The following is a 43,681-nucleotide window of genomic DNA, read 5'->3' as shown; positions in this document are numbered from 1 at the left end:
CACCGACACCCCCTGCCGCAGAAGCGAAAAGAACTCATCCTTCAGCGCATCGGGCGCCCGAAAACCACTCGGCATGGCAACCTCCAGAAATCAGATGTTGCAACGACCGTATGATTCTGCCACCCGGAATCGGGCCGTATGTGACCCCGCGTTGCCTGTTTAACGGCCGCGGGTTTCTGTGGAATCGTTGCCTTGTGAGTTCCGAGCCTTCATTCAATCCTCCCTGCGGACCGGTCACCGGCTGGCGGGACGGCGATGTGGTGCGTGCTACCGGCATCCCCTACGCCACCGCAGGCCGCTTTCAGCCTCCGGTTGCTGCGCCGGACTGGACCTCCGGTTTCGCCGCCACAACGCTTGCGCCGGCCTGCCCGCAGGGCCCGGTCCCGTTCCTGGACGACATCCTTGGCACGCGTTACGGCGAGCTCCCCGGGAGCGAGGACTGCCAGCGCCTCTCGATCACCCTGCCGGCCGATCTCGCTGAAAACGAGCAGGTTCCGGTCATGGTGTGGCTGCACGGCGGTTCCTACACGTCCGGCTCCGGCGATCTGGCCATTTTCGACCCGTCTGCCCTTGTTGCAGAGAACCGCGTGATTGTGGTCTCCGTGACGTACCGACTGGGCCTGTTCGGATACCTGGCCACCGGCACGGGCAGGCCCGCAAACCTCGGCCTGCTGGACCAGTTGGAGGCGTTCCGCTGGGTGCAGCGCAACATCGGCGGCTTCGGCGGGGATCCTGGTTGTGTCACAGCGTTCGGCCAGTCCGCTGGCGGCGACTCCGTGGCGCACCTGATGGCGACGCCCGAAGCGCCCTCCCTGTTCCAGCGCGCCATCATCCAGAGTGCGCCGCTGGGCATCACCCGGGGCCGGCACAAAATGAGTACCGCCATGGGCATCGCGGCGGAAGCGGTCACCGAGGACACTCCCATGCTGGAGGTGGTGGAGATCGAAGGCCACGTCTCGCAGGTGGCCAGTAAGTACGGGCTGATGGCCGCCATGCCGTTCGGCACACAGTACGGCCACGCTCCGCTGCCGCCGGAAGACGAAATTGAGGCAGCCTGGAACACCACGGCTCCGGCCATCGACGTGCTGATTGGCCACACGTCCGACGAGGCCCGGCTGTTCCTGCCCCGGAACCCTGTTGTGGGCCGGCTGGCAAAGGTACCGGCCCTGGGAGACGTTGCCGTGAAGGCCATCAACTGGGCGATCACGGAAGCGGTCTACGGCAGGGCGGCCCGAAAGTTTGCCCGCCGGCATGTGCGGGCCGGCGGCAAGGCGTACAGCTACGTGCTGTCGTGGGGTGCCCCGGGGAACTTCTACCGGGCAGCGCACACCGTTGACCTGCCCCTGCTCTTCGGGAACCAAAAGACCTGGGAGCGGGCCGGCCTGCTTTCGGGTTCGTCGTGGGACGAGACCAACGCCGTGGGCCGCGAGGTGCGCCGGCTCTGGGCCTCCTTCGCCCGCGGGGATGGCCTGGGTGAAACGGGCGGGATCCCGGGAGCCCTTAAGTACTGCGCAGCCGGTTGAAGACACTCGGCGTCGATCTGGCCGCAGCCACCAGGAAGACGGCAGTGGCCGTGCTGGAATGGGACGGCAGCGCGGCCCGTCTGGAGCATCTGGCGCTGGACGTGGGCGACACGGAGATCGTGGAGCTGTTCGGCAGCAGTTCGATGACCGGCATCGACTGCCCGGTGGGCTGGCCTGATGCCTTCTTGCCCTTCCTTGCCGGGCACCTGAACTTTGACCCCCGCCCGGTACTGGACCATGACGGGATTGAGGGGCGCCGCCTCCTGGCCTACCGGGACACCGACCGGTTCGTCACCGGGCTCACGGGGCTGATCCCGCTCAGCGTCTCTGCCGATAGGCTCGCCCACCCGGCTATGAGGTGCGCCGTGATCCAGGCCAAGATCGCCGCGGTCCACGGGCCTCAGGCCAGGAACGGATCCGGCCGGCTGGCGGAGGTCTATCCCGCTGCATCCCTGAAGACCTGGGGCCTCCTGGCCCGTGGGTACAAGGGCGGGCGCGCTCCCGAGGCGGAACGGCTGGGCCTGATCCTGGACCACCTGATGGCGGAGGCGCCCTGGCTGGACCTGGCCGGTCACGAGACCCGGCTTGCAGCCTCCGATGACCTCTTGGATGCGGTGATCGCCTCGCTGACCGCACGCGCAGTCAGTCTGGGGCTGACTCTCCGGCCACCGGAAACCCACGCCGCCGCAGCATTGACCGAAGGCTGGATCCACGTGCCGTCGGGCGGGCTCGCCGAGCTTGTGGGCCAGGGCAACGCAGGGTCACTTTTGGTCGAATAAACCCGGATTATCGGGCGAAAAGTGACCCCGCGTTGCTTTGGCTCAGGGTTTTAGCGTCCAGTTGCGGATTTCTTCCGGGTCCTCGCCGTGGACGCGGGTGTGTTCCCGGGCCTGCATGCGGCGGTCCTGAAGGCTCTGCCGCAGCATGGAGTGCTTTTCCGCCAGTCCGGGCACCCGGTCAATGGCATCGATGGCCAGCTGGAAGCGGTCGATTCCGTTGAGCATCGCCATGTCGAACGGCGTGGTGGTGGTGCCCTCTTCCTTGTAGCCGCGCACGTGCAGGCCCTCCTGGTTGGTCCGCCGGTACGCCAGGCGGTGGATCAGGGCCGGGTAGCCATGGTAGGCGAAAATGATCGGTTTATCCGGGGTGAAAATACCGTCAAAGTCCGACGCCGGGAGGCCGTGCGGGTGCTCACTCACGTCCTGGAGACGCATCAGATCCACCACGTTGACCACCCGGACCTTCAGCTCCGGAGCGCCCTGCTTCAGCAGTTCAGCCGCCGCGACGGTCTCCACCGTGGGCACGTCGCCGGCGCAGGCGAGCACAACATCCGGCTCCTCCCCCGCCACTTCGGACCCGGCGAAACCCCAGATCCCCAGTCCCCGCTCGCAGTGGTTTTCGGCGTCGGCCGGCCCCAGCCACGTCGGTGAGGGCTGCTTGCCGCTGACCACGATGTTCACGTAATCCGTGGACGCCAGGCAGTGCTCCATCACGGACAGCAGCGTGTTCACATCCGGCGGCAGGTAGACCCTGATGACCCCGGCCTTTTTGTTCACCGCGTGGTCAATGAAACCCGGGTCCTGGTGCGAGAAACCGTTGTGGTCCTGCTGCCAGACGTGGGAGGACAACAGGTAGTTCAGAGACGCCACGGGCTGGCGCCACGGGAGCTGGCTGTGGACTTTGAGCCATTTGGCGTGCTGGTTGAACATGGAATCGACGATGTGGATGAAGGCTTCGTAGCAGCTGAAAACGCCGTGCCGGCCGGTCAGGAGGTAGCCCTCCAGCCAGCCCTGGCACAGGTGCTCACTGAGCACCTCCATCACCCGGCCGGACCGCGCGAGGTGCTCGTCGACGTCGTCAATCCGGTACTGCCACACCTTGTCGGTGACCTCGTAAACGCTCTGCAGCCGGTTGGACGCTGTTTCGTCAGGTCCGAACAGCCGGAACGTTTCCGGGTTCAGCGAGATGACGTCCCGCATCCACGAGCCCAGGGTGATCATGGGGCTGATCCGCTCGGTCCCTGATACGGGGACGTCGACGGCGTGGTCGGCGTACGCGGGGAGCTTCAGGGGCCTGCGCAGCAGCCCGCCGTTGGCGTGGGGGGTGGCACTCATCCGCAGGTTCCCGGCCGGCGCATTCGCCGCGACGTCGGGCATGAGCCGCCCGTCGCCGTCGAACAGTTCCTCCGGACGGTAGGACTTCAGCCATTCCTCCAGCTGCATCAGGTGCGCGCCGTTGGTGCGGACCTCGGAAAGCGGGACCTGGTGGCTGCGCCAGGTGCCTTCCACCTTCAGCCCGTCCACCACCCGCGGGCCCGTCCAGCCCTTCGGCGAGCGCAGGACAATCATGGGCCAGCGGGGAGCGGAGTCATTGCCGGGAGTGCCGCCGTCGGGAGTCCCACCCTTTGTCCCGCCGTGACCGTTGCGTCGCGCATCCTGGATGGCGCGGATGCCGGCCAGGGATGACTCGAGCGCGTCCGCGAAGTCCCGGTGCGCCTGGGCGGTGTTGTCCGGATCCTTGACCGTCACGAAATAGGGTTCGTGGCCGTAACCGCGCAGCAGCTGCTCGAGCTGCTCTTGCGGCATGCGCGCCAAGATGGTGGGGTTGGCGATCTTGTATCCGTTCAGGTGCAGGATGGGCAGCACTGCCCCGTCCGCCACCGGATCCAGGAAGTTATGGGAGTGCCAGCTGGCCGCCAGCGGTCCGGTTTCGGCTTCGCCGTCCCCGATGACGACGGCGGTGATCAGCCGGGGGTTGTCGAATACGGACCCGTACGCATGGGCCAGCGCGTACCCGAGTTCCCCGCCCTCGCTGATGGAGCCGGGCGTCTCGGGTGCTGCGTGGCTGGGGATTCCGCCGGGATAGGAGAACTGGCGGAACAGTTCGGCCATGCCGTCGGCGTCGTTCCCCACCTGGCCGTAGATCTCCGAGTAGGTGCCCTCGAGCCAGGCGTTGGCCACCACGGCCGGGCCGCCGTGGCCGGGGCCGGCAACGAAAAGCATCTCCTGGGCGTCACGCCGGATCACCCGGTTAAGGTGACCGTAGACGAAGTTCAGTCCGGGCGTTGTGCCCCAGTGCCCCAGAAGCCTGGACTTGGTGTCCTCCGCGCTGAGCGGATCGCGCAGGAGCGGATTGGAACGCAGGTAGATCTGCCCCACGGAAAGGTAGTTCGCTGCCCGCCACCAGCGGTCCACCAGTTCGAGCTCGTCCTGCGTCATGCTGCCGGCCATAACCATCCTCACGTAGCACCCGCCGCCCGCTGCGGCCGTCGCTCCATCCGAACAGATGACCGCCGCACTGGCAACCTCCGCTCACACAGAAAACGTGTCCGCTGCGCCCGATGGACTGCCCTGCCCATCACGGCGCGGGCAGGGCAACAGGTAGGTTCTTAGGGGTTGAATGAAGCATGCAGAGGGGGACTACCGTGGCAACAGGCCCAGGGGCGGCAGGAACAGGACAATACCCGGACCATGCGCTCATCACGAGTGCGCGCAAACGGACGAAAAACCTGGGGAACGGCCGGCCAGTGGTCGAATCCTCCGGCTGGCAGACCATGGCGGCGTGGGCCGTGGATTTCGGCGTCGTGGCAGTGCCCGCCGCCGTGGCGTCCGCTGCCGTGGCCGGTTCGGTGACGGGAACTGCTGGCCAGGCCGCAGCCGCAGCCATCACCGTGTGGATAGCGGCACCCTGGCTGTACGGGTTCTGTTGTCCCAATGGCGCCCCGCCCGTCCACCCGGACGTGACGCGGGCTGAGGCGGACGACGCCGCGGCCCGGCATTCCCAGTTGCCCGGGCTCTACGACCAACGGGGTCAGCGTGGGTGACTCCGGAAGACCCTGGCTGGTCCGCCGGGCCGAACGGCTCTACGGGGACAGGCTGGGGCGGCTGCTGCACAGCGAACTTTCCTGGCATATCGCCTGGACGTGGCTGCCTGCCCTGGTGGTGGTCGGTTTTGTTTATGGGACGATCCTCCAGTTCACCGGACGGCCCTCATCCCAACGGGACCCGGCCCTCTTCTCCGACATCCCGCTCTTCCTGGCGACGAGCATCCTTACCGGGATCGTCCTGTGGTCGCTGACCCTTTTCTGGAGCTTCCGCCGGGTGCTGGTGTTCGACCGCGGCCTCGTGTACGGGTACGCCCGGAAACACACCGCCCGCGCCATCTTCTGGCAGGACGTCGACCCTGCGTCGTTGCGGATGGTCGCGGCCCCGGCCGGCGTCGCGGCGGACAGCCTGCTCAAGACCCTGGGCAAGACCGGCAAAACCTCACTTGGCGTGCGCGGGCGGTACGCCGTGGCCTTCCATGGCTTGCCCCCGGCCCTCGCCACCGGTGCCGGGGGCGGGGGCGGTGCCGGGACCGGGGCGCTGGAGCCCGGCTTCTTCACGTTCAGCATGGCCGGGGCCCCGGACAGGCTCGTCATTGCGATCCAGCAGGCAATGGTGGAGTCCGGCGTCCACGGCGCAGGACCTGCCGGGCTGCAAGCCCTTCCGCACGTTCAAGTCAGCTCTGCCTTCAGGCTTGACCAGGCTTGACCAAGGTGGACCAGGCCGGAATCAGGGCACTTCCGTCGTGCGTACCACCGGGTAGGGTGTACCCAGAATGTTCACGCTGACCATCAACCAAACTGATAGCCGACGCGACGGCGACCGTGTCCCTCAACTGCTGAAGGACCTGCGGCATATACCGGCACGCCTGGATTTCGACAGGTCCGTGGAGGACGAGGTCCAAGGCATTGTGGAGTGCCCCCACCAGGCAGTCGAGGCAGCGCTGGTCGCGTTGCGCTGCGGCTCATGGTACGTGGGGATCGGGGTGGGGCCGGTCAATGAGCCGCTTCCCAACCAGGTCAAGGACGCTTCCGGGCACGGCCTGGTCTACGCCCGCCGCGCCGTGGACCGGCTCCGGAACGGCAAAGAACGCATCCCGGTTGCCGTGGAGGGCCCGCTCTCGGACCTCGCCCACGAGGCCGAGGCAGTCCTCCGGCTGCTGGGCCACATTGTCCGCGACCGGAGCGGAGCCGAATGGCGGGTCCTGGATTTGATGACGCCCGGGGTCCGCGGGCAGCAGAAGGCCGTGGCCCAGGAACTGGGAATTACCACCCAGGCCGTGAGCAAGGCGGTGGCGAGGTCGCAGTGGCCTGAGGAGCACGCCGCCCGTCCGGCCGCCGCCCGGCTGCTGGCGCTGATCCTCGACGTGCGCTGACCGTACGTTAGGGTCCCGGCACCTGTCGACGCCGCCGTATTGGGTCCCTAGACCAGGAGGCTGCGCAACACGTGGGCGGCGCCGTCGTCGTACACGGAAGCGGTGACCTCGTTGGCCACCGCGATCACTTCTGCCGGCGCCTGGCCCATGGCCACGCCGCGTCCGGCCCAGTTGAGCATCTCGATATCGTTCCTGCCATCGCCGATGGCCACCGTGAGGTGCTGCTCGATGTCCAGCCGGCCACGGAGGATTTCCAGGGCGCTGGCCTTGGTGACGCCGGCCGCTGCGATATCCAGCCAGGCAGTCCAGCCCACGGAGTAGGTGACACCGGCCAGGCCGATCTCGCGGATGGTTTCGGAGAATTCTTCAGGGGTGTTCTCGGTGCTGAACACAACAAGGCGCACGGCGGTGGCCTCCAGCAGGGTCTGGAAGTCGACGCCGATGGCCTCCACGCCGAAACTGGCATCCTGGAATCGCTCGGTGGACAGGAAGTTGCCGTCCTCGTCCTCCAGCGCATACTTCGCGGTGGGGAGCTTGGACCGGAGCGCCCGGAGGGCAGGGGCGGGATCGAACGTTACCTTGTGGATCACTTCGTAGCCGTCGGACAGGGCCGGATCCAGCCGGAGTGTCACGCCGCCGTTGCAGCAGACTGCGTACCCCGTGCCGATGCCGATCTGCTCAATGATGGGCAGCGTGGCGTTCAGGGACCTGCCGGTGGCGATCATCACCTCATGTCCGGCTGCCACAACAGCCTGGGCAGCTTCCCGGACGCCGGGTGACATGTGGCCGTCGTGGTCCACCAGGGTGCCGTCGACGTCCAGGGCGATCATGAACCGGTCGGTGTTGTTTTCAGTTGCGCTTCGCTGGTCGTCGTTGCCAGCGACTGAGGTTTCAGTCAGTGTTGTCATGCATCCAGTGAAACAGATGGCCCCCGGCACCGCCTAGGACGCGGGCCACACACCCAGTGAACAGCCGGTTAATACTCACAGGTTATCCCCGTTGTGAGTGTTAACCTTCGGCCCGCGCCCCGAACCACAACGCGGGGTCACTTTTCGCCCGATAATCGGGATTTATCGGGCGAAAAGTGACCCCGCGTTGGAGTAGGCGACGTCCCGCTTGTCGGCGAGGGCTAGAGGACCGGGAGGACTTCCATGCCGCCCAGGTACTTCTGCAGCGCAGCCGGGACGTTGACCGAGCCATCGGGGTTCTGGTGGTGCTCAAGGATGGCCACGATCCAGCGGGTGGTGGCCAAGGTGCCGTTCAGTGTGGCCACAGCGCGGGTGCCCTTGGACACGCCTTCGTCGTTGATCACACGCTCCCGGATGTTCAGGCGGCGGGCCTGGAACGTGGTGCAATTGGAGGTGGACGTCAGCTCACGGTAGGCACCCTGCGTGGGGACCCAGGCTTCGCAGTCGAATTTTCGGGCCGCGGACATGCCCAGGTCGCCGGCGGCGGTGTCGATGACGCGGTAAGGAAGCTCGCACTTGGCCAGCATTTCCTCTTCCCAGGCCAGGAGCCGCTCATGCTCGCCTGCCGCTTCCTCAACGGTGGTGTAGATGAACATCTCCACCTTGTTGAACTGGTGGACACGGATGATCCCGCGGGTGTCCTTGCCATGCGAACCGGCCTCGCGGCGGTAACAGGAGCTTTGCCCGGCGAAACGGATGGGACCGGCGGTGAGGTCCAGGATCTCGTCCGCGTGGTAGCCGGCCAGGGCCACCTCGGAGGTTCCCACAAGGTAAAGGTCGTCCTCGGCGAGACGGTAGATCTCGGCGTCGTGCTTCACATCAAACCCGGTGCCCTGCATGATTTCGGGGCGCACCAGCGTGGGGGTGATCATCGGGACAAAGCCTGCGTCCACGGCCTGTTCCATGGCCATCTGCAGCAGTGCCATCTCCAGCCGTGCACCCACGCCGCGCAGGAAGTAGAACCGCGAGCCGGACACCTTGGCGCCGCGCTCCATATCGATCGCGCCGATCAGCTCGCCGATCTCCAGGTGGTCGCGCGGCTCAAAATCCGGAAATTCGCGGGGCGTGCCAACGGTCTTGACCACAACGTAGTCGTCCTCGCCGCCTTCGGGGACCCCGTCCTCAATGAGGTTGGGAATGGTGCGGAGCAGTTCGTCCTGCTTGGCCTGGACGGCGTCGGCTTCGGCTGAGGCAGCCTTGACGGTGTTGGCCAGTTCCTTGACCTCCGCCAGGAGTGCCTTTTTCTCATCGCCCTTGGCCTGCGCCACCTTCTTGCCGAAGACGTTCTGCTCGGCGCGAAGGTTCTCAAAGCGGATCAGGGCGGCACGCCGGGCGGCGTCTGCGGCGATGATCGCGTCCACCACCGATTCGTCCGCGCCGCGGGCGCGCTGGCTGGCACGGAACTTGTCCGGGTTTTCGCTGAGTTCTTTTACGTCGATCACCAGACAAGAGTATCCAATCCCACCGGACCCGGGCTTCGGGCGCGGACTGAAAGCCGGGCCGCAAACGCCGGGATACTGTTGGAGCACCATGAACGACTGGCTTCTCTACCTCCTGAGCGCGGCAGCACTGGCTTTCGCCGTCTCCAGCTGGTGGGGCGTGCGGCGGCTCAAAGCCCTTCACATCCGCAGCGCCGTGGGCGAAGATGCGCACGAAACCGGCCTCGCACACCAGCGCGTGGCCGTGATTCTCAACCCCATCAAGGCCCGCTCCTCCGATGCGAAGGAAGCCATCCAGCGCGCCTGCGTTGCCGCCGGCTGGGATGAGCCCCTCTTTCTGGAGACCACTGCCGAGGACCCGGGATCCTCCCAGGCCCGGTCGGCGCTGGACTACAAGGCCGACGTCGTACTAGTGGGCGGCGGCGACGGTACGGTCCGTGCGGTGGCGGAGATCCTCGCGCACACGGACGTGGCCATGGGCATCATTCCCTTGGGAACCGGAAACCTGCTGGCCCGCAATGTGGACCTGGACGTCTACGACCTTCACGCCAATGTGCAGACCGCACTGTTCGGCCAGCAGCGCTACATCGACACGGCACGGATGGGGATCGAGAATTCACGCACCGGGCACTCGTCAGAACACGCGTTCCTGGTCATCGCCGGCATCGGCATGGACGCCGAAATCCTCGCCGACACCAGCGACGGCCTCAAGAAAGCCGTGGGCTGGCTCGCCTACACGGAGGCGGGGATGCGGCACCTGCCGGGCCGGCGGAAGAAAGTGTCCGTCTCCCTGGACGGCAATCCGGAGCAGGTCCGGAATATCCGCAGTGTGCTGTTCGCCAACTGCGGGCTGATCCCGGGAGGCATCGACTTCATCCCCGAAGCCATGATCGACGACGGCATGCTGGACGTGGTGGTCATGAGCCCGCGGAGCGCCGTCGGCTGGCTGGCAATGTACGCCAAAATCGTTTTCAAGCACAAGGGCAACCTGCCCATCATGACCGTGTACCGGGCCGGCAAAATTGTCATCAAGTGTCCGGAACCGATGCCAACCCAGGTGGACGGGGACACCACGGGGGAAGCAACAAAAATCACCGTCCGCGTGGAGCCCCGTTCCCTGCTGATCAGGGTCAAGGGCCAGCCGAACTGAGGGTCAGCACACCGGGAAGCAGAAATCAGCGGATCAGGCGCTGGCCTTCTTTGCGGCACCGGTCTGGGCGGCAGCCTTCGCGGCGGCGCGCGCCTCTGACTGCTCACGGATCATGGCCTGCTCTTCTTCAAAGCGCAGACGGTCAGCGCGGTCAGCGTCGTCGCCATCCCAGTCCTGGTTGTCAGCGGCGGGCTTGGGGTTCACGATCATGCCCTGACCATCGTTATCTGTGCTGCTGGTACTCATGACCCGCTCCCTTCGTTAGGGGCCATCCCCCAAGTGGATCAAGTAAGCATACGCACAGTAGTTGCCCCGGGGAAGTACCTTGCCCGGCAAATACCTACGCTGTGGGCGAAGCACCGGAAACGGTTTCAGGCGCCGCCGGGGCACCCTGCAGAATTCCGGCCACCCACGCATGCGCCGCCTGGAATGCCTCGTCGGACGTGTGCGGAGCCACCAAAGCGCTTTGGGCGTCGGCGCGGGCATAGGAGCCTAAAAAACGGGTAGCGGGACTGATCCGGTGCAGCCCTGCCAGGGCGTCGGCAACCCGCGCGTCACCGATGTGCCCGTCAGCATCGATGCTGAAGAAGTAGTGGCCGAGGTACTGTCCGGTGGGCCTGGATTCGATGCGGCTCAGGTTTACACCGCGGGTGGCGAACTGGTCGAGGATCTCCATCAGGGCACCGGGACGGTCTTCCGGAAGCGGTACCACCACGGTGGTCTTGTCCGCACCCGTCCGCTCCGGCAGGGCTCCGGGGCGGCTGACGAGGATGAACCGCGTCACTGCGCCCGGGTTGTCACCGATGTTCTCTGCCAGTACAGCCAAGGCGGGCTGCTCCTGGGCCACGATGCGCGCACAGATTGCTGCGTCGTAGTGGGCGTCGTCCTCCAACAGCCCCAGCGCCGCGGCCGCCGTGGAGGAACCGGGAACGTATTCTGCCCCCGGAATGTTCGCATCCACCCACAGCCGGCATTGCGCCCAGGCGTGGCCGTGGGTGGAAATACGGCGGATATCGGAGACACCCACTCCAGGGCGTGCCACCAGCACAAAGCTGATGGGGACCAGAACCTCGCGGATGATCCGCAGTTCCTGCCCGCCGGCGATGGCGTCAAGCGTTGCGGTGACCCCGCCTTCCACCGAATTCTCGATGGGGACCATCGCTGCGTCCGCGGAACCGTCGCGGACCTTGTCCAGCGCTGCATTGACATTGGAGGCCGGGATGCGGGTGGCCGCTGCGGCGCCCGGGACCTGCATCAACGCCGCCTCGGTAAAGGTGCCTTCGGGACCCAGGAAAGTGTACGTAACGGGTGACGCCGGCATGAAGTATTCCCTCAGGGTAATGAACGCTGGTTCGAGCTGTCGGAATTGGCCTGTCTAGAGAACCAGGGGCTTGAGCCCGTTGTCCGATACCAGGGGTTTACCCGACTCAAGCCACTGGTCCATTCCGCCGGCCACGTTGATGGCCGCGTAGCCCTGGCCGGTGAGCCATTGAGCGGCGCGGAAGGACCGCCCGCCTGTCCGGCAGATGACATACAGATCCTGGTCCGGGTCCAGTTCCTCCAACCGCGAGGGAAGCTGGTCCAGCGGGATATGGATGGCACCGTCAGCATGCCCGGCCACCCACTCATAGTCTTCGCGCACGTCCAGGATGGCGGCGTCCTCGGGAACGTCATTGACTGGCACGGTATCGAAATCGCTCACAGGAGTCCTCCTTCGGAACATCATGGTCTGATCCCAGCCTAGCGCCAGCCCCGTGCCGCGTCCGCTGCACGTCCCGCACGTTACGCTTCTACATGACTCCAGGGAGGAGGCACCGTGCCTGTTGTTCCGCCCACCGCCGCCGGGACTGAGATCCATGAACTCACTGCGGTCGCGCTCCGGCATGCGCTCCGCAGCGGAGAAGTCTCGTCGCGGGAAGCCTCCGCCCATTTCCTTGCCCGCATCAACGAACAGAACCCGCTGTTGGGGGCCTTTGTCACGGTGACCGCCGACCAGGCCCTGGAGGACGCCGCCGCGGCCGACGCCCGCTTCGCAGTCATCCGGAAAGGCCCGGGAACGGGCTCCCGAAAAGCCTCCGGCAGGGGCATGCCAGGCGGCAACCAGGATTCCCTGCCCCTGCTTCACGGGATGCCGACCGCCTTCAAAGACCTGACAGACGTCGCCGGCGTGGTCACAACGCACGGCAGCGCGGCACTGGACCACAAACCGGCGCTGATCGACGGGGCGCTGGTCACCCAACTCAAAGCCGCCGGCATCGTCTCACTGGGCAAGACCCAGGTTCCGGAGTTTGGGCTGACTGCCTACAGCGAAAACCTGATCGCTCCGCCGTCGCGCAATCCGCACGCCCCGAGCCGGGGTTCCGGCGGCTCCTCAGGCGGGAGCGCCGCCGCGGTGGCGGCAGCCCTGCTGCCTTTCGCGCCAGGGTCCGACGGCGGCGGTTCAGTCCGCATTCCGGCGGCGGCCTGCGGACTGGTGGGCCTCAAACCCGGACGCGGACTGGTGCCCTCGGGCGAGAGTTCCGGCGATCCCGGCCGCTTGGTGGTGGCCGGCCCACTCGCCCGGAACGCAGCCGACGCAGCGCTGATGCTGGATGCGCTGGCCCCCGCCGGCGGCGGCTACCTCGATGCCGTCGGGCACGAGCCCCGGCGGCTGCGGATCGGACTGACCCTGGACAGCCCGTGGTCCGCCATCTTCCCGTTCACACCGGAGCCCGAAGCGCTCGACGGGCTGGAGGCGGGCCGTAGGATGCTCGAACACGCAGGGCACCTGGTTACCGAAGCCCCGATCCGCTACGACAACCGCTACCCTGACGCCTTCACCACGGCGTGGACCACCGCCGTCGGCACGGCCCGCATCAGTCCGCACCGCGAAGCGCTCCTGACTCCGCTGACCCGCACCTTCCGGCGCCGGGCGCAACAGCGCAGCGCCGCGAAACTCAACGAATCCCTGGCATTCCTCCGACAGTTCGAACGCGACACCATCACGCAGTACGGGCAGTGGGATCTCATGCTGATGCCGTCCCTCGCGCAGACCCCGCGGCCCGTTGGCTGGTTCACCGGCGCCACCCATGGTGACGGGCGCTGGCCCGCTGCGGAGTGGGCCCACGACGCCGACGGCGACTACCGGCGGCAGTGCGAGTTCGCGCCGTGGTCATCCATGGTCAATGTCTGCGGCCTCCCGGCCATCACCATCCCTGTTTATTGGACCGGTGGACAGCCCGGCCACGGCCTTCCGATGGGAATCCAGCTCGTGGGGCCGGCGGGTTCGGAAGCACTCCTGCTCCAGGTGGCGGCCCAGCTCGGTTTCTGAATGTCGGGTGCCTGCGGGGTGTCGACTCCGGGGACGATCCGGAGGAGGATTAATAGCGCAGTCACTATGAGGAGGTTTGTGATGTGCTATTCATCCATGGAGGACTACGGGTGGCGGGCCAAGAGGGAAGCCAAACCGAAATCCGAACCGCGCCAGGAAACACCGCCGGACCGTCAGGAGCCGCACTACACGGCTCAAGACTTCAGTTTCTGGGCCTTCCCGCGTCGCCGGAAGACACACGAAGCGCAGGAGCCGGCTGCTGAGCGCACGCACGAGAAGGTCTGACAACTTTAGTCTCGCCCTCCCGACGAAAGGCCCCCGGACAGGGGCCTTTCCGCTGCCCGCAGGCCCCTCCTCATCCGGCCCACAGGGCCACGAAAGCCTCGCCAAGAAAGCAGAGGCGCTGATGCGTGAACCGTTCGTACACCAGGCGTCACTCGTCATGGATGCTGACGCCGATCCTGGTGCACCCGGGGCCGCGGTCACGGTGGAACTTTGCGGAAGCTGGGAGCACCCGCCGCCGTGCCCTCTGGCGCCGCACCACACGAGCCATCAGCGGGACGGCGGGAAGCTGATGCTCAGGGTGGTTTTTGCAGCCGAGCCGGACGCCGAAGACGAGGTCCGCCGTCGGATAGGGAAAGCCCTGGCGGCCGGCACCCTCACCGGCCCTGATGGAGTGAAAACCGGCTGGTCCCTGGAGCAGAGTGCCCCCGGCTCATTGAGCGAAGGCGAGTGCGAACACGCGCTGCGGATCGCCGCACAATAGGTCAGCGGACAAGGCGGCCCGGTAGCACGGCCCGGTTGGACTCAGCATGCATCTGCCGGCCCGGCCCCGGGCTCAGTAGCCGTAGGTTGTTCTGTACGCCGCCAGCCCGAGGAAGAGGAACAGCCAGAGCGCTCCGTAGCCGAGAAGGCACAGATACCCCAGGACCAGCCCGGTGATGGACAGGCCTTTGCCCGAAGGTTCGCGGCGGAGGGCAAGGTGGCCGGTGATGATCGCCGCAATCTGCGGAATCATGAGCCAGCCAAGGATCACCGAGGCGATGCCGCAGACCATGCTGGCAATACTGAGGCCCTTGGGTTCTGCCTGCATGCCGTAATACCCCGGCTGGCCGTACGGACCGGGCTGGCTGTAGGGGCTGGGTTGCCCGTACGGGGCGGCAGGCTGACCGTACGCGCCAGCGCCTTGACCGTAGGGGCTGGATGGCTGGGCGTAAGGCGCTCCGTACTGCCCGCCGGGCTGGTTATTGGGGTTGCCGTAACGGCCCGCGCCGTATTTGTTCTGGTCGTAGAGAGGCGGGGCGGGAATGTCTGAACCCTGCGGCGGCACAAAGCGCGGCGGCTCATACCCCGACGGCGAATCGCCGGTCCCGTGGGCACCGGAACCCTGGGGGCCGGTCCCGTGGGCACCGGGGCCTGGGGCACCGGGACCTGGGGCGCTGGACCCTTGGGAATCAGGGCGCGGGGTTGGCTGGTCACTCATGGTTTTCCCCCTTGGAAGTCTTGCTGTTCAGCTTACCGCCGGCGCCATTCCGGGCCTACCGTCCCCGCCATTCCGGACCCGCACTACGGACCCGCCCTACCGGCCCCAGTACGGAAGGACGTAGACAGCGAAGACCACGAAGGCGGCAAGGAACATGAGGTGCGTCATGCTGGTCGCCTGTTGCTGGGCCCTCGACTTCCGGCCGGTACCCGTGCCACGGCCGACGCCGGGTGCGGTGGTCCGCGGACCCCGCCGGCCTGGCGTTTGCACCCCTCCCGGCACCCCCATCGGCCTCGCCACCACGGGCGGCCCGGCCGGTTTGGCTGTCAACGCCTTCACGGCGGGGCTTTCCACAACGGGTTCCTGAGTGAGTTGCTGGCCAAGGTGGGCGTACAGTCCCAGGACAGTCTGCGTGTCCAACACCGGGGGCAGCGCCAGGACGGTATCCACAACGCGGTCCGCGCCCGCCACTGCGACGTCGGAGCTGGTGATGCCGAACAGGTCAGGTTGACCCGCCAGACAGATGAGGGGCCGGACAAACCGCCGGTGCGGCGGCGCCAGAACGGAAGCGACGGCGGCGCACTGCGCCAGGGCGCCTTCCACGGACTGTGTCCTGGCAAACCGGCCCTGCCAGAGGACCCCGGAGGCGACGCTGACTTCACCGGTCCAGTCCTTGGCATCCACCACGACGACGCCGCCGGGCCCCACCAGCACGTGGTCGAGGGTTGCCTTGGGCCGGCCGGGCCAGTGCACGTCGTGCAGCAGGAACCAGCCGTGCGGGAGGAGCCTGCCCAGCCTGTCTGCCACGATCCGTTCGCCAACAGCACCTTCATCCCACGCTTTGGTGGCACGCTCCGCCTGGTCGAGCTGGCGCTTGAGGCGCTGCACTCTTTCCGCGGCCAGCCTTGCGTGTTCGGCTGCGCCGTCCCCTGCCCCCATGGCCGCCCCCCTTACTTTCCCGGCGGCTGCCTACCGCCGCGTGCGACGCGGCCCCAGTGCCGCCGTCGCGCTTTCTGTCCCTGCTTTTTCCGAACGTAACAGCGGCTCCGGGGGCCGGTATATAGGTACTTTTGGGGCCGGTACTCAGTTTTCATTACCTGTTTCATGACATTCCGCGTCACAGGGGCCGGATTCTGGACAGGTCGTTATGCCCCCGGCCTGCGTCTGGCATGCTGGTCCCATGGCTAGCCGCGCGGGCACAGTTGCCCAACCCCAGGACCTTGTTGACATCACTGCGCTCCTCGACGCGTACTACGACATCACGCCGGATCTTGGTGATCCCGGCCAGCGCGTAGCGTTCGGCACCTCGGGGCACCGCGGTTCCAGCCTCAAGGCGTCGTTCAACGAAAAACACATTGTCGCGATCACGCAGGCGATCGTGGAATACCGGGCAGGGCAGGGCATCACCGGTCCCCTCTTCCTTGCCAAGGACACTCACGCCCTCAGTGAACCGGCGCAGAATTCCGCCCTCGAAGTGCTGGCCGCCAACGGTGTGCAGGTGCTGGTTGACGCCCGTCACGGCTACACCCCCACCCCTGCACTGAGCCACGCCATCCTGACCCACAACAACAACCGCGCGGCGGGCGCCCCGGAGGCGGACGGCATTGTGGTCACCCCCAGCCACAACCCGCCGGCAGACGGCGGATTCAAGTACAACCCCCCGCACGGCGGCCCCGCAGACTCCGACGCCACCGGCTGGATCGCCAACCGCGCCAACGAACTGCTCGAAAACGGCCTCCGTGGCGTGAAGCGCATTCCGCTCGCTGATGCCCTGGCCGCGGACAGCACCGGCAAGTTCGACTTCCTGAGCAGCTACGTTGACGACCTTCCGTCCGTGCTTAACCTGGACGCCATCCGCGACGCCGGCGTCCGCATCGGTGCAGATCCCATGGGCGGTGCCGCCGTGGATTACTGGGGCGAGATCGGCGAGCGCCACCACTTGAACCTCACCGTGGTGAACCCCACCGTGGACCCGCAGTGGGCGTTCATGACCCTGGACTGGGACGAAAAAATCCGGATGGATTGCTCCTCGCCGGCGGCGATGGCCTCGCTGATCAAGAGGATGTCCGACGGCGGCAGTTCTGCCGCGTTCGACGTCGCCACCGGCAATGACGCCGACGCCGACCGCCACGGCATCGTCACCCCCGACGGCGGCCTGATGAACCCGAACCACTACCTGGCCGTCGCCATCGACTACCTCTACCGCAACCGCAGCGGCTGGAACCCCAACTCGGTGGTGGGCAAGACCCTGGTGTCCTCCTCGATCATCGACCGCGTGGCCGAAAGCCTGGGCCGGAAACTGGTTGAGGTCCCCGTGGGCTTCAAGTGGTTTGTGCCGGGGCTGTTGTCCGGCGAAGGCGCGTTCGGCGGCGAGGAATCAGCCGGCGCGTCCTTTAACAAGCTGGACGGCAGCGTGTGGACCACTGATAAGGACGGGATCCTGCTGGCGCTGCTGGCCTCGGAGATCACCGCGGTCACGGGCAAGTCCCCGTCCCAGCTGTACAAGGGCCTGACCGACCAGTTCGGCGCCCCCGTCTACGCTCGCATTGATGCAGCAGCAACGCGTGAGCAGAAGGCGGCACTCGGCAAGCTCTCGCCGTCGGACGTCACCGCCACCGAACTGGCAGGCGAGACGATCCTCGCGAAGCTGACTGAGGCGCCCGGCAACGGCGCGCCGATCGGCGGGCTCAAGGTGGTCACCGAGAACGCGTGGTTCGCCGCCCGCCCGTCCGGGACCGAGGACGTCTACAAGATCTACGCCGAGTCCTTCAAGGGCGAGGAGCACCTCAAGCAGGTCCAGGCGGAGGCCAAGGCGCTGGTGGACGGCGTCATCGCCTGACTTAACGCCTGATGCCCTATCACTTGTGGTCCCTATCCAGGCTGGATGGGGACCACAAGTGATAGGGCATCTTGGGTTCTGGGGTCAGACGGTGCGGACGACGTCCTCGTAGCTGAACTTGGGCTTCGCTGCACCCCACGCGTTTTCAGCGGGCTGGCCGATGTTGACCACGAGGAAGCTCTTCTGGTCGCCGGCCGGGAAGAAGGCTGCGTCGATGGCGCTGAAGTCGGCTCCGGTCATGGGGCCGGCGGCGAGGCCCAGCGAGCGGACGGCAATGATGAAGTAGCCGGCCTGCAGGTGGGCGTTGTTGTTGCCCGTGGCAGCGGCCAGGTCCGGAGCGGCGTCGTACATGGCCTTCGGGGCGTTGTACTCCGGCAGGAAGGTGTCCCACTGCTCGGCCCAGGCGGTGTCGTAGCTGAGGACGGCAACCAACGGAGCCGAGGCGGTCTTGGCCTTGTTTCCGTTGGCGAGTGTGTCAACGAGCGTGGCGCGGGCCTCGTCGGAGCGGACGTAGGTGACACGGAGCGGCTGGGAGTTGAAAGCCGTGGGGCCGAACTTGGTGAGCTCGTAGATGGCGCGGGCCTGGTCCTCAGTCACCTCGCCGGTGAAGGAGTTCGCGGTGCGTGCTTCGGCAAAGATGGCGTCGACGGCGGCCGGGTCGATAACTGCTTCTTCGTGGGCAATAGTCATGGCTTACCTTTCGCTGGGCCCGCTCATCGGGATGATGGGCCGGCGTTCTGCTTTCTATGGTTGCAACTTCAAGTGATCGCATCTTCTTCCCACGAGCGCACGTGACGTTCCCCACACCGGGCCCGCGCGGTATTGTTGCACCGGAAGATCCCCGCCCGTCGCGGCACCCCCTTGAAAGGCCCCCGTCCATGAGCATGCTCGGAATGAAATGGAAGCTCCACGGCAACGGCAAGTCGATCAAGCCGGGCCACGTGGTTGCCCCGGATGAACGGCTGGCCTGGCCCCTGACGATCGGGGTGGGCATGCAGCACGTGGTGGCCATGTTCGGCGCCACCTTCCTGGTTCCCATCATCACCGGGATGCCGCCCGCCACCACACTGTTCTTCTCCGGCATCGGAACGCTTCTCTTCCTGGTGATCACCAAGGGCCGGGTACCGAGCTACCTTGGTTCCAGTTTCGCTTTCATCGCGCCCATCATGGCGTCCCAGCAGCAGTTCGGCGTTCCCGGAGCGCTTGGCGGCGTGGTACTTGCCGGCGTCGCCCTCGCCCTCATCGGTGCAATTGTGCAGAAGTTCGGTGCGGAATGGATCAACCGGCTGATGCCGCCCATCGTCACCGGCGCGATCGTGGCGCTCATCGGGCTGAACCTCGCCCCCGCCGCGAAGCAGAACTTCGACGCCGCCCCCATCACCGGGGTGATAACGCTCGCCACCATCATCCTGGTCAGCGTGCTGTTCCGCGGCATCATGGGCCGGCTGAGCATCCTGGTGGGCGTGGTGGTGGGGTACCTCGTGGCCATGCTGCGCGGCGAGGTGAGCTACGAAAAGATGGACGCAGCAGCCTGGATCGGCCTGCCGTACTTCCAGACCCCCGAATTCCATGTGGGCGTGCTTGGCCTGTTCATCCCCGTCGTGCTGGTCCTGGTGGCGGAGAACATCGGGCACGTGAAGTCAGTTGCAGCCATGACCGGCCAGAACCTCGACGGCGTCTCCGGCCGCGCGCTGATGGCTGACGGTGCCGCGACCGTGCTGGCAGGCCTCGGCGGCGGCTCCGGCACCACCACCTATGCCGAAAACATCGGCGTCATGGCGGCCACCAAGGTGTATTCGACGGCGGCGTACTGGGTGGCCGGCGTCTTCGCCATTGTTTTGAGCTTCTCGCCGAAGTTCGGCGAACTGATTGCCACCGTCCCCCCGGGCGTCCTGGGCGGTGCGGCCACCATGCTGTACGGGATGATCGGTGTTCTGGGTGTCAAAATCTGGGTGCAGAACAAGGTGAACTTCTCCAACCCGATCAACCTGACCACTGCCGCCGTCGCGCTGATCATCGGCATCGCCGACTACACCTGGACCGTGGGCGAGCTGAAGTTCACCGGCATCGCACTGGGCTCCATCGCCGCACTGGTCATCTACCACGGCATGAGGGCCCTGGCCAAAGCCCGGGGTTCGGTGGCGGAGCCGGAAACCGAGGTGGCCGGCCTGCCGCCGGCGGCGAAGGCAGCCGTCAACGCTGCGATGAAGCGGACACCGAAGAAGCGCTAAGCGGCCGGATCCGGCTCACGCTGGGCCGGTACCCCGCTCAGGCCGCATGGCCTCCGCTCAGATGCTGTGCCGACGGGCTGCCCACGCCAAAAACGGGCCGCGGCTCCGGGCGTTTGGGCACCAGCAGGCTGTCTTCCTCGCCATGCGGCCGTAGCTGCCGGAGCGCCCATGGGACCAGGTATTCACGTGCCCAGGTGAGGTCCTCTGAGCGCGCCTGCCGCCAGCTTCTTGGTGCCATCTGCTTGGGCTGCAGAGGAACCAGCGTGTGCGGGACGCCCAGGGCTTTCAGCACGGCAGCCGCAATGGTGTGATGCCCCAGCGGCGAGAAGTGCAGCCGGTCCGGATCCCACATGCCCGGGTCCGAGAGTTCGCGCAGGAACCACAGGTCAACCATCACCGCATCGTGGCGGGCCGCCACCGTATGCAAATTCTCGTTGAAGATGGCCACCTTCCCGCGGATCTGGCTGAAAACCGGCGTCGCTCCCCAGTCCGGGCCCGCAAAAAGGACCACAGTGGCCCCGGACCGGGCCAACTGCTCCACCCCGACGTCGATCTTCTCCGCAAGACGGTCAGGGTCACTGCGCCGGAAGACCATGTCGTTGCCTCCCGCTGAGAGAGTGACCAGGTCCGGCTTCAGGTCCAGGGCCGGCCCAAGCTGCTCATCGAAGATCTGCCGCACCAATCTCCCCCGGACGGCCAGGTTGGCGTACGCGAAATCCGGCTGGTTCGCGCTCAGCTCTTCCGCCACGCGGTCCGCCCAGCCGCGCAGGCCGCCCTCGCTGCGGGGCTCGGGATCGCCGACTCCCTCTGTGAAGGAATCCCCCAGGGCCACCAACCGGCGCCACGGGTGAGTTGCTGGATCCGCTGAGTCTTCCTGAGTGACCCGGTATTCTTTCCAGGCGTTCATGGCTTACTCCCTGTTGTGCGGGGTCCCCGGTTGAGGGCCGGTGATTCAACTGCGATGAGTCCACGGAAGCCGGTAGCTGCCTGGTCACGCGCGCCCGTGTCCTGCGTTGAGGCAGCAACGATGTTCATGGCGGCCTCGCGAAGCCCCTGATGGTTGTGCCGCGCTACGGTCCGCAGATACTGCAGGGCCACCTCGTGGCCCAGCCCGTAATCGGCCATCAGCGTGCTGACCGCCAGGTCCATCAGCACCATGGAGCTTTCGGCTACTGCCCGTTCCGCTGTGGCTTCCGCCCGTTCGGCGACACGGAGAACCACTCGAAGGGCCCTGGCCACCTCCCGCGCGTACGCGCGGGTTTTGATGATGTCATCGCTGGTGAATGCATGGGGCGTCGAGGCGTACAGATTGACCGCGGCACTGGACTCCGGTGTGGAGACAATGGGCATGGAAAGCAGGGATCTGACGCCGTGCCCGGCTGCGGCGCTGGCATAGCCGGGCCACCGCCTGTCGCTCGCCACATCAGCCAGGTGAACGAAGTCGCCTGACCGGATGGACTCCAGCACCGGTCCGTCACCGAACGAGCACTGCTCCTGGTCTGCGGCAAGCGCGAGGGCGCTGCCTGCCGCTATGGTGTGCGCCGACCCGTGGCGGAAAAACGTGGCGGCCCAGCTGATGCCGCGGTTCTCGCCGTCAATGCCCCGCATGAACTCAAACGTGACTTCAGCAAGGAAGAGCTCGACGTCCTTGCTGTCGAACACCACATCCTGGGGATCGGGAAGCGAGTCCCAGGCCGGCTCTGCCGGAGTTTCCGCGGCCATGATCCACGCCCTGGTTCGGAACGCGGCCCACTGCAAAACCTCTTCCTAGGATACGTCCGTATCAGGCGGAATGGGTGAAAGTTCGACAGGCGCAAAGAAGGGGCACCGCCCGGAACGAAGCCGGACGGCACCCCTTTTCACAGCCGCGGGACCACTGGCAGGTCCGCGGCACTCAACCGTCAGCCGGCGTCAAAGCTTTCGTCGTCGTCGTCGCTGGGTGACTTCTCCTGTGGAAGGTCATTGCCGCTGCCGTCCGGCAACCCGGAGGCCTCCTGGCCTGGTTCGGATGAGAAGGGCTCGGACCCCTGTGAATCAGCGTTGGATTCGTTGATTTCGGCTTCTGCGGAGGGTACCTCCGCGTCGCGCGGAACCGGCGTTTCCCCCGCGTCAACGCCCGGATCGTTGGTGTCGGCCCCGGCGTGGGGCTGGTCATCGGCGCCTCCGGACCGGCCGGCCCCGGGTTCGCCGGCACCGCCCGCCGCCTGCCCGCCCGCCGCCTGCCCGTCCAGCTCCTGCTCGGGCGTGGGAGTACCGTAGCCGCCTTCTTCTTCCGGCTTCGTGCCCTGACTGTCCTGACTCATGGTTCCTCCTGTTGTGGATGTGGATGAATCTGACTCTGCAAACCTTGTGTCCAGCTAGAGGCCCTTGCCGCCGGTCACGGGCAGCACTGCGCCGGAAATGTAAGAGCCCTGGTCCGAGGCCAGGAGCACGTAGGCGGCGGCGAGCTCGGCCGGCTGGCCTGCGCGCTGCAAGGGCGTGTCCTGCCCGAACGTGGGAAGTTTGTCCGGCCACTCGGTGGCAGGAATAAGGGGTGTCCAGATGGGGCCCGGCGCAACCGCATTGACGCGGATCCCTTTCGGTCCCAGCTCCTGGGCAAGGGCCTTGGTGAAAGCAACCTGCGCGGCTTTGGTCATGGCGTAGTCGATCAGTTGGGGCGAGGGGTTGAAGGCCTGGATGGAGGCGGTCGTGATGATCGAGGATCCGGGGCCCAGGTGCGGCACCGCGGCCCGCGCCGTCCAGAGAAGCGAGTAGAGGTTTGTTTTGAACACGCGGTCGAATTCCTCGGTCGGGAGGGAATCGAAGCTGTCCCGGTTCTTCTGGTACGCCGCGTTCAGCACCACCACATCCAGCCGGCCAAACCCGGCCACAGCATCGGCCACGATGCTGGTGCTGAACTCTTCTTCCCGCCCGTCCCCGGGGAGGAGCAGCGCCCGCCTACCGGCTTTGCGAATCCAGTCAGCGGTGTCCTGGGCGTCTTCCTCCTCTTCGGGAAGGTAGGAAATTGCGACGTCGGCTCCCTCGCGGGCAAACGCGATGGCGGCCGCCTTGCCGATCCCCGAATCGCCGCCCGTGATCAGGGCGGATTTTCCCTGGAGCTGTCCGTGGCCCTCGTAACTGAGCTCACCATGGTCCGGCTTGGGGTCCATTGGCGCGGTGAGGCCCGGCTGCTGCTGTTCCTGCTTGGGGAAAGGGCCTGAGTGGTAGCCGCCCCGCGGGTCTGTGGGCTGGTCCGCCTGCTTGTCAGTGTCGCTCATAATCCGCCTGTTCACTGTCGGTTTTCGTGGGCAGCCCGGGAGTGTTCCGGCCCTTCGAAACTATCCCGGCGGGCGGGGCAAGTCCACCGTCACGCAGGAATAATCAGTAAACTTATCAAAAGTTGATCTCGACGCAACTTCGGCCTAGTTTTGGAGCACCCCGGCTTGGGCCAGCGGGACCAGCAGCGCACAGCGGGAAGGAGAAGCCGTGTCCGACGTGGAGGACTTCACGGGGAAGACCGGGCGGAAAGAAACCCGCGAGGAGCAACTCGACCGGAACTGGGCTGAACTGCTGCAGGAACTCAGGGTCCTGCAGACCGGTGTCCAGATTCTTGCCGGCTTCCTGCTGACGTTGCCTTTCCAGCAGCGTTTCGAGTCGCTGGACGGTTTTCAGGTTGCCCTCTACCTGGTCAACGTGGTGATCGCCTCCCTGACCACGGCCCTGATTCTGCTGCCGGTCAGCGTTCACCGCAGGCTCTTCCGCCAGCGCCTCAAGGCGACCCTTGTTTCCAGCGCAGATACCATCACCAAGCTGGCGTTGGCGGGGATCGGGATGCTGAGCGTCGGGACGGCGTCGCTGGTCTTCGATGTGACGCTGGGCCGCACCGCCGGCCTGACAGCCGGAGGCGTCCTGCTGGCCGTCCTTGTCATCTTGCTGGTTTATGTCCCGGTGCGGCTTAACAGGCAAGCGGCCGGCGACTAATGGGTCAGGGGAGCAAGCATGAAATTCAAGCAGGCTACCGGGGACCTACCGAAAGTGTTGACATGCGTAAATTTGTAAAAGAGCACGGGCTGCTCCTGGCCAACGTCGGGCTGTTCCTGGCGTTTTTTTGCGGAATGATCCTCTCCGGCGCCGCGGCGTACAGCCAGGACCAGGCAGCACACGGGCAGCCCGGGGTCACGGTGGTGGAATATCTGTCGACCGGCAGTTTCGTTGAGGCCACCTTTGAGAACTGGGAATCCGAATTCCTGCAGATGGCCATGTACGTTGTCCTGACCGTTTTCCTGTTCCAAAAGGGATCCTCCGAGTCCAAGCCGATGGGCAAGGAAGCTCCGCAGGACGAGGACCCCCGGACTGCCGCGATCAAGGACGCCACCCCCTGGCCGGTAAAGAGGGGCGGGGTGGTTCTCAAGCTCTACGAACACTCCTTGTCACTGCTGCTTTTCCTGCTTTTTATCGCCTCGTTCAGCCTGCACGCCATGGGCGGCGCGGCGGCCTACAGCGAGGAGCAGCAAAGCCATGGGGAGCCTGCTGTCAGCGTCTTTGAGTTCATGGGAACCAGTCAGTTCTGGTTCGAATCCTTCCAGAACTGGCAAAGCGAATTCCTTGCCGTCGCTGTCCTGGTGGGCGCGTCCGTCTACCTCCGGGAAAAGGGCTCCCCCGAGTCCAAGCCGGTGGCCGAGCCGCATTACGAAACCGGCGCCTGAACCTCCGCAGCCCCGCGCCACCGGCAGGACGCGCCGGTGGCGCAGCCCGCTACGCGCCTTCCAGCACCTGCGTGGTGGCCCAGGTGAGGTACTTTGCCGCGTTTGCGACGGCGTCGTCCGGGCCGGCCGCCACGTCGAGCAGTTGCGCGGCAGCCACGACGCCGTGCCCCGCCAGCTCCTCAGGTGACACCAGGATGCGGCCGGCCACCACAATCACCGGGATGCCGAGTCCCTGGGCGGCGTCCGCCAGCGCAATGGGCGCCTTGCCGGTCAGTGACTGGGAGTCCATGGACCCCTCCCCCGTGATCACCAGGTCGGCATTCTCCAACTGTCCGGCGAGGCCGGTGAGTCCGGCCACCAATGCAAACCCGCCTTCCAGCGTGGCGTTGGTGAAGGCAAGGAACGACGCCGGGAACCCGCCGGCAGCCCCGGCCCCCGGTACGTTGACGTCCCGCCCCGTTGATTCACGGAGGACCGAGGCATAGTTGCGGAGGCCGGCGTCGAGCAGTTCCGTGGCGTCCACATCGGCGCCCTTCTGGGGACCGAAGACATGCGCGGCGCCCGTGAGGCCGTAGAGCGGGTTCTGCACGTCCACGGCGATCCGGAAAGCAACGCCGGCCAGGCGCGGATCCAGTCCCGAGGTGTCAAGGGCAACGATGTCCGCGAGGGATCCGCCGCCAAGGGGAACCACGTTTCCGGCGGCGTCCAGGGGCTTGAGTCCCAGCGCACGCAGGGCGCCGCTGCCGCCGTCGGTCATGGCCGATCCGCCCACGCCGAGCACGATTTCGGTGGCTCCGGCATCTATGGCAGCCGCGATCAGCTGCCCGCAACCGTAGCTGTGGGCCCGCAAAGCGTTGGCGGGAGTTGGCTCCATTTCCGCAAGTCCCGAGGCCTGCGCGGTCTCAATGACCGCGGTGGCTCCGCCGCCGGCGTTCGGCCGGATCGCCCACGCGGCTCCCACGGGCGCGAGGATGGGACCCACGACGGCGTTGAGCCGCTCCTCATATCCGGCGGCCACGGCTGCCTCCAGGGTTCCCTCACCGCCGTCGGCTATGGGGAACTGGGTGGCGACGGCGTCCGGATAGACGCGCAGTGCACCCTCGGCGATGGCGGCGGCGGCTTCGGCAGCTGTGAGCGAGCCCTTGAATTTGTCCGGGGCGATGAGAATGCGCATGCGCTCCATCATGCCAGCCCCGCGCGGGAAAGCGTTTGCCGCATCCGCGATGCGGACCGGCAAAGAACCGTGGCGCTTTCGGGGACCGTGCCCTACGCCGGCCGCCGGAGCCGGGAGGGCGCCGGGAGAGGGACGGCTCGTGGCAGCTCCGAAGCGCGACGGCGGAACAGGGGCGGAACAGCAAACGTCACCACCGGACGGGCTCCGGCATCGTCCTTGGACCGGATGGTCAGGCTCCTGGTTCCTTCCGGGACGGAAGGGGTGAAGACCTGCAGGTTCCGGGAACCCAGCGTGGCGGAGTCCTGCAGGGAGTACTCGGTTCCGAAGTGGTCCTGGAGCGTGATGTTCGGCGCACCCCCGCCCGCTGAGGCCAGATGGATGTTCACCACCAGGCCAGTGGTCCAGATTTCGACGGACAGCACGGTAAATTCGGCCGACTGCGTGATATGCGTCCCGTACGTGGGGGGCAGCAACATTCCGCGGAGTGAGCCGGAGGCTAGCAGTTCGAGCATGATCGTTCCTGTAACTCGTGCGCCGGCCTCTGGGGCGTCCGGGGTCATCCGGTCGCCGGTCCATGCCGGACGGTTCGGCAGCGGCGTTACCCCCTTCGCGGCCCTGTTCCCGAGCCGGAAGATCAAGGCGTACTGGCCGCCACTGCTTGTTCTGATGGATGATTTGAGCCTGGGGAGCCGAAGGTCCATACGCCTCCCACATACCCGCGTGGCGGAGGCTGTTTCCCCGTCACGGTTTCCGAAATCCTTTCCGCGATTGCCATTTTGATAAGGGTACTTATAAGTACCCGTCGAAGCCGCGGTGGTGTCAAGAGCAGGGCAGGATGCCGGCACCAAAACTGCGGAATCTGTGCGGCAAACGGCCGCGCACGGCGGAAATTACTGCCGCGCTCGCAAAAGGGCAAAGTAACCAGGGATCAGGCTGTCGCCCGGCGCGTCCGTCATCGGATTCGTCTCAATCGTGGCCAGGCCGTCCTCGAGCAGGCTCCAGCGGTCAGCCGGCAGAACCCGGGCGAGCTCCTCCGGCCCGAAGCGGCCGGGCATGGGGAGCTTCCGGATGGCAAGTTCCAGCGGCGCCGGGATGTTCCGTACTGATGCGCCGAGGTGCGAAACGTACTCCACCGGGTTCCCCTGGAAGTTCGTCTCCGCCAGGAACACGGCGCCCCTCGTCCCCACCAACTGGAGGACGTTATCCATCAGTGCTCCCTGGTCGGTCCGGTCGAGGACGTGGAGCACACCCCGGATAAAGACGTTCACGTCCCCGGGCCCCACGAGCCCGGTACCTGCTCCGGGCTGTGTCATGTCACGCCTGACGAAGCTGACGTTGTCCAGCCCAGCAGATTCTCCGCGGGCCCGGGCCACCGCGTGCGCAGAGACGTCCACACCGAGGACCCTCGGATAAAACGCCGCCAGGGCACGGCTGAACCCGCCATGTCCGCAGCCAATGTCCACCACGGGAAGGGCTGGGTCAAAGTGCCGCTCGAGGGCGTCGCGATAGCCCAGTACCTCATGGTCCGTGCCGGAGTCCCACAGCACCTCGCTCTTGGCGCCCGTCCTGGCGATTCCTGCCCAGTAGCGGTCCCAGGCAACAGCCCTGTCCTTGGGAGCGGACCGGGACAGCCGGATGAGCTTGGGAAGGATCAGGTACTTACTCAGGGCGGAGCGCACGGAATCAGGTGGGGAGGACACCGTTCAAATATAGGCCCGGAAGTCCTATCTGCCGCTGCACCCATGCCTGCCGGTCCATGCGGCCCTGGTCGGCTTTTCGTCAGGCGGCGGCGGCCCGCTCCTTCAGCAGCCAGGCCATGGCATCCTCCCGTGAGGTAAAGAAGCGAGTGGGGCATGGCAGCTTGTTGATGCCCAGAATGAAGTTGGCCAGCACTTTGTCAACGGGCGAGGCACCCAGCAGGGCAATGCGGGACGCCTGGCACGGGCGCCCGAATACCGCGCGCGCTCCCCTGCTGACCTGCACCGTGCTCGCCATGTCCACCAGCATCGGGTAGCGGGCCGCCCCGCACAGCTCGTTGACGCCGCGCATGGCGGCCTCCGCGTCGGCTTCGGAAATGGACACGCCGCGCGGCCACTTCAGCTGCACCACGCTGTGCCCGTCAAGCGCCAGATTTGCCCTGGCACCATCTGCCGCCTGATTCGTCACGATTGCCCTCCACGCATATTTATGGGGAACTGCTGAGCGCCGTCCCCCTACAATGTACTCATTCAGGAGTGATGGGGCGCTCAATCAGCAGCAAAGGGGACAGGTTGCCAGGGGACACGCCACACGTCGCAACGGTGCCATACCTGGCAGTCGTCGCCGATCCCGACGCCGGGCGCAGGCAATCGAGCGCTGCAGCGCTGGAAGCTGCGGGCTTCACAGTCAGCGCTGCGGCGAATCAAGCCGGCCTGTCAGCCATCCTGGACAACTCCGAGCCCTCCGTCCTGGTCCTGGACAGTTCCCTCTCCGACATTGAAACGGTCACCCCCGCACTGGTGCTGGTCGACCTCGACAGCCCGGCGGAGGTAAAGGCGGTGGAGCACGCCGGAGTGCGTGACTGCATCGCCAAACCACCCGTGGCCAAGGAGCTCGTCCACCGCGCCACGGCACTGATCAACCTGGTCTCGCGCCGGAACGAGGCCCGCCACGAGGCTGAGACCTTGCGCGAACGGCTTCGGCAGGTCTCGGCCGCGGTCCGCGGCACGAACGACCCCCGGCAGATCGCCGACCTCGTCGTGAGGGGTTTCGGTGAAACGTTCGGCGCCGACCGTGTCTGGCTGACAACGTTCGACGACGAGAGGGTGCCCCCCATTACGGCCCAGTGGCACAGGTCGCGGCTGGCACCCCTGCCGGAGGACCTCTTCAGCGATGAGGAGCCTGCAAGAAAGGCAGCCGATTCCCTGTGGACGCGGGCTGAGACGCTGACCGTGGAGGGCGCACACCCCTTCACCATGGAGGGCGATATCAGGTTGCCGGCCGAACTCGCTGCCCTGGGAGCCGCGGCGTCGGTAACTGTCCCGATGGGAGAAGGCAGCTCCTCCCTCGGGATTATCTGGATGGCGCTCATGGACTCGCCCAGGGATTGGTCACGGGCTGAGCTTGGGCTGATCCAGCACGTGGCCGGCAACGCCGCCCACGGGCTGATCCAAAGCCACCTGATCACCAGCCAGCAGCAGGTGGTCAAGCAGCTCCAGCAGCTGGACAAGGCCAAGACTGACTTCCTCGCCACCGTCAACCACGAACTCCGCACTCCGCTGACCTCGATCATGGCGTACCTGGACATGATCCAGGAGAACACGTCCGATCCCGTGTCCCACGATGTCCACCAGATGCTGGACATCGTGGTCAGGAACACCGAACGCCTGCGCCTGCTCGTTGAAGACATGCTCAGCGTTTCCCGGAACGGGCACGAAGAGAGTCCCCTGCACCTGACACCGGTACGGCTGGCCCGGACGCTGGAGATTGTCACGGCCGCACTCAGGCCGCTGGCGAAGCTGCAGAACGTCACCATCGCGATTGCTCCAGCCGCCGAGGATCCGGAAATCCTGGCTGACGAGGTTCAGCTGCAGCAGGTCTTCACCAACCTGGTCTCCAACGCCATCAAGTTCACGCCAGGCGGCGGGAGGATCGAGGTCGGCACGAAACTGCACGCAGACACCGACGGCACCCGCCTGGCGACTGTCAGCGTGGCGGACACCGGGATGGGGATTTCCGGTGACGAGATAGCGCACATCTTTACCCGCTTTTACCGTGCCTCGAACGCGATGTCCGGCGCAGTCCCGGGGACGGGGCTTGGACTGGCCATTACCCAGGACATCGTCCGGCGCCACGGCGGCCGGATTGATGTGGCCTCGGAGCTCGGGGCGGGGACAACCGTCAGCGTGAGCCTCCCCTTCGACGCCCGCGCGGTGCAGGCTCCCTGATCATCACAGATCGGTGACCTAAGCAGGATCCCACGCAACCGGAAAGGAGGGCCCCGATGTTCAACGACGACGACCCCCGCCTGTCCCAGCTATTGGACGGCATTGTCCGGCTTGCCTCCGGCGACCTCCAATCGCGGATAGAAGTATCGCCGGCCCGCGACGAACTCGATGCCATCATCATGGGCACCAACCTCCTGGCCGAAGACCTGCAGATTATCTACGAGGAACTTGAGCAGCGGGTGGAGGTCCGCACGCAGCTGCTCCACGAGGCCCACCGCGAAATGCAGAAGATGGCCATGCAGGATCCCCTCACCGGACTTGCCAACCGTTCGGCGCTCCTCGCGGCGCTGAAGTCCTCCAGCGAGGGCCACGATGAAACGCCCAACCAGCCCGTCGTCCTGCTCCTGGACCTCGATGCCTTCAAATCCATCAACGACACCCTCGGCCATGCTGCCGGCGACGAGGTGCTGATCACCGTCGCCCAGCGAATCCGCAACGCTGTCCGCGCCACCGATGTGGTGGGCAGGCTGGGAGGCGACGAGTTTGCCATCGTTATGCCCGGAACGGGCGTCGACCAGGCCGCCGTCGTTGCCCAACGGATCCTGGCCGCCCTGAAGGAACCGATCGAGCTGCCGGACCGGACCATCCGCTGCGGGGCAAGCATCGGGCTCAGCCTCGGGGAACCTGGGCGGACGCCGGAGGACCTGCTGATGGAGGCCGACATCGCCATGTACGCCTCCAAGGCCGAGGGCCAAAACCGCCTCCACGTCTTTGAACCCGGGCTCCTGCTGGTGCGCCGGCTCCGGAGCCAGCTGTTGGACGATCTCCGGGCGGCCATCAAGGGCGAGGGCCTGATCCTTCATTACCAGCCCGTCGTTGAGCTGAGCACCGGACGGATCGAAGGCGTGGAAGCCCTGGTCCGCTGGAACCACCCCACCCGCGGCCTGATCATGCCCGACGAGTTCATCCCGCTCGCCGAGGACGCCGGGCTCATTTCCGAGCTGGGGCTCTGGGTGCTCACTACAGCTGTGCGCCAGCTCCGCAGCTGGATTGACGCCGGCGTGGTGGGCAGCAGGTTCTCGGTCCGCATCAACATCTCCGCCACGGACCTGCAGAGCCTGCAGTTTATCGACGACGTCCGCGGGGTCCTGAAGGAAACCGGAGTGAGGCCCGAACAGGTTGTCCTGGAGCTGACGGAGGTGGCCATCGTCAGGGGCAACGAACTGGACCGCTACTCGCTGGGCGGGCTGCGCGGGCTGGGCGTGGGGATCGAGATCGATGATTTCGGCACCGGATATTCCTCCATCAGCTACCTGCGCCGGCTGCCCGTGGACCGGGTCAAGGTGGACCGGTCCTTGATCGAGGGCCTGGGAACGGACCCCAGCCAGCCGCCCCTGGTGGCAGCCGTCCTGCAGCTGGTGCGCGCCTGCGGCCTCGAAGCCGTGTGGGAGGGTGTGGAAACAGCCGAGCAGGCAGAGCACCTGAGAAGCCTCGGGTGCCTGAGCGCGCAGGGATATTTCTTCAGCAAGCCGGTGCCGCCTGCGAAAATTCCGGAGCTGCTGGCCAGGACGTCGGCCGAGAGCAATACAGGTTAGTGATTTAGGGCTGCGCTTTGGTTCGCGCCGATATACGATCAAGTGGAATATCCGATTCTTCTCGGCCAGAAGGTCGGCCGACATCAGAACGAGCGATTCCGAAAGCGTCTAACACTTGAAAACAAGATGGCAAACGAGCCATTACTTCGTCAACTGGGGGCGTCGATAATGACTGTTCGAGTGCAAGCATGGGGAATTATTGCCGCGGTATTGGCGGATTCAGATCCCGCCGGGGCAGCCACACGCCAGCGTCTCAGCGACAGCCTGGGCGAGAATCCCGGCGTCCCGGAACGGGCCCTGCTGGAATATCTCCTGGAAAGGCGGCAACAGGACACCGTCAAGGGGGCCACCCCGGACGCCGCCCGCGCCCACCAGCCACTGAACGCGATGCCGCCCTTGCTGGCCGAGCGGCTGGATTCACTGCGGAGCCTGTCCCGGATCAGCGCCCTGCTGGAGCAGCAGATGCTCATGACAGCGTTCCAGCCGATTTACGGCCTTGCATCCCGGAGTGTTGTGGGGGTTGAAGCTTTGTCGCGCTTTGTCAGCGATGACGGCGCCGGGGCCGAACTCTGGTTTGCCGAAGCTGCGGCAGTCGGCATGGGGGCCAACCTCGAATTCTCTGCGCTTGGATCCGCTGCGGCCGCGGCTGCCACCCTCCCCGCGCACCTTTATGTTGCCCTCAACATCTCCCCGAAATCTTGCCTCGATCCGCGGCTGCCTGAATTGTTTGACCACATTGATCTGCCCATAAGCCGGATCGTGCTCGAATTGACCGATGGAATTCCGGATGAAGAATACTCGCATTTCATTGCCGCAATTACGCCGCTCCGGGAACGCGGTCTGCGGATAGCCATCGACGATTCCCACCCCCATGCCGGCGCTTTAAGCCGCATGCTGCATTTAAGGCCGGACTTCATCAAGCTGGGCAGAAACATGATCAGCGGAGTGGACCAGGACGCATCCCAGCGCGTGCTGGCTGCGTGCATGGTGGACTTCGCTGAGCAGATCGGCAGCGTCCTGGTGGCGGAAGGTGTGGAAACGGCAGAGGAACTCCGGGTCCTGACCGAGCTGGGCTTCAGCGCCGGCCAAGGCTACCTTCTCGGACGGCCCTCCGTCCGGCCCAAGGACTGGGCCGCCTGGAACACCCCGCTCGATCCGGACGGGTTGCGCCGCATCCCGCCCGAGTCCAGCCACGCGGCCCAGGGCCCCGGCGGCCCTGAGCGGGGCTGAAGCCTCGCCGCACAAGGCCGCACCGAACGCAGCTCAAGCCTCGCCGCAACCCGCGGCGGCCAGTGCCTGGCTACTCGGCGTGTCCCTGATCGCCGCTCATCTGGTCCTCAGCCGGCGGTGTTTCGCCCGGCGGCACCCCGCCGCCGGGTTCCAGCCCGGTGATGTTTCCTTCTGCGGGGTCGGGGTTTGCCGAGGCCGCAGAGTCCTTAGCGGGCTGCCCGCGGTCTTTGCCGGGGTGCTCGTGCCCTGACTGGCTTCGGTCCTGCTGGGGATGCCCGGGCTGATCGGGGTTCGCGGGGTCATTCTCCGGATGGTAACTGCTCATGGTGCGGTTTCCTCTCCACAATTGGCTGCGGGCTCTCCCCAGCTCTGGACTAATTGTAAGCATGCTGATAATTCTGTGAAGGCAGCAGCCCGGCGGGAAGGCCGCCGGCCCGGAGTCAGGCGCCGCCGACCCGTCCACCAATCCGGGGCGCAGCTGACGTGGGCCAGCGTCCCGGATCAGCCCTCGGCCGGCCCGCCACGTTCCTGCAGTACCTGTGTCAGCAGGTCCGCGCGGTCAGTCACGATCCCATCCACTCCGAGGTCCAGCAGCCGGTGCATCTCAGCGGGTTCGTTGATGGTCCACACATGGACCACCAGCCCAAGGGTGTGCGCACGCCGGACCGAGGCCGGCGTCACCACCCGGACGGCGCCGTAACGAACGGGAACCTGCAGCGCCTGAACATCCCGTAAGAGGCCACGCATCACAACGCGCAGCAAGGAAACCGGAAGCACCGGCCCCAGCAGGACGAAGAGCGAAATCGTCACCCTGCCGGCCGATGACGCCACCGGTCGGCTCAGCAGCTTCAGCACCGCCCGGCGTCGGCGGTCAGAGAAGCTGGCAACCAGGACGCGGTCATGGGCACCATGCCGTTCGATGCCGGCAGCCAGGCTCTGCACGGAGTTCCAGTCCTTGACGTCCAGGTTCAGCCGGGCGTCCGGAAACGCCGTGAGCAACTCATCGAACAGCGGCACCGGCTCACGCCCGCCGATCCGGGCCGTAGCCACCTCGGCGGCGGTCAGTTCGGAGATCCTGCCCCTGCCATCGGTGACCCGCTCAAGGGTGTCGTCGTGAAACAGCACCAGCACGCCGTCCGAGGTGGTGTGGACATCCGTTTCGAGGTGCCGGTAGCCAAGTTCGACGGCGGCGCGGAACGCGGCCATCGAGTTTTCCAGCCCTTCCCGGGAGAATCCGCGGTGGGCCATGGCGATGGGCCCGGCCGGATGGGCGTCGTCCGGGTAACGGTCGAAGAAGGGCAGGGTCACATTGTGAGCGTACCCCGAGCCGGGTGCTAGGAGTCCTGCTGCACAATCTCCACGCCGTCACTGCAGTGCAGCAGGGTGCGGCCTTTTCCGCCGTCGAGATCCACCCACACGGCAGTGTGATCCCAGGTAATTGCATCCACGAGGCCGCCGGTTTCGAAACCCGGGGCGAGTCGGACGCGCACGCGGTCGCCCTCTTTGAGTGATTTCCAGTGCTCGGCCGGCTCTGCCGGACGGAGCGGCGCCTCGGCGGCGCGGTTACCGTTCCTTGCCATGACTTCCCCTCAAGCTATGGATGTGTATCCACGGCTCACGCTAGTGGGCAAAGGTGAACGGCAGGTGAGCGCAGGCTGTGAGTACCATGCACCGGGCGCAGGGGACGAACCCGGGGTCAGGGCCGCCCTGCACCCAGCGCTGCGAGCCTGGCCTCGAGGACCTGGGCCACGCCGTCGTCGTCGAAGTGCGGTGCCTGCTGCCCGGCGGCGCGGATGGCCTCCGGGTGGCCGCTGGCCATGGCATACCCGTGACCGGCCCAGCGCAGCATCTCGATGTCATTGGGCATGTCCCCGAACGCCACGACGTCGGCAGCGTCGATCCCGAGGGATCCTGCGTATTCGGCCAGGGTCACGGCCTTGTTCACGCCGGGAACGGAGAGTTCCAGCATGGCCACGCTGGGCGCGGAGTGGGTGGCGAATGCGAGATGTGCGACGGCGGGACGGACCGCGGCGAGGAAGTCGTCCGGGGTGCCCTCCCTGACGATGGCCAGGAACTTCACGACGGCGTCGTCCGGGGTGAGGGTTTCGGCCAGCGCGGCCGGGGTGAACTCCGCCAGCAGCTCGCCGGAGCCGTTCTCAATGAAGCCGGGCTCCAGGTGGAAGCCGGTCAGCGTCTCGGCTGCGAAGAGTGCGGCCGGGTGGACGTCCTTGATGATCCGCCGGATTTCCAGCACCGCGTCGATGCTCAGCGTCCGCGCCGAGACAAGCCGGTTTTCCTCAAGGTCCCACACCACGGCGCCGTTGGAACAGATGACTGTGCCGGTGTGGCCGAGCTGCTCTTCGAGCGGGTGGAGCCAGCGCGGAGGCCGGCCGGTGACAAAAACCAGCTCGATGCCTGCCTCGCGGCAGGCGTGGAAGGCCCGGACGGTGCGGTCGCTGATCTTTCCGTCGTGCCCAAGAATCGTTCCGTCAATATCACTTGCTACGAGCCGCATCCTGCCAGTCTACGTGGCCCGGCAGGCTTCCCGGGCCGTCCGGGGACGTTCTGGCGGCGCTCCCGCGGCACCCTGCCGGGCACTCCGGGAGCAGGGCCGCCGGAGTCGTCCCGCGACGTTTCTTGACGCCGCGCTACGTCATGTTGAGCCTTCGCTACGCCCCGTTAACGCCCGCGTCAGGAACCGTTGTGGCGCCGCTGGGCGCTCCGTAATCTCGTCACCAGCATCTCCGCCAGCAAAGGAAATTCCATGACAACTCCCCAGGACAACAGTCCGCAGAACCATCAGGCATCCACCCGCATCGTGGCCGGACAACCGTCCGCGCCAAAACGTCCGCTCGGCCTGAAGGTCGGCATTGTCGCCGGCATCCTGGCCCTGGCGGGCGGCGGCGTCGCGGTGGCCTCCGCCGTCTCTGCCAACAACGCCGGCACCTCCCCCGCATCAGTCGCGGCCCCCGCCGGCAATCCCGCCACGGAGCTCAAGCTCGGCTACTTCGGGAACGTCACCCACGCCCCGGCACTGGTTGGTGTCAGCAAGGGCTACATTGCCGAGGCGCTGGGCGGGACCAGGCTCAGCACCCAGGTCTTCAACGCCGGACCTGCTGCAATCGAAGCGCTGAACGCCGGCGCCATCGACGCCACCTACATCGGCCCGAACCCGGCGATCAACTCGTTCGTCAAGAGCGCCGGCGAATCGGTGAACATCATCGCCGGCGCAGCGGCAGGCGGCGCGCAGCTGGTGGTGAAGCCGGAAATCAGCTCGGCTGCAGACCTCAAGGGCAAGACCCTCGCATCGCCCCAGCTGGGCGGCACCCAGGACGTGGCACTCCGCGCCTGGCTGGCCACACAGGGCTACAAGACCAACGTGGACGGCAGCGGTGAGGTCGCCATCAACCCCACCGAAAACGCCCAGACGCTGAAACTGTTCCAGGACGGAAAGCTCGACGGCGCGTGGCTGCCTGAACCGTGGGCCTCCCGGCTGGTGCTCCAGGCCGGCGCCAAGGTGCTGGTGGACGAGAAGGGCCTATGGGACGGTTCCCTCGCCGGCAAGGCCGGCGAGTTCCCCACCACCATCCTGATCGTGAACCAGAAGTTCGCAGCCGAACACCCGGACACCGTCAAAGCACTGCTCAAGGGCCACGTGAAGTCCGTGGAATGGCTGAACGGTGCGGCGGCCGGCGAAAAGGCCACCGTGATCAATGCCGCGCTCAAGGAAGCAGCCGGCGCGGAACTGAAGGCCGACGTCATTGAACGGTCTTTGAAGAACATCGTCTTCACGGTGGATCCGCTCGCCGGGACCTACCCCAAGCTGCTCAAGGACGGCGTCGAGGCAGGCACTACCAAGCAGGCCGACATCAACGGAATCTTCGATCTCACCGCCCTCAACGAGGTGACCGGGGGGAAGACCCCGGCTGCGGGGCTGGGCAAAGAGTAACCGCCTTTAGTCCTGAAAAGCACGCAAACCCGCCCCGCCGGCGATGCTCAGCCGTGGTTGTACATGACGTGCTTGGTGCGGGAGAAGTCCTCCAGTGCGTACACGGAAAGATCCCGGCCGTAGCCTGAGCCCTTGAAGCCGCCCCAGGGCATTTCGTTGGCAATGACCAGGTGCGAGTTGACCCAGACAGTGCCGAAGTCGAGGCGGCGGGGCGCGGACAAGGAACGGGCACTGTTCGTGGTCCACACCGACGCGGCGAGCCCGTACACGGTCTCATTGGCCCGCGTGATGGCCTCCTCGTCCGTGCTGAAGGTCTCCACGGACACCACCGGACCGAAAATCTCCGTACGGGTGATGGCGGCTCCGGCAGGCACACCGGTCACCACGGTGGGTTCGATGAAGTAGCCGGGACCTTCCATGGCATTGCCGCCGACGGCGATGGTCAGGCCATCCTTGCGGATGTCCTCAAGAGCCGCCAGGACCCTCTTGTAGTGGGCCCCGGAGATCATGGAACCGATTTCGACGTCGTCTCCCGCCCCGGGCGCCCCGACGGAGATTTCGCGCACTTCGCGGACCAGCAGTTCGGTGAACTTTTCCGCGACCGATTCATGGACCAGGACACGGCACGCCGAACCGCACTCCTGCCCGCCGTTCCAGAACCCCGCCGAGCGGACGCCTTTCGCGGCGGCTTCCAGGTCGGCGTCGTCGAACACCACCACGGGTGCCTTGCCGCCCAGTTCCAGGTGCACGCGCTTAACGGTTGCGGCCGCGCTTGCCGCGACCTTCTGGCCGCTGCCGACGCTCCCGGTGATGGCCACAAGGTCCACGTCCGGGTGCTCCGAAATCCGGTTGCCCACCACGCTGCCGGAGCCGGTCACGATGTTCAGGACACCGGCCGGGACTTCGTCGGCGATGAGCTCTGCAAGCTTAAGGGTGCTCAGCGGCGTCTGCTCGGAGGGCTTGAGCACCATGGTGTTGCCTGCCGCCAGGATGGGTCCGATCTTCCAGGCCGCCATCAGCAGCGGGTAGTTCCACGGGGTGATCACGCCGACCACGCCCACCGGCTCGCGGAGGATCACTGAGGTGTGGTTCTCCGCGTAATCACCCGCCCCCGGCGCGGTGAAGGCACGTGCAGCACCTGCCGAGAACCGGAAGGTGTCGATCGCGCTTGAAATGTCGTCCTCGGCAACGGCAGACGGTTTTCCGGTATTGGCGGATTCCAGGGCTTCGAGCAGTCCGCGGTTGGCCTCGATGATGTCCGCGACACGCAGGAGGACCAAGGAACGGTCTTTAGGCGTCTTCGCTGCCCAGGCCGCTTTGGCCGCAACGGCAGCCCTGACGGCGGCGTCCACGTCCTCGACGGAACCCGCGGGGACCTGCATGAGGATTTCCTCCGTGGCCGGGTTCTCCACGTCAACGGCTGAAGCTGAACCCGACGCCACAAACGCCCCGCCAATGAACTGGCCAAAAGGGGGAAGGGAAGGCGCAGGCACCTCTCCTGCCCTGCGGACGGCGAACAATGATGTTTCTGACGTGGTCATGATTTTCCTTAGGTCCTGTCTTTAGCTACGGAGACTTGGCTGAAACGGGGATTTTTTCTTTCTGGTGTTCCCAGAAGTCGGCTCCCTCGATCCCCAGGGCCTTCGGATCGAAGGTCGGGTCCAGCCCCAGCTTCCGCTGGCGCTCGTAATCGAGGTAAATCTTGCGGACCAGCGGGAACAGGAGTGCCAGGCAGATGAGGTTGACCCACGCGATCAGGCCCAAACCGATGTCGCCCGCCGCCCACATGAGTTCGGCGTCCACCACGGACCCGAAGAACACGATGGCCAGGGTTCCTGCCTTGAGGATGGTCTTCCAGGCATGGCCGTTCTTTCCGTCCAGCAGGTACAGAAGGTTCGAGTTTGCAACGTAGAAGTAGGCGAGCAGGCACGTGAAGCCGAAGAGAAGCACCGCGATTGCCACGAACCCGGCTCCCCAGCCGGGCACCAGCGTGTCTATGGATTCCTGGACCCAGTTGGCGCCGACGGGAACCCCGTGCAGGTTGTTGACCAGGAAGCCACCTGAACCGTCAGAGACGTTGTACTTGCCCGAGACCACCATCATCAGCCCGGTGGCCATACAGATCAGCAGCACATCAATGTAGATGCTGAACGTCTGGACCAGGCCCTGCTTGCCGGGGTGGGAGGTGCGCGCCGCGGCCGCCGCGAAGGTCGCTTCGCCCAGGCCGTTCGATGACGCGAACACCGCCCTGCGCACGCCCCACGCAACAGCCGCGCCGGCGATGCCGCCAAGGATCGGGTGGACGCCGATGGCCGACTGGAAGATCAGGACAACTGCCTCGGGAACCTTGGAGAGGTTGGTGAAGATGACGGCCAGCGCCAGGAAGAGGTAGCTGATGGCCAGCACCGGGACGAGCCCCTGGGTAACCTTGACGATCCGGGTGGTCCCGCCCAGGATGACCAAGGCAATCATGGCTGTGACAACGATTGCCGGGACCCAGTGCGGCAGATTGAAGGCCAGCTCTGCACTCGATGCGATGGTACTCACCTGGAACCCAGGGAAGACGAAGCCGTAGCCGATAACTCCCAGGACGGCGACGACTGCGCCTACCTTGGGCAGTTTCAGGCCGTACTTGATGTAATACGGCATGCCGCCGATGTCCTCGTTGGCCTTGCGCCGGTCTTCATCGAGGACCTGGCGCTTGAATGCCTGGGACAGCGTGGCCTCCGCATAGCCCACGGTGCACCCGACCAGGCCCGTGACGGCCATCCAGACGAGGGCACCGGGCCCGCCTGCGCTGACGGCGGTGGCCACACCGGCGATGCTCCCGACGCCGACCCGGCTGGCCAGTGCGAGGACGAGGGCCTGGAATGAGGACAGGCCGCCTTCACTGCTGTCTTTGGTCTCCCTGAGCTGCCGCAGCATATCGGGGATCCTTCTGAACTGCACTCCCTTGGTGGCCACCGAGTAGGTGATGCCAAGGCCGAGCACGACGTAGGCCATGGGCGCCCAGATCGCGTCGGAAATGACGGTGAGCAGTCCCGCGAAATCGATGCCGCCCACCGCTTATCCGGTCTTCTGGGTGAGGTGGGACAGGGCAGACAGCGCGCTCCGGACACGTCCGAGGTCCTCGGGCGTGAGGTCGGCCGTGGGTCGCCGCGGCAGACCGGCCGGAATTCCCTGCAGGGACAGGCCGGCCTTGACGGACGGGATGAACGGCACAGAGAGGAGCGCGTCGATCACCGGGTAGACGGCGTTCCACACTTCGCGGGCCCCCGTGAGATCGCTGTCGGCGATCCGCCGGCTGACCGCAACGATTTCGTCCGGCACGACGTTGGCCGTGCCGGCCATGACGCCGGCGGCCCCTTCGACCAGCGCGCTGTAGATGTAGGCATCCCACCCGATGAAGGTGCCGATGACATCACTGTGGTGGTGGATCAGCTGAAGTGCCTGTTCCCAGTTGGCGCTGGAGTCTTTGATGTAGCGGATGTTCTCCACTTCCTCGGCCAGCGAGCGCACCGTGGCCGGGTCGAGGTTGACGCCGGTGACGGAGGGGATGTTGTAGAGCATGATGGGGAGTTCGACGGCGCCGGCAACGTCCTTGATGTAGGTGACGGTTTCCTCGAGGGAGAGCGGCTCGTAGTAGGGGGTGATGAGCATCAGCACATCGGCGCCCAGCTCTTGGGCTGCCTTCGACAGGCGGATGGCTTCGGCGGTGGACGTGGCGCCGGTGTTGGCAATGACCGGGACCCGGCCGTTGGTGTGCTCGATGACGGTTTTGATCAGAAGCAGCCGTTCCTCGGAGGAGAGGGCACCGACTTCGCCTGTGGAGCCTGCTGCCACAACCCCGTCGACTCCGGCCTCGATGGACCTGTCGACAATCCGCCGCAGGGTGGCAACGTCGATGGATTCGTCCTGGTTGAACGGGGTGGACAGTGCGGTGAGTACGCCGCTGAGTGCTTTGGGCATGGTTGTTTCCTCTTTCAGTACGGTGTGGTGGGGCGCCGGCTCAGGCGGCCACGGAGATTCCGGAAGGGTGGTGTGCCTGGCGGTGGGTGGCCAGGACGCTGGCGGCTTCCTGGGCTGCGGAGAATCCGGTGGTGATGGAGCTTTCGGTGTAGAGGGTTCCCAGGAAGTCACCGGCCAGGAAGACGCGTTCGGTTCCCCGCATGAGGGTGGACTGGAGTTTGGCGCGGCCGGGGAAGCAGTAGGGGGAAGCATTCTTCCAGCGGTCGGTCCTGGCCTCGACGACGCTGCCGGCAAATCCGTGGCCCAGGATTTGGTCGAGATCGCGAAGGTGGGTCTGGATGACTTCCTCGTCGCTCTTCTCCAGCAGGGCGCGGCCGAGGCTGGCCGGTGAGAAGGTCATGAAGCTGCCGCCGGGTTTCCGCACGGACTCCGAACCGCGGACAATGCTCGCCTGGTTCAGCGCGATGGCGAACGAGCGCTTGGGGGCTGCGATGGCATAGATGTCATCCCAGGGCCGGGCCGAGGTCTCGTTGGTCAGGAAGGCAGTGCTGACGTGCGGGCCGTACTTGATCTGGCTGAGAGCACCGCGGAGATCCTCCGGAAGGTCCACCGCGATCCTGTGGGACACATCAGCCGTGGTGGCAAGGATGACCGTGCGGGCCTCCACTTCATGGTCCACACCGCCCTGGCTGTAACGGACCACCACCGAGTCCTTCTTGTGCACAACTTCATGCACGGTGGCACCGAGCTGGATGCGGTCGCCCAACGAGACCGCGACTGATTCCGTCAGCGTGGACGGGCCGCCGACGATGCCCTGGCTCAGCCCCTGTCCGATTCCGAGGACGAGGCTGAAATACCCGATTCCGGCGCCGGCAGAAATCTCGTTCATGTCACCGGCGGAACGCGTGACGGTGGTCTTGAACAGTGCGGCGGCGTCTTCGGACAGGTTTCCGATGAAGTCCAGGAACGAGTTGTCGTTCTCGAAATCGTAGATGCGCTGCTGGCGCATGGAACCGGATTCCCCCGACCGCTTCCTGACGACGCCCGTGTACTTGGCGACCCCGCTGACAACCTTCAGGCCGGCGCGGAGCGTGTCGATGCGCGATGACAGGGACATGGGGATGCGGAACGGGTAGGTGGCGATATGTCCCTTGCGGATGAACTTGCCGTTCATGGACAGGGCTTGGAGGGATCCGGGGATCTGGACGGCCGTGACCCCTACTTCATTGAGCAGCGAGTCGGTGGAGGAGCCTGCGCCCGCGAAGACGTGCCCTCCCCAGTTCAGCCAGTAGGCACCCCGGCGTTCGGAGCGGATCCGCCCGCCAACCCTGTCGGCCGATTCCAGCAGGAGCGTATCCCAGTGACGCAGCCGCCAACCGGCCGAAAGACCGGCGAGTCCAGCGCCAACGATGACTACATCTTTCATGTGTTTGAACTTTCCTGATGGGGAATGGGGTACCGGTCTGCGACCTGAGCGGTTCGCGCGGCACGTGTGGGCTTGTATGGCCGGCTTCGGTAGGCCGGCCGTGGTGAAGTCTTTGATCAAGGGCACGCTGTGCGCCTGATCACATCTAAATACTACATCATTGTATGATTAATGCAATAGCTTTTATTGGTTGCCGTTGCTTCGCATCCAACTGTCTGAAAGCACGTACCCCCAGCGGAAACGGATCGGTCGGGTCGAGTCCCACCTGGGACATGTCAGTGATCCACGCTTGGCCGGCCACGCTCGGAACGACAGCGTCGTAGGCGCCCACCGCAGTCAGCGACTCGATGGTGCTCTCAAACCGGCTGCCGATCAGCGACTCGTGGACAAACTTTTCTCCGGGAACAATGAGTCCACGGGCATGCATCACAGCGAGACGTGCAGAAGTCCCCGTTCCACAGGCGCACCTGTCGATTCGGCCAGGAGAGACGACGACGGCATTCCGGGAGCGGATGACGCCACCCTGGCGTTCCAGCGGATTGGTGAATTCTGTGTTGGTGATACCTGCGAATTCCGGGTTTTCCGGGTGGACGGTCACCAGTTGCTCCGCGGCCGCCGTTTTGATGCGCTGACCCATGAGGCACAGGTCCCGCGCCTCATCCGGCACCAGATCGAACCCCAGGCTTCCAGCGTCAATAATGGCGTACGCCATACCGCCCCATGCCACGTCCAGGGTGACGGTACCAAGGCCGGGCACTTCAACCCGGGCGTCCAGTTGGTAGACGAACGCGGGCTGATTAGTGAACCGGACACTGAGCACCTTCCCGTCCCGGCATTCACAGCGCAGCCGGATGAGGCCGGCCGGGGATTCCAAGGTGAGCTCAGTGACAGGTTCCTGCATCGGCACCATGCCTGTCTCCAGCAACACCGTGGCGACCGCAATGGTGTTGCCCCCGGACATGGCCGGGTATTCCTCAGACTCCATGATGACGTAGCCCATGGCGGCGGCCGGGTTGGTGGCGGGAAGGACCACGTTGACCGAGCGGATCATGGACCCGCGGGGCTCCTTCAGCAGCAGCTGCCTGATGTCGTCCCGCTCCCGCTCAAGGTACAGGCGCTTCTCGAATACGGTGCTGCCGGGAACGTCTCCGACGCCGCCCACCACTACATTGCAGACCTCGCCGCCAACGTGGCACCCCACGACATTGAAGACTTTGCTGAATCGCATTTACTGAACCGGGGTGTCCCGGCGCTCGTTGAGGCTGCGGAGGAAGGTCTTCGTAGCCTCGGCCTGGGGGTTGTCGATCACCTGCGACGGAGGGCCCTGCTCGGCGACGCGTCCTTCAGACATGAAAACAACCTCGTCCGCGACCCCGCGGGCGAACCCGATTTCGTGGGTGACCACGATCATGGTCATGCCGCTGCGGGCCAGTTCCTTCATGACTTCCAGGACTTCGCCCACAAGTTCAGGGTCGAGGGCCGAGGTGGGCTCGTCGAAGAGCATCACCGACGGTTTCATCACCAGTGCCCGTGCGATGGCGACGCGCTGCTGCTGGCCTCCGGAGAGGGTGCTGGGGTAGAAGTC

At 65.8% G+C, this 43,681-nt stretch carries 44 protein-coding genes (1 of these 44 running past the window's edge); 17 read left to right on the top strand and 27 right to left on the bottom strand.

The features are described 5' to 3' along the window. The first annotated feature begins 194 nt into the window (after positions 1 to 194). Positions 195 to 1,523, top strand: a complete 1,329-nt coding sequence (locus ACS5PJ_RS19475; protein WP_439436514.1) for a carboxylesterase family protein — start codon at positions 195 to 197, stop codon at positions 1,521 to 1,523. Continuing rightward, positions 1,520 to 2,302: a DUF429 domain-containing protein gene (locus ACS5PJ_RS19470; protein WP_439436513.1), complete on the top strand. Its 783-nt coding sequence runs from the start codon at positions 1,520 to 1,522 to the stop codon at positions 2,300 to 2,302. The genes ACS5PJ_RS19475 and ACS5PJ_RS19470 overlap by 4 nt, the downstream gene beginning before the upstream one ends. Before the next feature lie 42 nt (positions 2,303 to 2,344). Here the strand turns inward: ACS5PJ_RS19470 and ACS5PJ_RS19465 are convergent, their stop codons facing one another. Then, entirely contained in the window at positions 2,345 to 4,753 is a 2,409-nt protein-coding gene (locus tag ACS5PJ_RS19465) for a phosphoketolase family protein (protein ID WP_439436512.1), read from the bottom strand. Between the two features lie 194 nt (positions 4,754 to 4,947). On the opposite strand from ACS5PJ_RS19465, the gene ACS5PJ_RS19460 reads away from it, so the two are divergent. The 3 genes from ACS5PJ_RS19460 (at position 4,948) to ACS5PJ_RS19450 (ending at position 6,722) form a co-directional block, all read left to right on the top strand. After that, the gene (locus tag ACS5PJ_RS19460; protein ID WP_439436511.1) at positions 4,948 to 5,346 is read left to right on the top strand and encodes a hypothetical protein; all 399 of its coding nucleotides are present in this window, start codon (positions 4,948 to 4,950) and stop codon (positions 5,344 to 5,346) included. Next, a complete protein-coding gene (locus ACS5PJ_RS19455) occupies positions 5,339 to 6,055 on the top strand; it encodes a hypothetical protein (protein WP_439436510.1) in 717 nt (238 codons plus the stop codon). The genes ACS5PJ_RS19460 and ACS5PJ_RS19455 overlap by 8 nt, the downstream gene beginning before the upstream one ends. Positions 6,056 to 6,122: 67 nt before the next feature. Further along, a complete protein-coding gene (locus ACS5PJ_RS19450; protein ID WP_439436509.1) occupies positions 6,123 to 6,722 on the top strand; it encodes a hypothetical protein in 600 nt (199 codons plus the stop codon). A 47-nt stretch (positions 6,723 to 6,769) separates the two neighbouring features. Here the strand turns inward: ACS5PJ_RS19450 and ACS5PJ_RS19445 are convergent, their stop codons facing one another. Both ACS5PJ_RS19445 and serS read right to left on the bottom strand, forming a co-directional pair. Next, on the bottom strand, positions 6,770 to 7,630 hold the full coding sequence (locus tag ACS5PJ_RS19445; protein ID WP_439436508.1) for an HAD family hydrolase: 861 nt from the start codon (positions 7,628 to 7,630) through the stop codon (positions 6,770 to 6,772). A 221-nt stretch (positions 7,631 to 7,851) separates the two neighbouring features. Further along, positions 7,852 to 9,132 (bottom strand): serine--tRNA ligase, encoded by a 1,281-nt coding sequence (serS, locus tag ACS5PJ_RS19440; protein WP_439436507.1) that lies wholly within the window; start codon positions 9,130 to 9,132, stop codon positions 7,852 to 7,854. A gap of 88 nt (positions 9,133 to 9,220) precedes the next feature. Between serS and ACS5PJ_RS19435 the strand changes: the two genes are divergently transcribed. Beyond that, a complete protein-coding gene (locus ACS5PJ_RS19435) occupies positions 9,221 to 10,279 on the top strand; it encodes a diacylglycerol/lipid kinase family protein (protein WP_439436506.1) in 1,059 nt (352 codons plus the stop codon). A 33-nt stretch (positions 10,280 to 10,312) separates the two neighbouring features. Here the strand turns inward: ACS5PJ_RS19435 and ACS5PJ_RS19430 are convergent, their stop codons facing one another. The 3 genes from ACS5PJ_RS19430 to ACS5PJ_RS19420 all read right to left on the bottom strand — a co-directional run bounded on the left by ACS5PJ_RS19430 (position 10,313) and on the right by ACS5PJ_RS19420 (position 11,981). Next, the gene (locus ACS5PJ_RS19430; protein ID WP_439436505.1) at positions 10,313 to 10,525 is read right to left on the bottom strand and encodes a hypothetical protein; all 213 of its coding nucleotides are present in this window, start codon (positions 10,523 to 10,525) and stop codon (positions 10,313 to 10,315) included. 94 nt (positions 10,526 to 10,619) lie between these two features. Then, positions 10,620 to 11,600: a prephenate dehydratase gene (gene pheA / locus ACS5PJ_RS19425; protein ID WP_439436504.1), complete on the bottom strand. Its 981-nt coding sequence runs from the start codon at positions 11,598 to 11,600 to the stop codon at positions 10,620 to 10,622. Positions 11,601 to 11,654: 54 nt separating this feature from the next. Further along, positions 11,655 to 11,981 (bottom strand): rhodanese-like domain-containing protein, encoded by a 327-nt coding sequence (locus ACS5PJ_RS19420; protein WP_439436503.1) that lies wholly within the window; start codon positions 11,979 to 11,981, stop codon positions 11,655 to 11,657. A gap of 114 nt (positions 11,982 to 12,095) precedes the next feature. Here ACS5PJ_RS19420 and ACS5PJ_RS19415 point away from each other — a divergent pair, with 114 nt between their 5' ends. The 3 genes from ACS5PJ_RS19415 to ACS5PJ_RS19405 all read left to right on the top strand — a co-directional run bounded on the left by ACS5PJ_RS19415 (position 12,096) and on the right by ACS5PJ_RS19405 (position 14,355). Beyond that, a complete protein-coding gene (locus ACS5PJ_RS19415; protein ID WP_439436502.1) occupies positions 12,096 to 13,589 on the top strand; it encodes an amidase in 1,494 nt (497 codons plus the stop codon). An 81-nt stretch (positions 13,590 to 13,670) separates the two neighbouring features. Further along, positions 13,671 to 13,874: a hypothetical protein gene (locus ACS5PJ_RS19410; protein ID WP_439436501.1), complete on the top strand. Its 204-nt coding sequence runs from the start codon at positions 13,671 to 13,673 to the stop codon at positions 13,872 to 13,874. A 121-nt stretch (positions 13,875 to 13,995) separates the two neighbouring features. Beyond that, on the top strand, positions 13,996 to 14,355 hold the full coding sequence (locus ACS5PJ_RS19405; RefSeq protein ID WP_439436500.1) for a hypothetical protein: 360 nt from the start codon (positions 13,996 to 13,998) through the stop codon (positions 14,353 to 14,355). Positions 14,356 to 14,427: 72 nt separating this feature from the next. Here the strand turns inward: ACS5PJ_RS19405 and ACS5PJ_RS19400 are convergent, their stop codons facing one another. Then, positions 14,428 to 15,072: a DUF4190 domain-containing protein gene (locus tag ACS5PJ_RS19400; RefSeq protein ID WP_439436499.1), complete on the bottom strand. Its 645-nt coding sequence runs from the start codon at positions 15,070 to 15,072 to the stop codon at positions 14,428 to 14,430. Positions 15,073 to 15,168: 96 nt separating this feature from the next. Continuing rightward, positions 15,169 to 16,011 (bottom strand): nuclease-related domain-containing protein, encoded by an 843-nt coding sequence (locus ACS5PJ_RS19395; RefSeq protein WP_439436498.1) that lies wholly within the window; start codon positions 16,009 to 16,011, stop codon positions 15,169 to 15,171. Between the two features lie 241 nt (positions 16,012 to 16,252). Here ACS5PJ_RS19395 and pgm point away from each other — a divergent pair, with 241 nt between their 5' ends. Next, complete coding sequence (pgm, locus tag ACS5PJ_RS19390; RefSeq protein ID WP_439436497.1) at positions 16,253 to 17,911, top strand: phosphoglucomutase (alpha-D-glucose-1,6-bisphosphate-dependent); 1,659 nt, start codon at positions 16,253 to 16,255, stop codon at positions 17,909 to 17,911. An 84-nt stretch (positions 17,912 to 17,995) separates the two neighbouring features. Here the strand turns inward: pgm and ACS5PJ_RS19385 are convergent, their stop codons facing one another. Further along, positions 17,996 to 18,601 (bottom strand): malonic semialdehyde reductase, encoded by a 606-nt coding sequence (locus tag ACS5PJ_RS19385; protein ID WP_439436496.1) that lies wholly within the window; start codon positions 18,599 to 18,601, stop codon positions 17,996 to 17,998. Between the two features lie 188 nt (positions 18,602 to 18,789). Here ACS5PJ_RS19385 and ACS5PJ_RS19380 point away from each other — a divergent pair, with 188 nt between their 5' ends. Next, a complete protein-coding gene (locus ACS5PJ_RS19380; protein ID WP_439436495.1) occupies positions 18,790 to 20,142 on the top strand; it encodes a uracil-xanthine permease family protein in 1,353 nt (450 codons plus the stop codon). Between the two features lie 37 nt (positions 20,143 to 20,179). Here the strand turns inward: ACS5PJ_RS19380 and ACS5PJ_RS19375 are convergent, their stop codons facing one another. From ACS5PJ_RS19375 to ACS5PJ_RS19360, 4 genes are all read right to left on the bottom strand, one after another. Then, positions 20,180 to 21,049, bottom strand: a complete 870-nt coding sequence (locus ACS5PJ_RS19375; protein ID WP_439436494.1) for an SGNH/GDSL hydrolase family protein — start codon at positions 21,047 to 21,049, stop codon at positions 20,180 to 20,182. After that, positions 21,046 to 21,864, bottom strand: a complete 819-nt coding sequence (locus ACS5PJ_RS19370) for a GAF domain-containing protein (protein WP_439436493.1) — start codon at positions 21,862 to 21,864, stop codon at positions 21,046 to 21,048. The genes ACS5PJ_RS19375 and ACS5PJ_RS19370 overlap by 4 nt, the downstream gene beginning before the upstream one ends. Positions 21,865 to 22,043: 179 nt before the next feature. Further along, complete coding sequence (locus ACS5PJ_RS19365) at positions 22,044 to 22,445, bottom strand: hypothetical protein (protein ID WP_439436492.1); 402 nt, start codon at positions 22,443 to 22,445, stop codon at positions 22,044 to 22,046. 54 nt (positions 22,446 to 22,499) lie between these two features. After that, entirely contained in the window at positions 22,500 to 23,399 is a 900-nt protein-coding gene (locus ACS5PJ_RS19360) for an SDR family oxidoreductase (RefSeq protein WP_439436491.1), read from the bottom strand. A gap of 208 nt (positions 23,400 to 23,607) precedes the next feature. On the opposite strand from ACS5PJ_RS19360, the gene ACS5PJ_RS19355 reads away from it, so the two are divergent. Next, positions 23,608 to 24,102 carry a DUF6328 family protein gene (locus ACS5PJ_RS19355; RefSeq protein ID WP_439436490.1) on the top strand — a complete coding sequence of 165 codons (495 nt, stop codon included), beginning with the start codon at positions 23,608 to 23,610 and terminating at the stop codon, positions 24,100 to 24,102. 62 nt (positions 24,103 to 24,164) lie between these two features. Beyond that, on the top strand, positions 24,165 to 24,827 hold the full coding sequence (locus tag ACS5PJ_RS19350; protein ID WP_439436489.1) for a DUF6766 family protein: 663 nt from the start codon (positions 24,165 to 24,167) through the stop codon (positions 24,825 to 24,827). A gap of 49 nt (positions 24,828 to 24,876) precedes the next feature. Here the strand turns inward: ACS5PJ_RS19350 and ACS5PJ_RS19345 are convergent, their stop codons facing one another. From ACS5PJ_RS19345 to ACS5PJ_RS19330, 4 genes are all read right to left on the bottom strand, one after another. Then, positions 24,877 to 26,001, bottom strand: coding sequence for a glycerate kinase (locus ACS5PJ_RS19345; RefSeq protein WP_439436488.1), 1,125 nt, complete (start codon positions 25,999 to 26,001; stop codon positions 24,877 to 24,879). Between the two features lie 92 nt (positions 26,002 to 26,093). Further along, positions 26,094 to 26,513, bottom strand: coding sequence for a hypothetical protein (locus ACS5PJ_RS19340; protein ID WP_439436487.1), 420 nt, complete (start codon positions 26,511 to 26,513; stop codon positions 26,094 to 26,096). A gap of 378 nt (positions 26,514 to 26,891) precedes the next feature. After that, on the bottom strand, positions 26,892 to 27,701 hold the full coding sequence (locus tag ACS5PJ_RS19335; RefSeq protein WP_439436486.1) for a class I SAM-dependent methyltransferase: 810 nt from the start codon (positions 27,699 to 27,701) through the stop codon (positions 26,892 to 26,894). Positions 27,702 to 27,780: 79 nt separating this feature from the next. After that, positions 27,781 to 28,167 carry a DUF7793 family protein gene (locus tag ACS5PJ_RS19330; protein WP_439436485.1) on the bottom strand — a complete coding sequence of 129 codons (387 nt, stop codon included), beginning with the start codon at positions 28,165 to 28,167 and terminating at the stop codon, positions 27,781 to 27,783. A 71-nt stretch (positions 28,168 to 28,238) separates the two neighbouring features. Between ACS5PJ_RS19330 and ACS5PJ_RS19325 the strand changes: the two genes are divergently transcribed. The 3 genes from ACS5PJ_RS19325 (at position 28,239) to ACS5PJ_RS19315 (ending at position 32,752) form a co-directional block, all read left to right on the top strand. Next, positions 28,239 to 29,927, top strand: coding sequence for a sensor histidine kinase (locus tag ACS5PJ_RS19325; protein ID WP_439436484.1), 1,689 nt, complete (start codon positions 28,239 to 28,241; stop codon positions 29,925 to 29,927). Positions 29,928 to 29,983: 56 nt separating this feature from the next. Continuing rightward, entirely contained in the window at positions 29,984 to 31,522 is a 1,539-nt protein-coding gene (locus tag ACS5PJ_RS19320; protein WP_439436483.1) for a putative bifunctional diguanylate cyclase/phosphodiesterase, read from the top strand. 168 nt (positions 31,523 to 31,690) lie between these two features. Next, on the top strand, positions 31,691 to 32,752 hold the full coding sequence (locus tag ACS5PJ_RS19315; protein ID WP_439436482.1) for an EAL domain-containing protein: 1,062 nt from the start codon (positions 31,691 to 31,693) through the stop codon (positions 32,750 to 32,752). A 70-nt stretch (positions 32,753 to 32,822) separates the two neighbouring features. Here ACS5PJ_RS19315 and ACS5PJ_RS19310 read toward each other — a convergent pair whose 3' ends face one another. From ACS5PJ_RS19310 to ACS5PJ_RS19295, 4 genes are all read right to left on the bottom strand, one after another. Continuing rightward, positions 32,823 to 33,077, bottom strand: a complete 255-nt coding sequence (locus ACS5PJ_RS19310) for a DUF6480 family protein (protein ID WP_439436481.1) — start codon at positions 33,075 to 33,077, stop codon at positions 32,823 to 32,825. 176 nt (positions 33,078 to 33,253) lie between these two features. Beyond that, positions 33,254 to 34,060 (bottom strand): glycerophosphodiester phosphodiesterase family protein, encoded by an 807-nt coding sequence (locus ACS5PJ_RS19305; protein WP_439436480.1) that lies wholly within the window; start codon positions 34,058 to 34,060, stop codon positions 33,254 to 33,256. A gap of 26 nt (positions 34,061 to 34,086) precedes the next feature. Continuing rightward, positions 34,087 to 34,332 (bottom strand): hypothetical protein, encoded by a 246-nt coding sequence (locus ACS5PJ_RS19300; protein WP_439436479.1) that lies wholly within the window; start codon positions 34,330 to 34,332, stop codon positions 34,087 to 34,089. A 116-nt stretch (positions 34,333 to 34,448) separates the two neighbouring features. Beyond that, on the bottom strand, positions 34,449 to 35,267 hold the full coding sequence (locus ACS5PJ_RS19295; protein WP_439436478.1) for an HAD family hydrolase: 819 nt from the start codon (positions 35,265 to 35,267) through the stop codon (positions 34,449 to 34,451). A gap of 249 nt (positions 35,268 to 35,516) precedes the next feature. Here ACS5PJ_RS19295 and ACS5PJ_RS19290 point away from each other — a divergent pair, with 249 nt between their 5' ends. Beyond that, positions 35,517 to 36,701, top strand: a complete 1,185-nt coding sequence (locus ACS5PJ_RS19290; protein ID WP_439436477.1) for an ABC transporter substrate-binding protein — start codon at positions 35,517 to 35,519, stop codon at positions 36,699 to 36,701. A 47-nt stretch (positions 36,702 to 36,748) separates the two neighbouring features. Here ACS5PJ_RS19290 and ACS5PJ_RS19285 read toward each other — a convergent pair whose 3' ends face one another. The 6 genes from ACS5PJ_RS19285 to ACS5PJ_RS19260 form a co-directional block, all read right to left on the bottom strand. Then, positions 36,749 to 38,242 carry an aldehyde dehydrogenase family protein gene (locus ACS5PJ_RS19285; RefSeq protein WP_439436476.1) on the bottom strand — a complete coding sequence of 498 codons (1,494 nt, stop codon included), beginning with the start codon at positions 38,240 to 38,242 and terminating at the stop codon, positions 36,749 to 36,751. Between the two features lie 25 nt (positions 38,243 to 38,267). After that, the gene (locus ACS5PJ_RS19280; protein ID WP_439436475.1) at positions 38,268 to 39,764 is read right to left on the bottom strand and encodes an alanine/glycine:cation symporter family protein; all 1,497 of its coding nucleotides are present in this window, start codon (positions 39,762 to 39,764) and stop codon (positions 38,268 to 38,270) included. Between the two features lie 3 nt (positions 39,765 to 39,767). Further along, positions 39,768 to 40,670 (bottom strand): 4-hydroxy-tetrahydrodipicolinate synthase, encoded by a 903-nt coding sequence (gene dapA, locus ACS5PJ_RS19275; protein WP_439436474.1) that lies wholly within the window; start codon positions 40,668 to 40,670, stop codon positions 39,768 to 39,770. Positions 40,671 to 40,710: 40 nt separating this feature from the next. Further along, a complete protein-coding gene (locus ACS5PJ_RS19270; protein WP_439436473.1) occupies positions 40,711 to 42,096 on the bottom strand; it encodes a protoporphyrinogen/coproporphyrinogen oxidase in 1,386 nt (461 codons plus the stop codon). Positions 42,097 to 42,253: 157 nt separating this feature from the next. Then, complete coding sequence (locus ACS5PJ_RS19265; RefSeq protein ID WP_439436472.1) at positions 42,254 to 43,324, bottom strand: proline racemase family protein; 1,071 nt, start codon at positions 43,322 to 43,324, stop codon at positions 42,254 to 42,256. After that, positions 43,325 to 43,681: the end of an amino acid ABC transporter ATP-binding protein gene (locus tag ACS5PJ_RS19260; protein WP_439436471.1), read on the bottom strand. 468 nt of this gene lie beyond the right edge of the window; only the last 357 of its 825 coding nucleotides appear in the window; its start codon lies off the right edge, out of view — the gene reads right to left on this strand; its stop codon occupies positions 43,325 to 43,327.

Source organism: Pseudarthrobacter cremeus, from assembly GCF_051857465.1.
GTDB lineage: Bacteria > Actinomycetota > Actinomycetes > Actinomycetales > Micrococcaceae > Arthrobacter.
Note: the sequence above shows the minus strand (reverse complement) of the source record. Positions and strands in the feature narration are given on the sequence as shown.

What these genes read in the sequence shown, in the direction of transcription:
- ACS5PJ_RS19465 (WP_439436512.1), bottom strand. Translation starts at nt 4,753, where the DNA reads ATGGCCGGCAGCATGACGCAGGACGAGCTCGAACTGGTGGACCGCTGG.
- ACS5PJ_RS19450 (WP_439436509.1), top strand. Translation starts at nt 6,123, where the DNA reads ATGTTCACGCTGACCATCAACCAAACTGATAGCCGACGCGACGGCGAC.
- ACS5PJ_RS19445 (WP_439436508.1), bottom strand. Translation starts at nt 7,630, where the DNA reads ATGACAACACTGACTGAAACCTCAGTCGCTGGCAACGACGACCAGCGA.
- ACS5PJ_RS19435 (WP_439436506.1), top strand. Translation starts at nt 9,221, where the DNA reads ATGAACGACTGGCTTCTCTACCTCCTGAGCGCGGCAGCACTGGCTTTC.
- ACS5PJ_RS19430 (WP_439436505.1), bottom strand. Translation starts at nt 10,525, where the DNA reads ATGAGTACCAGCAGCACAGATAACGATGGTCAGGGCATGATCGTGAAC.
- pheA (WP_439436504.1), bottom strand. Translation starts at nt 11,600, where the DNA reads ATGCCGGCGTCACCCGTTACGTACACTTTCCTGGGTCCCGAAGGCACC.
- ACS5PJ_RS19410 (WP_439436501.1), top strand. Translation starts at nt 13,671, where the DNA reads ATGTGCTATTCATCCATGGAGGACTACGGGTGGCGGGCCAAGAGGGAA.
- ACS5PJ_RS19405 (WP_439436500.1), top strand. Translation starts at nt 13,996, where the DNA reads ATGCGTGAACCGTTCGTACACCAGGCGTCACTCGTCATGGATGCTGAC.
- ACS5PJ_RS19400 (WP_439436499.1), bottom strand. Translation starts at nt 15,072, where the DNA reads ATGAGTGACCAGCCAACCCCGCGCCCTGATTCCCAAGGGTCCAGCGCC.
- ACS5PJ_RS19395 (WP_439436498.1), bottom strand. Translation starts at nt 16,011, where the DNA reads ATGGGGGCAGGGGACGGCGCAGCCGAACACGCAAGGCTGGCCGCGGAA.
- pgm (WP_439436497.1), top strand. Translation starts at nt 16,253, where the DNA reads ATGGCTAGCCGCGCGGGCACAGTTGCCCAACCCCAGGACCTTGTTGAC.
- ACS5PJ_RS19385 (WP_439436496.1), bottom strand. Translation starts at nt 18,601, where the DNA reads ATGACTATTGCCCACGAAGAAGCAGTTATCGACCCGGCCGCCGTCGAC.
- ACS5PJ_RS19380 (WP_439436495.1), top strand. Translation starts at nt 18,790, where the DNA reads ATGAGCATGCTCGGAATGAAATGGAAGCTCCACGGCAACGGCAAGTCG.
- ACS5PJ_RS19375 (WP_439436494.1), bottom strand. Translation starts at nt 21,049, where the DNA reads ATGAACGCCTGGAAAGAATACCGGGTCACTCAGGAAGACTCAGCGGAT.
- ACS5PJ_RS19370 (WP_439436493.1), bottom strand. Translation starts at nt 21,864, where the DNA reads ATGGCCGCGGAAACTCCGGCAGAGCCGGCCTGGGACTCGCTTCCCGAT.
- ACS5PJ_RS19365 (WP_439436492.1), bottom strand. Translation starts at nt 22,445, where the DNA reads ATGAGTCAGGACAGTCAGGGCACGAAGCCGGAAGAAGAAGGCGGCTAC.
- ACS5PJ_RS19360 (WP_439436491.1), bottom strand. Translation starts at nt 23,399, where the DNA reads ATGAGCGACACTGACAAGCAGGCGGACCAGCCCACAGACCCGCGGGGC.
- ACS5PJ_RS19350 (WP_439436489.1), top strand. Translation starts at nt 24,165, where the DNA reads ATGCGTAAATTTGTAAAAGAGCACGGGCTGCTCCTGGCCAACGTCGGG.
- ACS5PJ_RS19345 (WP_439436488.1), bottom strand. Translation starts at nt 26,001, where the DNA reads ATGCGCATTCTCATCGCCCCGGACAAATTCAAGGGCTCGCTCACAGCT.
- ACS5PJ_RS19340 (WP_439436487.1), bottom strand. Translation starts at nt 26,513, where the DNA reads ATGCTCGAACTGCTAGCCTCCGGCTCACTCCGCGGAATGTTGCTGCCC.
- ACS5PJ_RS19325 (WP_439436484.1), top strand. Translation starts at nt 28,239, where the DNA reads ATGGGGCGCTCAATCAGCAGCAAAGGGGACAGGTTGCCAGGGGACACG.
- ACS5PJ_RS19320 (WP_439436483.1), top strand. Translation starts at nt 29,984, where the DNA reads ATGTTCAACGACGACGACCCCCGCCTGTCCCAGCTATTGGACGGCATT.
- ACS5PJ_RS19315 (WP_439436482.1), top strand. Translation starts at nt 31,691, where the DNA reads ATGACTGTTCGAGTGCAAGCATGGGGAATTATTGCCGCGGTATTGGCG.
- ACS5PJ_RS19310 (WP_439436481.1), bottom strand. Translation starts at nt 33,077, where the DNA reads ATGAGCAGTTACCATCCGGAGAATGACCCCGCGAACCCCGATCAGCCC.
- ACS5PJ_RS19300 (WP_439436479.1), bottom strand. Translation starts at nt 34,332, where the DNA reads ATGGCAAGGAACGGTAACCGCGCCGCCGAGGCGCCGCTCCGTCCGGCA.
- ACS5PJ_RS19295 (WP_439436478.1), bottom strand. Translation starts at nt 35,267, where the DNA reads ATGCGGCTCGTAGCAAGTGATATTGACGGAACGATTCTTGGGCACGAC.
- ACS5PJ_RS19290 (WP_439436477.1), top strand. Translation starts at nt 35,517, where the DNA reads ATGACAACTCCCCAGGACAACAGTCCGCAGAACCATCAGGCATCCACC.
- ACS5PJ_RS19285 (WP_439436476.1), bottom strand. Translation starts at nt 38,242, where the DNA reads ATGACCACGTCAGAAACATCATTGTTCGCCGTCCGCAGGGCAGGAGAG.
- dapA (WP_439436474.1), bottom strand. Translation starts at nt 40,670, where the DNA reads ATGCCCAAAGCACTCAGCGGCGTACTCACCGCACTGTCCACCCCGTTC.
- ACS5PJ_RS19270 (WP_439436473.1), bottom strand. Translation starts at nt 42,096, where the DNA reads ATGAAAGATGTAGTCATCGTTGGCGCTGGACTCGCCGGTCTTTCGGCC.
- ACS5PJ_RS19265 (WP_439436472.1), bottom strand. Translation starts at nt 43,324, where the DNA reads ATGCGATTCAGCAAAGTCTTCAATGTCGTGGGGTGCCACGTTGGCGGC.